We start from the raw sequence: 57,252 nt of genomic DNA, 5'->3' as shown, positions 1-57,252 counted from the left end.
CGCCAGGGGCTACAGCGTGCGGGTGCTGGACGACCTGTCCACCGGCAAGCGCAGCAACCTGCCGCTGGACAACCCACAGGTGCAACTGATCGAAGGTGACGTCGCCAACGCTGAGTTGGTGGCGCAAGCCGCTGTCGGCGCTGCGGCGGTGGTACACCTGGCAGCCGTGGCGTCGGTACAAGCCTCGGTGGATGACCCGGTGAGCACGCACCAGAGCAATTTTGTCGGCACTTTGAATGTGTGCGAGGCCATGCGCAAGGCGGGTGTGAAGCGCGTGGTATTCGCTTCCAGCGCGGCGGTGTATGGCAACAACGGCGAGGGGGCTTCGATTGACGAAGAAACCACCAAGGCACCGTTGACGCCCTATGCTTCCGACAAGTTGGCGGGCGAGCATTACTTTGACTTCTACCGCCGCCAGCATGGCCTGGAGCCGGTGATTTTCCGCTTCTTCAATATCTTCGGGCCGCGCCAGGATCCGTCGTCGCCGTATTCCGGTGTGATCAGTATCTTCAGCGAGCGTGTGCAGCAGGGGCTGCCGATTGCCGTGTTCGGCGATGGCGAGCAAACCCGCGATTTCATGTACGTGGAAGACCTGGTCGATGTGCTGGTACAGGCCATCGAAGCGCCCGAGGCGCCGCTGGGCGCGATCAACGTCGGCTGGAACCGCACCACGACGCTCAAGGACGTGCTGCAGGCCTTGGAAGAGATCGTCGGCAAGTTGCCGGCGGTGACTTACGGGCCGGCGCGTTCCGGGGATATCCGGCATTCGCGGGCGAATAACCAGCGGTTGCTGGCGAGCTTCACGCTGCCCGAGCCCACACCCTTGAAGGTTGGCCTCGCCCGCCTGCTCAACCGCTGACCTCTGTAGGAGCCGGTAAGCCGGCTCCTACAGGTACAGGTTTGTTCTTGAGATCAGCGGCTGGCTTTTTTCTTCGGCACGATCTTGCGCAACACGCGCTGCGCCAGGCGCTTGAGCTTCGACTCTTTCTCTGGCTCTGCCAGGCCTTGCTGCCGCAGCCAATCCTTCCAGCGAATCCGCTCATCACGCACCAACCAACCCTCCTGCTGGGCGAAGCTTTCTGCCAGGTACAAACCGCGTGTGCTCGCTGGGTAGAGTTGGTCTTTCTTGACGGTGTACAGCTCGGCCAGGGGCTGGCCGTCCTTCAAGGGCATCAGGTACAGGTCCGGACGCTGGCGGTCCAGGCGGGCCACCAGTTGGTCGCCTTCCAGGCGTTCATCCACATGGAACAGGCTCAAGGATTTGGCTTCCTTGGGCACTTCCAGGCGCAGGTCGTAGATCAACTGCAGCGACGCCGTGGGCAAGTGCACGTAGGCTCGCGGCCGTTCGATAAGCTGGGTGGTGGCGCAACGCACCGGGCGTGCTGCACCCGACAAGGGGCTCAGGCGAAACGGCAGGGCTTCACGGTAATGCAGCGCGGCGGAGTAGGGCGCGGGCAGCCAGGTGTCGTTGAAACGTCCACCGAGCCAGCCTTCCGGGGTTTCCAGCAAGCACTCCTCGGCGATTTCCTGGATGGCGGTGTGCAGCGGCAGGTTCAGTTCGTGGGCGGGGACGTAGCCGGAGATCAGCTTGAGCACCACGTCACCACGGTCTTGGCGGCGCTGGCGCACCAGCACCCAGTAATCCTTGTTTTGCCAGTGCAGGGTCAGTCGTACCGACACCCCCAGGTTGGCCAGCTCCAGGACGAATCGCTCGGGGTCTGCCACTTCTACCGGCTTGCGCCGTTGCAGGGTCTGGGCAAAGTTGAGCGGCATGCCCACGCTCTGGTAGCTCAGGCCTTCGGGGGTGGCTTCGACGTGCAGCGGCAGTGTTTTGAAATTGCTGGGGTTTTTTCTTATGAGCGTTCGCGGCATGTCGGCTCCTTCTTGCGACGGGGTCGGCCGCGTGGGCGGCATCAGAGTTGACGAATGACCTGGGCAGCGGTCGCCACGTTATGGGCCAGGTGCAGCGGGTTAATGGTCCCGACAATAGCACTGGCGACGCCCGTTTGCGCAAACAACAACATGAAACTGGCTCGAATTGGATCCATTCCTGGCTCCAGGCAAACGTGGCCACTGGCCAAGGCCTTTTTCACCAGGATGCCTTTGCCGTGGGCGGCTGCATAATCAATGACGGCTTTCTCGGCTTGTTCGTTCAAATTGTAGGTGACCATTGTGCAATCACCGCGTTCCAGAGCCTTTACGCCGCCTTCAACAGTTTTGCCGGAAAAGCCGAAACCACGGATCTTGCCTTCCTTTTTCAGCGCCTCGAGGGTCGGGTAAACCTCACACTCGTTGAGGATGTGCATGTCATTGCCGTCGGAATGCACCAGCACCAGGTCGATAAAATCAGTTTCAAGCCGTTTCAAGCTGCGCTCGATCGACATCCGGGTATGGGCCTCGCTGAAGTCGTGGCTGGACAGCCCCTCTTCGAACTCTTCGCCGACCTTGCTGACGATCACCCAGTCCTTGCGCTGGTCGCGCAGCAGCGGCCCCAGGCGTTCTTCGCTGCGGCCATAAGCCGGCGCGGTGTCGATCAGGTTGATGCCCAATTCGCGGGCCTGGCGCAGCAGCATCCGCGCCTCGTCGTCGCCCGGTATCTGGAAGCCGCTGGGGTATTTCACCCCTTGGTCACGGCCCAGCTTCACGGTGCCCAGGCCCAGGGGCGATACCAGCAGGCCAGTGCTGCCCAGGGGGCGATGCAGATCGTGCAAGGTTGGCAGGGTCATGGCAGCAGTTGCTCCCAGGCAGGTACGCCGATGGCGGGTTTTGGCAATTCGGGCAGGGGCTCACGCGTGGCTGGGTGGATGCCGTCGCGTTCCAGGCTGCTGATCACTCGGTCGGCAAAGTCCGGCGCCAGGGCCAGCTTGGTTGGCCAGCCCACCAACAGGCGGCCCTGCTCAGCGAGGAAGGCGTTGTCGGGGCGGGTGAGGCCCGATTGCAGGGGTTCGGCGCGGTCGACGCGCAAGGTGGCCCATTGTGTCTGGCTCATGTCGATCCAGGGCAGCAACTGCGCCAGCTCTTTTTGCGCAGTGGCGATTTGTTCTTCTGGCGTGCGCGCTACGCCGTCAGCCTCGGCAATATCGCCGCCCATGTACCACACCCAGTTGCCGTCGGCGGCCGGGTGGGTGGTGACGGTGATGCGCGGCTTGGTGCCGCCACCCAGGCAGTGGGCGTACAGCGGTTTCAGGCCGGGGCCCTTGGCGATGATCATGTGCAGCGGGCGCGTCTGCATGGCCGGTTGGCTCAAACCCAGGGCCGTCAACAGCTCTGCCGTGCCGGCACCGGCACTCAGTACGATGCGCTGGGCGCGGATCTCGCGGCCATCCACCTTCAGGCCCACCAGCGTGTCGTCTTCGAGCAGTGGTTCGATTTGCTGGCCGGCGAGCAAGCCGTCACCGGCCAGGTGCGCCAGGCGGTCGATCAGGCTGGGCACGTCGATGACCAGTTCCGCCAGGCGATAGACCTTGCCCTTGAAACGGCGGTCCTGCAGGGCCGGGGGCAGGTCGTCGCCCTTGACCTGGTCGACGCGGCCACGCACGGCCTTGCTGGCGAAGAAACTGGTGAGGTTGCCGGCGAGGGTACCAGGGGACCACAGGTAATGGGCTTCGGAGAGCAAGCGCACGCCGCTCAGGTCCAGTTCACCCTTGCCCGCCAGGGCTTCGCGCCAGCGGCGCGGCATATCGGCGATGGCTTCGGACGCGCCGGTGAGGGCGCCGTGCAGGGCGTATTTCGCACCGCCGTGGATGATCCCCTGGGACTTCACGCTTTGCCCGCCACCCAAAGTAGCGCTTTCCACCACCACCGTGGAAAACCCCTGGCGGCGCAGGCGCGCATTCAGCCAGAGGCCGGCAACCCCGGCGCCGACAATCAGTACGTCGGTGGAAATAACGGATGGCATGGGCGACCTCAGTGTTCAAGACAAGAGGCGCAGTATACAGGGATCGAAATGGGTGGGCGCCCGACGGGTATCAGTGCCCTGCAGTTTTCGAGAATAGCTGGATCACCACCACGCCCAGTACGATCAGGCCCATGCCCATGATCGCTGGCGTATCGAGTTTCTGCCCATAGATGAACAGCGCCGCGACACTGACCATCACGATCCCCATCCCCGCCCAGACCGCGTAGGCCACGCCCACCGGTACAGTGCGCACCACCAGCGTCAGCATCCAGAACGCCACGCCATAACCGACGATGACCAGCAACAGGGGAATGGGAGTGCTCCACCCCTTGATGGCTTTCATCGAAACGGTCGCGATCACTTCCGAGCAGATGGCAATGGCCAGATAGACGTAGGCGGCATTCATGGTGGTAATCCTCGGAGTGGGTTTCTACAGGGTTGGCATTTTAGGGGTTCGACAGATGGGGTAAAGTCATTACCTATCCGAATTAAAGATGGGTTGAGCCATGAGTGTGCAATGGAACCTGGACCAGATGCGCCTGTTTGTCAGCGTCGCCGAGCAGCGTTCGTTTTCGGCCGTGGCGCGTGGTCAGCGCAAGGCGCAGTCGGCGGTGAGCAACGCGATTGCCTTGCTGGAAGCGGACTTGGGGCTGACCCTGTTTGAGCGCAGCAGCGGGCGCCAGCCCACGTTGACCGAGGCCGGTAGCGTGTTGCTGGAGGAGGCACGCGAAGTGTTGCGCCAATGTGAGCGGCTCAATGGTCGGGCACTCTCGCTGACGCGTGGCGAGGAAGCCTTGCTGCGCCTGGCCCAGGACGAAGCCATGCTGTTCCAGCCGGTGCTCGACAGCCTTGAGGCGTTGGCCGGGCAGTACCCGCATTTGGAAGTGCAACTGTCCAGCGCTGCCCAGGGTGACGTGGCGCGCAAATTGGTGGAGCGCAAGGCTGACCTGGGCCTGTTGTTCTATCACGACCAGATCCCCGAGGCCCTTGAGCGGCGGGTGGTGGGCAGTGTGGAAATGGTCACGGTCTGTGGCGTGAATCACCCACTGGCGAAAGAGACCTACGTGGATTGCCAACGCCTGGCGCAATTTCGCCAGTTGCTGATGTCGACCCAGACCAGCGTCTACCCCGGCAGTGAGGCCGCGAGCCCTCTGGTGTGGCGCGCCGACAGCTTCTACGTACTGGCCGAATGGTTGATGAGCGGCCTGGGCTGGGCCTGGCTGCCCCGACATATCGTGCAGTACCCGACTTACCAGCAACAGATGGTCGAGCTGGATAGCGAATGGACGCCGCCGGCCCTGGTGGTGGAGCTGGTGTGGCGCCGCGATGAGCACCTGGGCCCCGCTGCGCGCTTCCTGGCCAAACGTTTTGCTGAGTGCTTGCAGGCGATTGACTGAAAAAGCCGATAAACTCCGCCGCCATGAATAGAACTCTCTACAGCTGTCTGTTTTACCTGGCGCTGCCGTTGGTGGCTTTACGTCTGTGGCTGCGTGCGCGTAAGGCGCCGGCCTACGCCAAGCGCGTCGGCGAGCGGTTTTCCTACGGCTTGCCGGTGATGCAGCCGGGCGGGATCTGGGTGCACGCGGTGTCGGTGGGCGAGAGCATCGCCGCTGCGCCGATGGTGCGCGAGTTGCTGCAGCGCCATCCCACGTTGCCGATCACGGTCACGTGCATGACGCCGACCGGCTCCGAGCGTATCCAGGCGATGTTTGCCCATGAACCGCGCATCCAGCACTGCTACCTGCCCTATGACGTGCCGTGTGCAGCCAAGCGTTTCCTTGATCGTGTGCAGCCGAAACTGGCGGTAATCGTGGAAACCGAACTGTGGCCCAACCACATTCACGCCTGTGCCCAGCGCGGAATTCCGGTGGCGCTGGCCAATGCGCGGTTGTCGGCGCGCTCGGCCAAGGGCTATGGCCGTTTTGCCAAGCTGACCGCGCCGATGCTGGCCGAGATGAGTTTGCTGGCGGTGCAGACGCACACCGAAGCCCAGCGTTTCCTGAGCCTTGGCGCCCGCCCGGAAACGGTCGAGGTGACCGGTTCGATCAAGTTTGACCTGACCGTTGATCCGCAGTTGCCGGTGCGTGCCGCCGCGTTGCGCGAACAGTGGGGCGCCAGCGAGCGCCCGGTGTGGATCGCCGCCAGCACCCACGAAGGTGAAGACGAGGTGGTGCTGGCAGCCCATCGCCAGTTGCTCGATAGCTACCCGAACGCGCTGCTGATTCTGGTGCCGCGTCATCAGGAACGTTTCGGCCCGATGTTCGAACTGTGCCAGCAGCAAGGGTTTGCCACGGTGCGCCGCTCCAGTGGCGAGCCGGTCACGCCGCAGACTTCGGTGTTGCTCGGCGACACCATGGGCGAGTTGCTGTTTTTGTATGCGCTGGCCGACAGCGCCTTTGTCGGCGGCAGCCTGGTGCCCACCGGCGGCCACAACCCGTTGGAACCTGCAGCGCTGGCGCTGCCGGTGATCATGGGGCCGCAGGTGTTCAACTTCCTCGAAATCACCGCGATGATGCGCGAGGCCGGGGCGTTGCGTGAGGTGGATGACGCGCAAGGTTTGGCCGAGGCGGTGCGCCAGTTGTTCGAGCTGCCGCAGGATGCGCGCAAGATGGGGCAGGCGGGGCTTGCGGTGATGCAGGCCAACCAGGGCGCGTTAAAGCGCTTGCTGGACGGCCTCGATCGTTTGATCAACCGATAACGCTGTGGGAGCTGGCTTGCCTGCGATTGCATCACCTCGGTACTTCAGTTGCACCGAGGTGTCTGCATCGCAGGCAAGCCAGCTCCCACACTGGTTTTGTGGTGGGCTTAATTACCCGGGCGGGCCTTGAGCTGCTCGGCCGCGGCTTTGGCCAGGTCGGGCGGCAGGAAGTCCTTGTCCGGGTTGTAGTCAGCCTTGAGGTAGCGCGTCAGGTCCTGCAGATCCCCCGGGTTCAAGGTGCCCGCGGCCTGCTTCAGGCGCAGGTTGTTGAGGATGTAGTCGTAGCGGCTGTTGTTGTAGTTGCGCACCGACGAGTAGAGCTGGCGCTGTGAGTCCAGTACGTCGACGATGTTGCGCGTACCCACCTGGTAACCGATCTCCGTGGCTTCCACCGCGCTCTGGTTCGAGATGATCGACTGGCGGCGTGCCTGTACCTGTTCCACGTCGGTGTTCACTGCTCGGTGCAGGTTGCGCGTGTTTTCCACCACCTGGCGGCGCAGGCCTTCACGTTGCTGTTCGGTCTGGTCCAGGCGCGAATAGGATTCACGCACTTGCGAGCTGGTCAGGCCGCCGCTGTAGATCGGGATGTTCAAGCGCAGGCCGATAGTGCGCTGGGACACATCGCCCCCGTAGGGCACCGGCAACTGGTTCGGGTTGCTGAAGCCCAACGCATCGTTGTCACCTTTTTCATATTGCGCCACGGCGTCGAGGGTCGGAGCGTGACCGGCCTTGCGCTGCTTGAGGGTTTCTTCGGCGGCGGTCACCGCGTAGTTACTGGCGAGCAGGTTCAGGTTCTGGCGGCCGGCCGTTTCAACCCAGGCCTTGGCGTCGTTCGGTGCTGGTGGCAGCACCGGCAGCGTGTGAACAATGCCCTGGATCGAGTTGTACTGGCGATTGGTCAGGGTGATCAGCGCCTCGAAGGCGTCATCCACCTGGCGCTGGGCGACGATGCGGTTGGCGCGCGCCGTGTCGTAGCTGGCTTGGGATTGCAGCACGTCGGTCTTGTCCGACAGGCCGACATCGAAGCGTTCGTTGGACTGATCGAGCTGGCGCTTGAAGGCGTTTTCTTCGGCCTTGGTCGAAGCCAGGTTGTCCTGGGCGCGCAGTACGGCGAAGTAGTTTTCCGCGCTTTGCAGGATCAGGTTCTGCTCAGTGGCCGAAAGTTGCAGCGAGGCTTGCTCGTTGACGGCTTCGGCAGCCTGCAGCTGGAACCAGCGATCGGCACGAAACAGCGGCTGGCTGAGGGTGGCCCGCCAGGAGTGCGCATCACGGTTGACGGTGGCGGCGGGCTGGTCGATCTGGGTGCGCACGTTGTTGCTGTCGGCGCCGGCCGACAGGTTCGGCAGCAACCCGGCGCGGGCCTGGGGCACCACTTCTTTCTGCGCACCGTATTGGGCGCGGGCAGCGGCCAGGTCGGCGTTGTTGTTTACCGCCTCCTGGTAGACGCTGACCAAGTCGGTCTTGGCGGACAAGGGCGCTTCTGCTGCCCAGACCATTCCGTTGGTCGCACAAGACACGGCGAGAGCCAGTGAGAGTTTGCGCAGCATGAGGCGATCCCTAGAGTGAATATTACGGCGATAATTTAGCGCCCAAGGCTAAGGCTGGCCATTCCTGCCGTCAAGCCTTGGGGCAGCTCCCGAGTGTAGTGGCCGGATCACGGCACAACAATCCTGCAATCACGCCATTCATCACGCTGAATGCACCGCCATTGGCAATTTGCCCTCGGCATGGTCTAGACTGGCCGCGTTCTTGTCGGGGTGCCTTGTTGGAAGGCTGAGATCGGTAAATACCGGATCCCGTTGAACCTGATCAGGTTAGCGCCTGCGTAGGGAACAAGATTTCTCGTCACCCGGCGAGTCCTCTTGTGCTTCGTCCGGGATGCTGTTCATTTATAGAGCAGCCCTCGTGCGCCAAGCACAGCACTGGTTTCAGTGCGTCCATCCGTCCCAGGTTCGCTCCGACAAAAATCCACCGCCTGGATAGTTGGAGAGCCTGTGATGACGACAAAACTAAAAAATACCGTGCACCTGAGTGAATCGGCCAAGGTCGACTCCGGCTCCGTGCAGCCGTTTACCCGCTCGCAAAAAATCTACGTACAAGGCACCCGCCCGGACATTCGCGTGCCGATGCGCGAAATCAGCCTGGACGTGACCCCCACCGATTTCGGCGGTGAAATCAACGCCCCTGTCACTGTGTACGACACCTCCGGCCCCTACACCGACCCCAATGTGATCATCGATGTGCGTAAAGGCCTGGCCGATGTGCGCTCGCCGTGGATCGAAGTGCGCAACGACACCGAGCGCCTGCCAGGTCTCACTTCGCACTTCGGCCAACAGCGCCTGAGCGACGCCGAGCTGACCGCCCTGCGCTTCGCCCACGTGAAAAACCCGCGCCGCGCCAAGGCCGGTGCCAACGTCACGCAGATGCACTACGCGCGCAAAGGCATCATCACCGCCGAGATGGAATACGTCGCCATCCGCGAAAACATGAAGCTCGAAGAAGCCCGCGCCACCGGCCTGCTCGACCAGCAGCACGCCGGCCACAGCTTCGGCGCCAGTGTGCCGAAGATCATCACCCCTGAATTCGTGCGCGAAGAAATCGCCCGTGGTCGCGCAATCATTCCGGCCAACATCAACCACACCGAACTGGAACCGATGATCATCGGCCGTAACTTCCTGGTGAAGATCAACGGCAACATCGGCAACAGCGCCCTGGGTTCGTCCATCGAAGAAGAAGTGGCGAAACTGACCTGGGGCATCCGCTGGGGCTCGGACACCGTGATGGACTTGTCCACCGGCAAGCACATCCATGAAACCCGCGAGTGGATCATCCGCAACTCGCCGGTGCCGATCGGCACGGTGCCGATCTACCAGGCCCTGGAAAAAGTCGGCGGTGCCGCCGAAGATCTGACCTGGGAGCTATTCCGCGACACCCTGATCGAACAGGCCGAGCAGGGCGTCGACTACTTCACCATCCACGCCGGTGTGCTGCTGCGCTATGTGCCGCTGACCGCCAAGCGTGTCACTGGCATCGTGTCCCGTGGCGGCTCGATCATGGCCAAATGGTGCCTGGCGCACCACAAAGAGAACTTCACGTACACGCATTTCGACGAAATCTGCGAAATCATGAAGGCCTACGACGTCAGCTTCTCCCTTGGCGATGGCCTGCGCCCGGGCTCGATTGCCGACGCCAACGACGCCGCGCAATTCGGCGAGCTGGAAACCCTCGGCGAGCTGACCAAGACCGCCTGGAAGCACGACGTGCAAACCATGATCGAAGGCCCTGGCCACGTGCCGATGCAGTTGATCAAGGAGAACATGGACAAGCAGCTGGAATGCTGTGACGAGGCGCCGTTCTACACCCTAGGCCCGCTGACCACCGACATTGCGCCGGGCTACGACCACATCACCTCGGGGATTGGCGCGGCGATGATCGGCTGGTTCGGTTGCGCCATGCTGTGCTACGTCACGCCCAAGGAGCACCTGGGCTTGCCGAACAAGGATGACGTGAAGACCGGGATCATCACCTACAAGATCGCTGCACACGCGGCGGACTTGGCCAAGGGGCACCCGGGCGCGCAGATCCGCGACAACGCCTTGAGCAAGGCGCGCTTCGAATTCCGTTGGGAAGACCAGTTCAACCTCGGCCTGGACCCGGACACCGCGCGTTCGTACCACGACGAAACCCTGCCGAAGGATTCGGCCAAGGTCGCACACTTCTGCTCGATGTGCGGGCCGAAGTTCTGCTCGATGAAAATCACCCAGGAAGTGCGTGAGTACGCGGCCAACCAGCGCATTGAGGCGGTGGACGTGGACGTGGCCAAGGGCTTGGCCGAGCAGGCGGAGCGGTTCAAGCAGGAAGGCAGCCAGCTCTACAAGAAGGTCTGATCCGGGAGCGCGGGCGCCTGTAAGGGCCTCTTCTCGAGCAAGCCCGCTCCCACATTTGAATGTGTTCACAACTCAAAATGTGGGAGCGGGCTTGCCCGCGAAAGCAATCTTTCAAACAACAAATGTCCCTCTGAGATAGCCCCCTTGAGCATTCAACCCAGCACTTACTCTCCTGATATTGCAGTGCCGAGTGACAAACGCGTCTTCGGCGCCCGCGACCTGTTCTCCCTGTGGTTCTCCCTCGGCATCGGCCTGATGGTCTTGCAAACCGGCGCGCTGCTGGCGCCGGGCCTGGGTTTGTCCGGTTCTTTGCTGGCAATCTTCCTGGGCACCCTGGTGGGCGTGCTGTTGCTGGCCGCCGTCGGCGTGATCGGCAGCGACACTGGCCTGTCCGCCATGGCCGCGCTCAAACTCAGCCTCGGTGCCAAAGGCGCCAGCCTGCCGGCGCTGTTGAACCTGTTGCAACTGGTTGGCTGGGGTTCGTTCGAGATCATCGTGATGCGCGACGCCGCCAGCCTGCTGGGCGCCCGTGCCTTCAGCGACGGCAGCCTGTTGGCCAGTCCGTTGTTGTGGACGCTGTTTTTCGGCGGCTTGGCGACCTTGCTCGCCGTGAGCGGCCCGTTGACGTTCGTACGTCAGATCCTGCGCAAGTGGGGTATCTGGCTGCTGCTCGCCGCCTGCCTGTGGCTGACCTGGAACCTGTTCGCCAAGGCCGACCTTGTCGCGCTTTGGGCCAAATCCGGTGACGGCTCAATGCCGTTTGCCGTGGGGTTTGATATCGCGATCGCCATGCCGCTGTCGTGGCTGCCGTTGATCGCCGATTACTCGCGCTTCGGCAAACGCGCAAAAAGCGTGTTCGGCGGCACTGCGCTGGGATTCTTTATCGGTAACTTCTGGCTGATGAGCCTGGGCGTGGCCTACACACTGGCGTTTGCGCCAAGCGGTGAAGTGAATGCGCTGTTGCTGGCGCTGGCCGGTGCGGGCCTAGGGATTCCGCTGTTGCTGATCCTGTTGGACGAGTCGGAAAACGCCTTTGCCGACATTCACTCGGCAGCAGTCTCCAGCGGCATTTTGTTGCGCTTGAAAGTCGAGCACCTGGCCTTGGCCATCGGTGTGATCTGCACCCTGATCGCCTGCTTTGCGCCGTTGGCGCAGTACCAGAACTTCCTGTTGTTGATTGGCTCGGTGTTTGCGCCGCTGTTCGGCGTGGTGCTGGTGGATCACTTCATCCTGCGCCGTCGTGGCGAGGGCGTGGTTGCCAGCCTGCGTTGGCCGTCGCTGCTGGCCTGGTTGGGTGGCATTGCGACTTACCACCTGCTGGCCAATCTGTATCCGGATGTCGGTGCGACCCTGCCGGCACTGGTGCTGGCAGGGCTGTTGCAATTGGTGCTGGGCCGCGCCGTCAGTGGCGTGCGGGCATCAGCTCAGGCTTGAGTACACCGGTGAGGCGCGCGTAGGGGATGGTCATTTCGATCAGCCCCAACGCGTACGGGCCAATGGTAGCCACGTTGTACTTGAGCACCACGCCGTTGCTGGTCAGCGCCACGTTCGGGGTTTTCTGGAACGGCCAGTTCTTCACGAACTCCGGGTCACGGTCCATCTGCGAGTTGATCAGCCAGCTGTTGTGGGCGACTTTGGCCGTATTCCAGAACGCCTGCTCCTGGCCCGGCAGCAACATGTCGGTCAGGCTCAGCTCTTTGTGCAGGATGCGTGAATAGTTGATGAAGCCACGGCCGGGCTCGCCGTGGGCGGCGCCAGTGTCCAGGTAGCTGGAGACTTCGATGATCACCAGTCCGTCATGCTGCTCACGTACCTTGGCTTGCAGGTACATGCTGTTGCGGTCGGCGGACTCGCGCAGGAACTTGTCCCGGTAGGCATTCAAGGTGGGCGGCACGCTGGCGCCCGGCGTGGTGCGGGTCATCTGCAGCAGGCGCTGTTCCACCAGGGCGTCCAGTTGCGGCTCGGTGGGGAAGTGCACGGTATCAATGTTCACCAGCGGGCAATCCGGGCTGTCGCAGCCGGGCTTGATCTGTTCCGAGGCGTCCGGCGTGGTGTCCAGCGGCTTGAGGTAGCTGGGTTGGAACAGGCTCTGGCAGGCGCCCAGGGTCAGCGCGATACAGGCCACAGAGGCGATTTTCAAAAGCGACATGGAAGTCCTTCGTCTAGCGATAAGAGCGAAATTTGTGGAGCTTCGACTACCGACAAAGCAGTCAGTTCGCCACTAAGCTGATTAGTGGGGGCGTTCTCAATTAGTTTCCCCGTCGCGTTGTCGCCTTAAAGCGGGCCAGGCAAGGCGCAGGCCGCAGGGAATGGTGTTCCCTTTTCAAGGCCTGCAACGCAGCATGGCCCGCTTTAAGGCACAACCCGAAGGGCCGGGCCTGTTGCTGCGCAGGGCTGCGTTGCTCGAAGCTTATCTGGAAAACCAAACTACGCTTCTCGCGCCTTGCCCTGCACAGCAGCAGGCCCGGCGCGACGGGGAAACTAATTGAGAATGCCCCCAGAGTTTGACGCCCGCCGTCTATCCCGGCAACTGGAAAGGGGCTGCACCAAGGGGCGGGAGCGCGTTAGGATGGCGCCCATTGCACCGGCACTACGAGGAAGGATATGACGGACATTGCGAAATCGACGCCGAGCAAGATCGAGATTGTTCAGCGTGACAATGCCTACCAGGGCTTCTACAAGCTTGATCGCGTGCAGCTGCGTCACGAGAAGTTCGACGGCGGCATGAGCCGGGTGATCAACCGTGAGGTCTTTGTGCGTCATGACGCCGTGTGCGTATTGCCTTACGACCCGCAGCGCGATGAAGTGGTGTTGATCGAGCAGTTTCGCGTAGGCGCCATGGGCCGTACCGACAACCCCTGGCTGGTGGAAATGGTCGCCGGCCTGATCGATAAGGATGAAGAGCCGGAGGAGGTTGCACACCGCGAAGCCGAGGAGGAAGCTGGGCTGACGTTCTCCGCGTTGTGGCCGATCACCAAGTATTTCCCTTCGCCCGGCGGCAGTACCGAGTTTGTCCACCTGTACCTCGGCCGTTGCGACAGCAAAGGCGCAGGTGGCGTCCATGGATTGGAAGAAGAGGCTGAAGATATCCGCGTCACCACTTGGGCGTTCGAGGATGCCCTGCAAGCGGTGCGCGACGGCAGAATTTCCAACGCAGCCAGCATCATCGCCCTGCAATGGCTTGCGCTTAATCGCGCGGAAGTGAGGGGGTTATGGCAGTAAAGGCACGGGAACGTTATCGAGTTGACCTGGTGGGGCTGCAAGCGGCCTGCGAGGCCAACTATGCGCGATTGATGCGCCTGCTTCCCGACATGCGCCACACGCCTGAGGCGCGGCGCATTGCCGTGACCCACGGCGACCAGATGCTCGGCGTGCTGACCCTGGAGGTCATGCTCACCTGCCCGTACACCACCACCCTGCGGGTGCGCCAGGAGCACAGCCTACCCTGGCTGCCGGTGCCGCAGTTGGAAGTGCAGGTGTACCACGACGCGCGGATGGCCGAAGTGATCAGCGCCGAACATGCGCGACGCTTTCGCAGCATCTATCCTTACCCCAACGTGTTCATGCACCAGCCCGATGAGAAAGCACAGCTCAATGTGTTCCTCGGCGAGTGGTTGAGTCACTGCCTGGCCCTGGGCCACGAGTTCGAAGTCGTGCGGTAGATGTGAACTGTGTCTGCTTCCTTGGGTTTCCCCTTTGTGTCCTGCCCAGCATAATCACGCCAACTGTCCATTCCTGTGATTGCCTAGGGAGAGCGCCTTGCCGAGCGTATCCACCGTGAGCCCCGACGCTTCGGCGTTGCTGGTGCAACTGTCCGACAGCCACCTGTTTGCCGAGGCCGACGGCACGCTGCTGGGCATGAACACCCGCGAAAGCCTGCAGCGGGTGATCGACTTGGTGCGCGCGCAGCAGCCGCAGATCGACCTGATACTGGCCACGGGCGACCTTTCCCAGGACGGCACGCTGGCGTCGTACCAGCAGTTTCGCGAGATGACTCGGGCCGTCGACGCTCCGGCGCGCTGGATTCCGGGCAACCACGACGAGCCGCAGATCATGGCGCACGCCGCCATACACAGCGATTTGCTGGAGCCGGTGGTCGACATCGGCAACTGGCGCGTCACCCTGCTGGACTCCGCCGTGCCGGGTTCGGTGCCGGGTTATCTGCAGGACCAACAATTGCAATTGCTCGCCCAGGCCTTGAGCGAGGCGCCGAACAGGCACCATCTGGTGTGCTTCCATCACCATCCGGTGCCGATCGGCAGCGCGTGGATGGAGCCTATCGGTCTGCGCAACCCTGACGCGCTGTTTGCCGTGCTTGATCGCTTCCCGCAGGTCAAGGCGGTGCTCTGGGGCCATGTGCACCAGGAAATCGACCGCCAGCGCAATGGCGTGCGGTTGCTGGCTTCGCCGTCCACCTGTATCCAGTTCGCGCCGGGCAGCGAGGACTTCAACGTCAGCGAGCAGGCGCCGGGTTACCGCTGGCTGCGCCTGCACCCCGACGGACGGTTGGAGACAGGCATTGAACGGGTCCAGGGCTTCGCCTTCACCGTGGATTACGGCAGCAACGGTTATTAAACGCTGAAAACACTGATCAAAATGTGGGAGCTGGCTTGCCTGCGATAGCGGTGTGTCAGTCACACATTTATTGGCAGGTAGACCGCCATCGCAGGCAAGCCAGCTCCCACATGGGATCTTCGGTGTCTTGAATATTGAGGGCCTCACACACCACCCCGATCCCTGTAAACTGCGCCTCTTTGGCTGATGCACGGAGAGCCCGGCATGTCTGCTTCGATCCTCTATATCCACGGTTTCAACAGTGCGCCGGCGTCCAACAAGGCCACTCAGTTGACTACCGTGATGGGCGCACTCGGCCTGGCCGACCAACTGCGTGTGCCGGCTTTGCATCACCATCCCCGTCAGGCGATTCCCCAGTTGGAAGCGGCGATTGCCGAACTGGGGCGGCCACTGCTGGTCGGCAGCTCACTCGGCGGCTACTATGCAACCCATCTTGCCGAACGCCATGGCCTCAAGGCGCTGCTGGTCAACCCGGCCGTGAGCCCGCATCGCATGTTCGACGGTTACCTGGGCACCCAGAAGAACCTCTACACCGATGAAACCTGGGAACTGACCCACGACCACGTCACGGCCCTGGCCGAGCTGGAAGTGCCGGCGCCCCAGGATGCCGCGCGTTATCAGGTGTGGTTGCAGACCGGGGATGAAACCCTGGATTATCGCCTTGCCCAACAGTATTACCGGGCCTGTGCCTTGCGCATCCAGGCGGGTGGCGATCATGGTTACCAGGGGTTTGCCCGGCAGTTACCGGCAATGCTGAGTTTTGCCGGCATTGGCCCTGATCACTATCAATCCTTCGATTTCGCAGCTCTTTGAAAATCGCAGGTCATTTTTTAATCGAACGACTCACGACGAGACCCTATGGCCACTCCCAGCGCTAGCTCCTATAACGCCGACGCCATCGAAGTCCTCTCGGGCCTCGACCCGGTGCGCAAACGCCCCGGCATGTACACCGACACCAGTCGGCCGAACCACCTTGCCCAGGAAGTCATCGACAACAGTGTCGACGAAGCCCTGGCGGGTCACGCCAAGTCGGTGCATGTCATTCTTCACGCTGACCATTCCCTGGAAGTGTCCGACGATGGTCGCGGCATGCCGGTGGACATCCACCCGGAAGAGGGTGTGCCTGGCGTCGAACTGATCCTCACCAAGCTCCACGCAGGTGGCAAGTTCTCCAACAAGAACTACCAGTTCTCCGGTGGCTTGCACGGTGTGGGGATTTCGGTGGTCAACGCCCTGTCCACACTGGTGCGGGTGCGGGTCAAGCGCGACGGCAACGAATACGAGATGACCTTCGCCGATGGCTACAAAGCCACCGACCTGGCCGTGATCGGCACCGTTGGCAAGCGCAACACCGGCACCAGCGTGTACTTCGCGCCGGACCCGAAATACTTCGATTCGCCAAAATTCTCCATCAGCCGCCTCAAGCACGTGCTCAAGGCCAAGGCTGTGTTGTGCCCGGGCCTGCTGGTGACCTTTGAAGACAAAGGCACCGGTGAAAAGGTCGAGTGGCACTACGAAGACGGCCTGCGCTCTTACCTCGAAGACTCTGTCAGTGAGTTCGAGCGCCTGCCCAACGAGCCGTTCTGCGGCAGCCTGGCCGGTAATAAAGAAGCGGTCGACTGGGCGCTGCTGTGGTTGCCCGAGGGCGGCGACAGCGTGCAGGAAAGCTACGTCAACCTGATCCCGACGGCCCAGGGCGGTACTCACGTCAACGGTTTGCGCCAGGGCCTGCTGGATGCCATGCGCGAATTCTGCGAATACCGCAGCCTGCTGCCACGGGGCGTGAAGCTGGCGCCGGAAGACGTGTGGGAGCGTATCGCGTTCGTGCTGTCGATGAAGATGCAGGAGCCGCAATTCTCCGGCCAGACCAAAGAGCGCCTGTCGTCCCGTGAGGCGGCGGCGTTTGTCTCCGGTGTGGTCAAAGACGCCTTCAGCCTGTGGCTCAACGAGCACCCTGAGCTGGGCCTGGCTCTGGCCGAGCTGGCGATCAACAACGCCGGCCGCCGCCTGAAAGCCAGCAAGAAGGTCGAGCGCAAGCGCATCACCCAGGGCCCGGCACTGCCCGGCAAGCTGGCCGATTGCGCCGGGCAAGACCCGATGCGTTCCGAACTGTTCCTGGTGGAGGGTGACTCCGCCGGTGGTTCCGCCAAGCAAGCGCGGGACAAGGAGTTCCAGGCGATCCTGCCGTTGCGCGGCAAGATCCTCAACACCTGGGAAGTCGATGGCAGTGAAGTCCTGGCCAGCCAGGAAGTGCACAACATCGCTGTGGCCATCGGTGTTGACCCGGGCGCAGCGGACATGAGCCAGCTGCGCTACGGCAAGATCTGCATCCTCGCCGACGCCGACTCCGACGGCCTGCACATCGCCACGCTGCTGTGCGCACTGTTCGTGCAGCACTTCCGTCCGTTGGTGGATGCTGGCCACGTCTATGTCGCCATGCCACCGCTGTACCGCATCGACCTGGGCAAGGAGATTTTCTACGCCCTGGACGAAGCCGAACGCGATGGCATCCTCGACCGCCTGGTGGCCGAGAAGAAACGCGGCAAGCCGCAGGTCACGCGATTCAAAGGCCTGGGTGAAATGAACCCGCCGCAACTGCGCGAAACCACCATGGACCCGAACACCCGGCGCCTGGTGCAGTTGACGTTGGGCGAAGACTTTGCCGAAACCTCGGAAATGATGGATATGCTGCTGGCGAAGAAACGCGCGCCGGACCGCAAGTCCTGGCTGGAATCCAAGGGCAATCTGGCCGAGGTTCTGGGCTGATGCGCACAGGTTTCGCCCTGGCGATCCTGATGTTGAGCGGGTTGGCGGCCACCCAGGTGGCTGCCGCGCCCGTTGCAGAACTGAAGCTGGTGTCCGAGCACCCGGTCGACGGCATGCGCGGCGGCAACCTCTCTGGCTTGGCCCTGTGTGGCAAGGACCTGTGGACGGTTTCCGATCGTGATGATGACCAGATCTACCGCCTGGATATCAGCGCGCCGACCTGGCAGGCCGAAACCGTAAAGATCGACGTGCCACCGGTGCCCGAGTCCGGGTTGCCCTGGGGCCTGCGTTCGCGCACGAAGGCCGCTTCGTTCATTCGTGGCGGCGACCTGGATTTCGAAGGCATCACCTGCGATGCGGCGGGCAACCGCTACATTGTCAGCGAAGCCCATGCGGCGGTGCTGCAAGTGCCGGTCAGCGGTGAGTCGCAGTGGTTGAAGATCGCCCCGAGCATGGTGCGTGAAGCACGGGCCAGTGGCATGTTGCTGCACTTCAATGCGTTGTTTGAAGGCCTGGCGATCAATCCTGAAGGCAATCAACTCTGGTTGGCGGCCGAACGTGAGCGGCGCGGCCTGATCTCGATCAAGCGTGCGCAAAGCGTATGGGACTGCGATGGGCCCTGCGTGTTGCTGAGCGAGGCTGGCCAGGACGTACAGCCGTCGCAGTTCACCAACGCCAAGGCGGTGTCCAAGGACTTTGCCGACTTGGCGCTGTTCAACGGCAAGCTGTTTACCCTGGAGCGCAATGCGTTCCAGATTTGCCGGCGCGATGCGGTCACCGCCAAGGTTGAGCGGTGCTGGTCGTTTGCTGACGAAACCCTGACGCCCGAGCGTCGCTACGCCCAGCCGTATGGCTTGGCCGAAGCGTTGGTGGTGGATGCTGACGGTGCCTGGCTGGGCATCGACAATAACTTCGGCCCGCGCGCCGATGGTGAAAAACGCCCGGTGGTCTATCGTTTTGCCGCCCCGGCCGGTGGCTGGAGTGCCCAGCCATGAACGTGAATTTTCTTGAATTGACCCGACGTCGCGACATTTTCGCTGCGTCTTACCAAATGATGAGGCCCGCATGAGTGACATCCTCGCAGACAGCTTAGATGGCGTAGAACGCCGGTCGCTGGCTGACTTCACCGAAAATGCCTACCTCAACTACTCCATGTACGTGATCATGGACCGTGCCTTGCCGCATATCGGCGACGGCCTGAAGCCCGTGCAACGGCGCATCATCTACGCCATGAGTGAGTTGGGCCTGGATGCCGATTCCAAGCACAAGAAGTCGGCGCGTACCGTCGGTGACGTGCTCGGTAAGTTCCACCCCCACGGCGACTCCGCCTGCTACGAAGCCATGGTGCTGATGGCCCAGCCGTTCAGCTACCGGTACACGCTGGTGGACGGCCAGGGCAACTGGGGTGCGCCGGATGATCCCAAGTCTTTCGCCGCCATGCGGTACACCGAAGCGCGACTTTCGCGTTATTCGGAAGTGCTGCTGAGCGAATTGGGGCAGGGCACCGCTGACTGGGGCCCTAACTTCGACGGTACCCTCGACGAACCCCTGGTGTTGCCAGCACGTTTGCCGAATATCCTGCTCAATGGCACCACCGGTATCGCCGTGGGCATGGCCACCGACGTGCCACCGCACAACCTGCGGGAAGTCGCCACGGCCTGCGTGCGCTTGCTCGATGAGCCCAAGGCCACGGTGGAACAGCTCTGCGAGCACATCCAGGGCCCGGACTACCCGACTGAAGCGGAAATCATCACGCCGCGCGCCGACTTGCTGAAAATGTACGAAACCGGCAAGGGCTCGGTGCGCATGCGCGCCGTGTACCACGTCGAAGACGGCGACATCATCGTCACCGCGCTGCCGCACCAGGTGTCCGGCGCCAAGGTACTGGAACAGATCGCCGCGCTGATGCAGGCCAAGCCGTCGAAGTTGCCGCAGGTTGCCGACTTGCGCGACGAATCCGACCACGAGAACCCGTGCCGCATCGTGATCATCCCGACCAACAGCCGGGTCGACCACGAAGTGCTGATGCAGCACCTGTTTGCCAGCACCGACCTTGAGTCCAGCTATCGGGTCAACGTCAACATCATTGGCCTGGACGGCAAGCCGCAGCTCAAGAACCTGCGCAACCTGCTGGTGGAGTGGCTGGAGTTCCGCGTACAGACCGTGCGTCGCCGCCTGCAATTTCGCCTCGACAAGGTTGAGCGCCGCCTGCACCTGTTGGACGGCTTGCTGATTGCCTATCTCAACCTGGACAGAGTGATCCACATCATCCGCACGGCCGAACACCCGAAGGCCGAGCTGATCGCCGAGTTCCAGCTGAGCGAGATCCAGGCCGACTACATCCTCGACACCCGCTTGCGCCAGTTGGCACGACTGGAAGAAATGAAGCTGCGCGACGAGCAGGATGCCCTGCTCAAGGAGCAAGCCAAGCTGCAGGCCCTGCTGGGCAGCGAAGCCAAGCTCAAGAAGCTGGTGCGCAGCGAATTGATCAAAGACGCCGAAACCTACGGTGATGACCGTCGCTCGCCGATCGTTCAGCGCGCTGAAGCGAAAGCTCTGACAGAAACCGAGCTGCTGCCAAACGAGAAAATTACCGTCGTTCTGTCGGAAAAGGGTTGGGTTCGTTCAGCCAAAGGGCATGATATTGACGCCACTGGCTTGTCGTACAAGGCTGGCGATGGGTTCAAGACCGCCGCAGCCGGGCGTTCCAACCAGTTTGCGGTGTTTATCGACTCGACCGGGCGCAGCTATTCGGTGCCGGCCCATACGTTGCCATCCGCACGGGGGCAGGGCGAGCCGCTTACCGGGCGCCTCACGCCGCCACCGGGGGCAAACTTCGAGTGTGTGCTGCTGCCCGACGATGACGCGCTGTATGTGATCGCTTCCGACGCCGGGTATGGCTTTGTCGTGAAAGGCGAAGACCTGCAGGCCAAGAACAAGGCGGGCAAGGCACTGTTGAGCCTGCCGAACAACGCCAAGGTGATCCTGCCGCGTCCGGTGGATGACCGTGATAGCAATTGGCTGGCGTCGGTGACCACCGAAGGCCGCTTGCTGGTCTTCAAGATCAGCGACCTGCCGCAACTGGGCAAAGGTAAAGGCAACAAGATCATTGGTATCCCGGGCGAGCGCGTGGCCAGTCGCGAAGAGTACGTGACCGACATCGCGGTGATCCCGGAAGGCGCTACCCTGGTGCTTCAAGCCGGCAAGCGTACGCTGTCGCTGCGCCCCGACGACCTTGAGCATTACAAGGGCGAGCGCGGCCGGCGTGGTAACAAACTGCCGCGTGGCTTCCAGCGTGTGGATGCTTTGTTGGTAGAAACGCCGGTTTAATGCCGATTAGAGCCCCCGATCTACGATTTAACGCGTAGATCGGCGCTTTGGCGCTGGAGTCATGGCGCATATTCACGGATGATATGGCCTTTCCAACGCCGGCGTGGCCGAGCGTGTTTAGGTTATTTTTAGTATTACATTGTGGTTCGCCTTGTGGCAGCCACCTGGATGGGATGATGACTGCTCCACGCCTTCCTCTAATTTTGATGCTCGCTGGCCTTCTGGGGCTGGCGGGTTGCAGCACACACCAGCCTGTGTCGCTGTACCAGCTGGACAGCGGAAGTCCGGCTCAGCCAGCTCAAACCGCTGGTATGGCCGTATTGCTGGGCCCGGTAGTCGTTGCGGACTACCTGCAACGCGAAACCCTGCTGCAACGTCAGAACGATGGCAGCCTCCAAGGTTCCACTGACGGTCGTTGGGCGGGCAGTTTGTCCTCCGACATCAACCAGCTGATGCTGCGCCAGGTGGCGGGTCAGTTGGACAGCCAGCGTGTGGTGCTGGCGCCTGCACCCACCGGGTTCACCCCGGATGTGCAGGTGTTGCTGACCATCACGCGGCTCGATTCGGGCGCTTCGCAACCGGCGATCCTGGATGCACAGTGGCGTTTGATCGACCGTCGCGGGCAAGTGCGGGACAACCGTATCGTGCACCTGCAGGAAGAACACACCGGTACCACCGCGTCCCAGGTCCAGGCCCAGGGCGTGTTGTTGCAGCACTTGGCACAGCAGTTGTCGGTGGCCCTCAAGCCGCTGGCCAACCAGCCGCCGATTGCCGAGGCACCGCGCAAGCAGGCACCGGCCCCGGCCAAGCCTGCTGAGCCGCAGAAACCGAAGATGCCGATGGCCACGCCAATCCGTACGGATATGGAAGTGTTCAGGTTCTAAGCGCAATGCAGATACAAAAAAAGGCCCGCTGATTCAGCGGGCCTTTTTGTTTGTACGAGATTTGAGTGACACCGAAGATCAACTGTGGGAGCGGGCTTGCCCGCGAAAGCGGTGGTTCAGTCACCGATGTATCCGGCTGACATTCCGCATTCGCGAGCAAGCCCGCTCCCACAGGGGGTATGTGGCGATCATCAAGGTTTTGTACGGGTCTCGTGCATCCGCGCCAGTTGTCGCTCAAGCATCGACGGGTATGGCTCCATCAACCGCTCCACGCAGCTTGCGCCCTCAGGGCTGGCAATCGGGCGGATGCGTGCACGCTGGCGGATCAGCGTGTCTTCACTGATCTTGCGTTCAACCAGCAGCAGGTTGCGGCTGTGCTGGGACAAGGCCAGTGCATCCTGGGCGATTTCGGTGAGCAGCAGGTCGATCTGGCTGATGCCGAACAGGTCGTCGCCCACCGTCAGGCCCAGTTGCAGTTGCAAGGTAATGCCGCTGTCGGCCACTTCGATTTGCAGGGCATGGCCCAGGGCACGCAGCAACTCGCCGCAGCAGATGGCGTTGGTCAGGTAGTCTTCGCCGCTGTCTTCACTATGGAACAGCATCAGCGTACTGCCATCGTTCAGAGTATGCAGCTCGCTCTGGTACAGCGAGGCCGCCTGGTCCAGGCAGTCGCGGTAGCGCTCCAGCAGCTCGGTCAGGCGGGCGCGGGGCAGGCGGCGCAGTTGGTCCTGGGCACCCAGTTGCACCGCCAGTACGGCGCTGTGCTGAGGCTCGGCGTTCTTCACTGGCACGGGCTTGGGCGCTGCAACTGGGGCCGATGAGTTGTCGCGCAAGTCGGCGAACGGGTCTTCGTCGTCCAGTTCGTCTTCTTCAGCCCTGATCACCTGGCGGGTCGCTGGCTTGAGGCCAGCCACCGGCGTGCTTTCATCAAAACCCGGGTCGCGCAGGTTGCGCACTTCAAACTCAGGTTCATCGTCGTAGTCGACGTCATCGAATTCAGGCTCTGGTTCCGGCTCGCGCACGGCCGGTTCCGGGGCGAAACTGGCGTGCAACTGGCGGGCGAGGTCGCCGATTTCATCCTGGCGGTCGGTGGCCGGGGTGTGTTCGTCGATATCGCGCAGCCAGATGCGCAGTTGCATCAGAGGCGTGGAGATGTGCCGGCCCAGGCGCAGGCTCAAGGCCAGGGCCAATGCCAGCAGGATCGCGCTCAAAATGCCCATGCTTTGCAGGCTGATGGTCATCGGCTGCTGGAACTGTTGCATGTCGAGGCTGATGCGCAGTTGGCCGGCCTTCACGTCCTGGAACGTGATATTGCTGGAGTACAGGCCTTCGGCTTCGCCCAACAGGCCGTTTTTCGGGCGCTGCCCGGCTTCGGCCATGATCCGGTTGTCCACGCTGTAGATGGCGGCATGGGCCACCAGCGGGTTCTTGGTCAGGTTGTTGAGCAGCACGTTGAGGCTGAGGATGTCGTTGGACACCAGCAGCTCAGTCGCCGAGGTGGCGGTCTGGGTGGTCAGGCTCTCGCCCAGGGCGTCGGCTTGCTCGTGCATGGCCTGCTTGAACTGCAACCCCATCACGCAGGCGTAGATCACCAGGGCCAGGGCGACCAGGATCACGTTATGGCTGGCGATGCGTAATGCGATCGGTACACGGCGGTGGCGCAGTGCCCGGAAGATCAGCAGGAAGAAGTTATCGGTTTTTACTGGCGTGGGCCGGTTCACTTGCGCTCGGCTCTTGGTCCGTGAAGTTGACGCGCAGTATAGCGACAGCCCTAGAACCGGCAAAGCGCTGGCTGTGCCCGATGGTCACTGAAAGTGGGTAGAATGCGGTTTTTTTCCAGCCTGGGGGTGCGCTTTGCGCGAAATTGTCCTGATTAACATCACCGGTGAAGACCGTCCGGGTCTTACTGCGGCTATTACCGGCGTTCTGGCCCAGGGTGGTGTGAACATTCTCGACATCGGCCAGGCAGTGATCCACGACACCCTGTCGTTCGGCATCCTGGTGGAGATCCCGAGCACTGAACAGGCGTCCTCGGTCCTCAAGGACATCCTGTTTACGGCGTACAAGCTGGATCAGCAGGTGCGTTTCACCCCGGTGTCCGAAGAGGACTACCAGCATTGGGTGGCGGGCCAGGGCAAGAAGCGCCACATCGTGACCCTGCTGACCCGCAAGGTAACCGCCGAACAATTGCAGCGTGTCAGCGCTATCACCGCGCAATACGGCCTGAATATCGACCATATCGACCGTCTGTCGGGCCGCATGCCTTTGGACACGCCGGCCGACAAAGGCAAGGGTTGCATCGAGTTCTCCGTGCGCGGCGAACCGGCTGACCCGCAAGCGCTGCGCGCCGAGTTCCTCAGCGTGGCCCAGGCGCTGAATGTCGACATCGCCTTCCAGGAGGATTCGCTGTTCCGTCGCAACCGCCGCCTGGCCGTGTTCGACATGGACTCCACGCTGATTGAAGCCGAAGTCATCGACGAACTGGCCAAGGCGGCCGGTGTGGGGGAGCAGGTCTCTGAAATCACCGAGCGCGCCATGGCGGGTGAGCTGGACTTCCGTGCAAGCTTCAAGGAGCGTCTGGCGCTGCTCAAGGGCCTGGACGTCAGCGTGCTGGATTCCATCGGCGCCTCCCTGCGCCTGACCGAAGGCGCCGAGACCCTGTTCGCCGAACTCAAGCGCCTGGGCTACAAGACCGCGATCCTGTCCGGTGGCTTCACCTACTTCGCCAAGCAATTGCAGGCCAAGCTGGGCATCGACTACGTGTTCGCCAACGAGCTGGAAGTGGTGGATGGCAAGGTGACGGGCGTGGCGGTCGAGCCGATTGTGGACGCGCAGCGCAAAGCGGATCTGCTGAAGGAATTGGCCCACAAGGAAGGCTTGCGTCTGGAGCAGACCATTGCGGTCGGCGACGGTGCGAACGATTTGCCGATGCTGGCGATTGCCGGGCTGGGTGTGGCGTTCCGCGCCAAGCCGTTGGTGAAGCAGTCGGCCAAGCAGGCGATTTCGACGTTGGGGTTGGATGGCGTGCTGTATCTGCTGGGCTTTCGCGACCGCGACGGACAGCTGTAACTGAAGAAATACGGTCAAAAAAATGTGGGAGCGGGCTTGCTCGCGAAGGCGGTGGTTCAGTCACAGATATATGAACTGATACACCGCCTTCGCGAGCAAGCCCGCTCCCACACAAGCCCGTCCCACAGTGGGTTTTACGTCAGGCTTTAGGTGCAGCGATACCTTGGCCCATCTGCACTGGCGTGCCCGCCGCCAACGCTTCAGCCCACTTCACCTGATCTGGCCCGAACAGCACGATCGCGGTCGAACCCAGCTTGAAGCGACCCAGCTCCGCACCTTTTTCCAGATGAATCGGCGCGCGCGCGGCTTCGTCGTAACGGAAGGTTTTCAGCTCGCGTTTCGGCGGCGTCACCAGGCCAGCCCATACGGTTTCAATCGACGCCACGATCATCGCACCCACCAGTACCACGGCCATTGGGCCGCGTTCGGTGTCGAAGATGCAGGCAACGCGTTCGTTACGGGCAAACAGCTCAGGCACGTTTTCGGCGGTGGTCTGGTTCACCGAGAAGATGCGCCCCGGAATGTAGATCATCTCGCGCAGGGTGCCGGCCAGCGGCATGTGCACGCGGTGGTAGTCCTTCGGCGACAGGTACACGGTTGCGAAGTCGCCGCCCATGAACGGTGCAGCAACGGCTGCGTCGCCGCCCAGCAACTCCAGCACGCTGAAGCTGTGGCCCTTGGCCTGGAACACGCGACCGTGTTCGATCGGGCCCAATTGGCTGACGGCACCGTCGGCCGGGCTCAGTACCGCGCCAGGGGTTTGATCCAGCGGGCGGGCGCCGTCTTTCAAGGCGCGGGTGAAGAAGGCGTTGAAATGCTCGTAGGCGGTGACGTCTTCCACCAGGGCCTGGGACATGTCCACCTGATAGCGCTTGGCGAACCAACTGGTGAAGGCATTCTTGAACCAGCGCACGCGGCACTCGGCGATGCAGCCGGCCAGGCGCGACAGCAAGTGGTGTGGCAGCAAGTACTGGCTGAGGATAAACAACTGCTTTTTCATAACTGTCCTTAAACCTTAAATCTCGACGGGGGTGTCGGGGTGGTTGCCCCATTCGCCCCAGGAACCGGCATAACCTTTGACTCGCGGATAACCGAGCGCCTTGGCCACCAGGTAGGTGAAGCCAGAGCGGTGGTGAGTCTGGCAATGGGTGATGATTTCTTTGTCGCGGGTCAGCCCGAGGTCTTCGAGGATCTGCGGCATGTCACGGCGGATGCGCAGGTTGCGCGCCTTGTCCATGCCGGCGGTCCATTCGAAGTTCACGGCGCCAGGGATGTGGCCACCCTTGGCGGCGAGCACTTTTTCGCCGGAGTATTCCAGTGGGCCGCGCGCATCCCAGATGCCCAGGTCGGCAGCGCCGAGACGGCTTTGCAGGTATTCGCGGGTGGCCGTGGGGCCATCGTGCAACGTGAGGCTGACCGGGCCGCCGACAGGCGCGGGCACGTCGGTGGTTACCGGGTGCTGACCTTCGAGCCACGCCAGCAGGCCGCCGTCCAGGTAGTGGTATTTCTGGTGGCCGATCACGTCGAGCATCCAGATGAAGCGCCCGGCCCAGCCGCCGCCTTCGTCGTCATAGACCACGTAGGTCGCGTCCGGGGTGTGGCCCAGCTCGCCGAACAGTTTTTCCAGGTCGGCCTTGTGGGGCAGCAAGCCCGGGGCGGGTGGCTGGCCCAGTTGGGTGCGCTTGGGGTCAACGAAATGCGCGCCGGGGATATGCCCTTCGGCGTAGCGGGCGGCACTGGTGAGGTCCACCAGAATCAGGTGTTCGGCATCAAGGCGACCTTGCAGGTCGCTGGATTCGATCACCAGCGGCAAGCCAGAGAAGTCAGGCATGTGAGGTCTCCTGGGCACAAATGTTGGCGATAAAAGAGGGCGATTGTAGCGCAAGCATCAGGCGCTGCGGTTGGTAAAGCTGTGCAGGGCTTTCTCGATGCATTGGGCGGTTTTGCCGAAGGCCTGCACGGTGGTTTCCGAGAACGGCCCGCCACCCTGGTCGGCCACCATCAGCATTACCACGCGGCCATTGCAGCTCAGGGAGCGCAGCAGCAAATGCTCGCCGGTGAACAGGCGACGCAGGATCGGCGGCAACAGTGCCGAAAATTGCGCATGGTTCTCGGGGTTGAGGCGTACCTGGGCGGATTTCTCCAGCAAGCGTTGCAGCAGCGTGCTGTTGACCACGTCCAGGCTCAGGTTCGCGGCGTCCTTCGGCAAGCCGTCAGCCTGGTGCACCCGCAGCGTACTCAGAGCGCGATCGGCCATGAACAGCAAGACCCGTTGCATGCCGCTGGCCACCAGGGCCTCTTTGGCGCAGGTGGTCAGGTGCATGGCGTTGGCAAAGCGGCTTGGCTCCACCAGCAATTCGGTGCAGCGCTTACGCCACACCGCCAGGGATTCGGCCGTGGGTGGCGGCGCCGGCAGCAAGCCGCGATGGATCTTCTGCACATGCCACGGCCAGATCAGCGACAGCGCCGGGTGCCACAGGTCGGGCATCAGGGTCGCACGAGCGCTGGTCACCGCTTGCTGGTGAACCTGTTGCTGCACATCACCCAGAGGCGCTTGCAGGTAAAGCGCCGTGAGGTATTGCCAGCGCTCGGTGTGTGGACAGGTCCAGGACTCCTGAGCCGCCATCGCCAGGCCGTTGGCCAGCAGTACTGTATTGGCGGGCTGATTCAGCCAGCGACGCAAATTGGGTTCGGCATCGAGCAGCTGCTGGTGGCGCAGCGGGTCATCTTCACGGGCGATGTGCAGGGCCTTGACCAGCAGGCGCTGCTCGGTCAGCAAGAGCGTGTAGCCCTGGGAGACCCAGATCGGCAGGTGCCAGGTTTCGGTCAGGCCGATGCACAGGTCCAGCAGGCGCACACCGAACAATTCCTGCTCGACCTGGCGCGCGGACTGCCCCTTGTGGATCACCCGCAGTTCCCATTCTTCCAGGAGCTTGGGGTACGCCACGGCCATTGGCCACAACGGCGACAGGAACAACAGGCTGCCCCAGTGGATGTCCTGCCACAGCCTTGCCAGGCGGCTGGCGAACAGGCCGTTGGCTTGCTGCGAGGCATGCTGGCTCACCAGCAGCAGTTGGCGCAGCGCCACGGGAATCTCGTTGGCCGGCACCGAAGGCAACCGCGCCAGCAGCTCTTCGGCGCGCTTGAGGCCAAGACGGTTGAGCGCCACTTCGAGGTTTTCGGCCGGCTCCGCCAGGCTGCCATGGGTGTGGCTGTTGGCTTCACGCATCACGCTGAGCACCAGCGCGGGGCTGTTCTGCATCAGCTCGGCAATGTCTCGCAACGAACTGCGGCTGTCGCGGATGGCCTTGCACACGCGCTCGTGGCTGGCCTGCGGGACGGGCAGCAGCACATCGTCCAGGCGCTTGATCCAAGCGGCGAGGGTGGTGGGTCTTGAACTTGGGACTGTCGTTTCATTAGCCATGATTGGGGCGCGATCATCACTTGCATTCAACACGCCCGGAACGGGCCGAATTGGCTTTTCGCCTTAACGGGCTATAGTCTGGCGCAGTTTTGCCGATAAGTAGAACAAGAGTTTTCGGCTACACCCAATATGTCCATGAACCCGACGGCGCAAGTACAGATCCCCTATGGCTAAAATTATCGGCATCATCGTCGTCATCGCAAGCGTGCTCGGTGGGTATGTCCTGTCCCACGGTAAAATTGCTGCACTGATCCAGCCTTTCGAAGTGCTGATTATCGGTGGTGCCGCGTTTGGTGCATTCCTGCAGGCCAACCCTGGCTACATGACCATGCACGTGATCAAGAAGTCGCTGGGCATGTTCAGCTCGCGCTTCTCCCACACCTTCTACCTGGATGTGCTGGGGCTGATCTACGAGATCCTCAACAAGAGCCGCCGCGAAGGCATGATGGCCATCGAAGCTGACATCGAAGATGCCGCGGCCAGCCCGATTTTCGCCAAGTACCCGGCCGTGCTCAAAGATGAGCGCATGACTGCCTACATCTGTGACTACCTGCGCATCATGTCCTCCGGCAACATGGCCCCCCATGAGCTGGAAGGCCTGTTCGACATGGAACTGTTCAGCCTCAAGGAAGAGCTGGAACATCCTTCTCACGCCGTGACCGGCATCGCCGACGGCATGCCCGGTTTCGGTATCGTCGCGGCGGTACTGGGTATCGTGGTCACCATGGCCTCCCTGGGCGAAGGCGACCAGAAGGCCATCGGCATGCACGTGGGTGCGGCACTCGTGGGTACCTTCTTCGGTATTCTGGCGGCCTACGGTTTCTTCGGCCCGCTGGCCACTTCCCTGGCCCACGACGCCAAGGAAGAAGTGAACCTCTACGAAGCGATCAAGGCGTGCCTGGTGGCTTCGGCCTCTGGCATGCCGCCATCGCTGGCGGTGGAGTTCGGGCGCAAGGTGCTGTACCCGAAACACCGCCCAAGTTTTGCCGAGCTGGAACAAGCGGTTCGCGGTCGCTAAGTCATGGAAAACAACCAGCCGATAATCATCAAGCGCGTCAAGCGCTTCGCTGCGGGGCACCATGGCGGCGCCTGGAAAATCGCCTTCGCCGACTTCGCGACGGCGATGATGGCGTTCTTCCTGGTGCTGTGGTTGATGTCTACCGCCACGCCTGAACAGAAGATCGCCATCGCCGGTTACTTCAAGGACCCGATTGGTTTCTCGGAAAGTGGCACGCCCTTCGTGATCGACCTGGGCGGCTCGCCGCAGTTGGCGCCCGAGCGCACCATCAACCCCGAGGTCAAGACCGAGACGCCACAGCAGAACATCCCGATCGAGCGTGAAACCGTCGAGTCCATGGCAGAGCAGGTCGAGAAGGAACGCCTGGAGTTGCTGCTGCAGGAGCTGCAGACCAAGGTCGAGGAAAACCCGCAGCTGCTGAAGTTCAAGGACCAGATTTCCTTCGAAATCACGCCTGAAGGCTTGCGCATCCAGATCACAGACGCCGCCAACCGGCCGATGTTCGACTCCGGTAGCGCCCGCCTGAAGCCGTACTTTGAAGACATCCTGCTGGCCATGGCTGACACCATCAAGGCGGTGCCGAACAAGATCAGCATCAGCGGCCACACCGACGCCAAGCCGTATGCTGGCCAGGGCGACTTCGGCAACTGGGAACTGTCGGCCAACCGTGCCAACGCCGCTCGCCGTGCGCTGGTGGCGGGCAGTTACCCCGACCCGCAAGTGGCGCGTGTGGTGGGCTTTGCTTCCTCGCAGCTGTTTGATCATGAGGACCCGTTCAACCCGGTCAACCGCAGGATCGACATCGTGGTGCTGACCAAAAAGGCCCAGCGTGCGATTGAGGGTGACCAACCGCCTCCCGCACCCACCCCAGGCGCCGGCGCGCCGGGCGAGGTTCCAGCTGACCCGAACGCGATTCCGCCAGGGCAGGAGCCGTTGCCAGCCCATGAACTGCGTCAGAAGCTGAATCTGTTTGATGATGGTGGGGTGAAGGATCCTACGGTTCCCAAGGCAGGTTCCTAACCCGCACATACAACAAGGCCGCGATAACCGCGGCCTTGTTGTTTCTACCTTGCAGGGGCCTGTCAGTAACTGCTTTCCGGCAAACTCGCAATGATCGACCGATAGCTGTTCATCCGCTGCTGCTGCACGCGGCCGTCTTCCAGCGCCTTGAGCAATGCACAGCCCGGCTCGCGGTCGTGCTTGCAGTCGCGGAAACGGCAGGTGCCGATCAGGTCGTTGAACTCGATGAAACCGGCTTCCACGTCGCTGCGGCTGACGTGGCCGAGGCCGAATTCGCGGATGCCTGGGGAGTCGATCAACTCACCGCCGCCCGGGAAGTGGAACAACCGCGCCGTGGTGGTGGTGTGGGTGCCTTGGCCGGAAAGCTCCGACAGCGGACCCACGCGGGTTTCGACGTCCGGCAGCAGGCTGTTGACCAGCGAGGACTTGCCCACGCCCGATTGGCCGACAAACACGCTGATGCGCCCGTCCAACTGTTGTTGCAGCTGTTCCATGCCGTTGCCGTGATGGGCCGACACTTCCAGCACCGGGTAGCCCAGGGTGCGGTACACCGCCAGCAGCGCATTCAGCGCCGGGGCGTTCTGCTCGTCGATCAGGTCGTACTTGTTCAGCAGCAACAGCGGGCGGATGCCGGCATGTTCAGCCGCGACCAGGTAACGGTCGATCAGGTTGGCGTGGGGCTCGGGCAGTGGCGCGAACACGATCACGATCATGTCGACGTTGGCCGCCACCGGCTTGAGCTGGCCGCGGCTGTCCGGGCGGCGCAGCTCGGTGGTGCGTGGCAACTGGGCCACGATCACGCCGATGCCCTGGTTGCCGGCACGCCAGACCACCTGGTCGCCAGTCACCAGCGCTGGCAGGTTGGCGCGCAAATGGCAGCGGAACACCTGGCCGGCGAGTTCGCCTTCCAGCGCCTCCACTTCGACCTGCACACCAAAGTGCGCGATCACCAGGCCCGTTTGTTCAGGGCCCAGGTCGCCGCCCTCAAGCGCTTCCACGGCGGAGGATTCACGTTTGGCGGCGCGAGCGGCGCGTTCACCTTGAATCTTTTCGATGCGCCAGTTTTGGCGACGATTGAGCTGGCGTTTGGCCATGGGTGTTCCGTGTCGATAATGCAAAGGTTGGGTAAAACGGTCGCGAGTCTAGCACGGCCCCGCCTGCTAAACTGCGCAGCTACGCCAAGGTGCCAAGAGAATAGAGCCATGCAAAACCCACAGAACCTGATTTGGATCGATCTGGAAATGACCGGTCTGAACCCTGACACCGACGTCATCATCGAGATGGCCACCATTGTCACCGACAGCAACCTCAATACCTTGGCCGAAGGTCCGGTGATCGCTATCCACCACAGCGACGCCGTGCTCGCCACCATGGACGAGTGGAACACCCGCACCCATGGCAACTCCGGCCTGACCCAGCGCGTGCGCGACAGCCGCATCAGCATGGCAGAGGCCGAGGCCGAAACCATTGCTTTCCTGGAAAAGTGGGTGCCGAAGGGTAAGTCGCCGATCTGCGGCAACAGCATCTGCCAGGATCGCCGCTTCCTCTATACCCACATGAAGGCGCTGGAAAGCTACTTCCACTACCGCAACCTGGATGTGTCCACCCTTAAGGAGCTGGCTGCGCGCTGGGCGCCGGAAGTCAAAGACAGCTTCCATAAAGGCAGCACGCATTTGGCGCTGGATGATATTCGCGAGTCGATTGCCGAGTTGCAGCATTACCGCAAGCATTTCATCAAGGCCTGATTAAGCGGCGCCTGACATGACGCCTTCGCGAGCAAGCCCGCTCCCACATTTGGATGCGATCAAATGTGGGAGCGGGCTTGCTCGCGAAGGGCGTGATTCGGTCTTTCGCCTGGCGCCCCCTTTTGGTGCCATCACCAAATGATTAGACTGCGCGCCTCTTTGCAAGGATCGCCATCATGCTGTTGATGCTCTACCTCATCGCCATCACCGCCGAAGCCATGACGGGCGCGTTGTCCGCCGGGCGGCGCGGCATGGACTGGTTCGGTGTGGTGTTGATCGCCTGTGTGACAGCATTGGGCGGCGGCTCCGTGCGGGATGTGCTGCTGGGGCATTACCCGCTGACGTGGGTCAAGCACCCCGAATACCTGGTGCTGACCTCCATCGCCGCGCTGGTGACAATCTTCATTGCGCCGCTGATGCGTCGTTTGCGCTCGTTATTCCTGGCGCTGGACGCCCTGGGCCTGGTGGCCTTTACCCTGATCGGCTGCATGACCGCGCTGGAAATGGGCCACGGCATGCTGGTGGCCTCGGTCAGTGGCGTGATCACCGGTGTGTTCGGCGGCATCCTGCGGGACATCTTCTGCAACGACATCCCACTGATCTTCCGCCGTGAGCTGTACGCCAGCGTGTCATTCCTCGCCGCCTGGTTCTACATGCTGTGCCTCTACCTGGAATTGCCCAGCGAGCAAGCGATCCTGCTGACCCTGTTCAGCGGCTTTTTACTCCGCCTGCTGGCGATCCGTTTTCACTGGGAAATGCCCAAGTTCGTCTACAACGACGACGTGCATTAACGGCTGGCGTGCTGGGCCAGCGCCCACTCCACGTGTTCGCGCACCAGCTCAGAAGGGTAGTCCCGCCGGGCTTTCAGGGCTTCCAGCACCGGGATGCTCGACGGCGCATTGCCCAGGCCCACGGCCAGGTTGCGCAGCCAGCGCTCGTAACCGGCGCGGCGTAGCGGCGAGCCTTCGGTGCTGCTGAGGAATTTATCCTCGTCCCACATGAACAGTTCGGCCAGTTCGGCGTTGTCCAGGTTGTGCCGCGGCTTGAAATCACCTTCGGCGGTCGAGCGGGCGAAGCGGTTCCACGGGCACACGATCTGGCAGTCATCGCAGCCGAACACACGGTTGCCGATCAACGGGCGCAGGTCTTCGGGGATCGCGTTCTTCAGTTCGATGGTCAGGTAGGAAATGCAGCGCCGCGCGTCCAGCACATAGGGGCCGACGAAGGCATTGGTGGGGCAGATATCCAGGCACGCCGTGCAGCGGCCGCAGTGTTCGGTGCTGTGGGGTTCGTCAACTGGCAGCGGCAGGTCGACAAACAGCTCGCTCAGGAAAAAATAGCTGCCGGCTTTGCGGTTGAGCACCAGGGTGTTCTTGCCGATCCAACCCAGCCCGGCCTTTTCAGCGATGGCTTTTTCCAGCACGGGGGCGCTGTCGACAAAGGCGCGAAAGCCAAATGGTCCAATCTGCGCCTGGATGCGGTCAGCCAGTTGCTGCACGCGCTTGCGGATCAGCTTGTGGTAGTCGCGGCCCAGGGCGTAGCGCGAGATATAGGCTTTTTCTGGCTTGGCCAGCAACTGCGCCATTTGTGTGTCGCCCGGCAGGTAGTCCATGCGCAGCGACACCACGCGCAGCGTGCCCGGCACCAGCTCATCCGGGTGGGAGCGTTTGCTGCCATGGGCGCCCATGTACTCCATCTCGCCGTGGTAGCCCGCGTCGAGCCAGCGTTGCAGGTGCTGTTCATGCTCGCCCAGGTCCAGGCCGCTGATGCCGACTTGTTGAAAGCCCAACTCGCGGCCCCAGTCTTTGATCGATTGGGCGAGGGCAGGCAGATCGGAGGTAATGGCAGGCATGAGACACAGGAAACCGCAGGTTAGATGCGTATAATTCTGCCAGACATCGGAGCTTGAAGACGCATGCCGCAGACAAAACATGAAATAACCGACGTTCAGCCCCTGTTGCACGGCCATTTGCCGCAACTGGCTGCGCGTTCACCCGACGCTCATAAAGGCCAGTTCGGCCACCTGCTGGTCATCGGGGGGGATCGCGGCTTTGGCGGCGCGGCCTTGCTGAGCGCCGAAAGCGCCTTGCGCAGTGGCGCAGGCATGGTGTCCCTGGGCACGCGTCCCGAGCACGTGCCCGCCGCGTTGGCGCGGTTGCCAGAGGTCATGAGCGTGGGCGTCAGCTCGGCGAATCAGCTAATGGGCTTGCTGGAAAAAATCTCGGTCATCGTCATTGGCCCGGGCCTCGGTGAGGCCGCGTGGGGCAAAAGCCTGCTGTCGGTCGCCGCCAATGCCAAGCAGGCGCAGGTCTGGGACGCCGATGCCTTGAACCAGCTGGCCAAGGGCGGCGTGCAGCTGCCCGACCACTGTGTGATCACGCCGCATCCGGGTGAGGCGGCACGCTTGCTGGGCCTGTCGACAGACGAGGTTCAGGCCGATCGCCTTAAGGTGGTGCGCGCGCTGAGCCAGAAATTCAATGCAGTGGCTATCCTCAAGGGTGCTGGCAGTTTGATTGCCAGTCCGGACGGGCGTGTTTCGCGCTGCGACCAGGGCCATCCGGCGATGGCCACGGCGGGGCTTGGCGACGTGCTGGCCGGCCTGGTGGGCGCGCTGCTCGCCCAAGGCATGCCGGCTTATGAGGCCAGTTGCCTGGCCGTGTGGTTGCACGCCACGGCGGGGGATCGCCAGGGCACCTTTGGTCGCGGCTTGGCTGCCAGCGACTTGATACCCGCCATTCGTCAATTGCTGGAGGAGCAATCGCCGTGTCTGAAGTAATCCTTTTCCTGGCCGATGAAGACGCCATGGTTGCGTTCGGTCAGCGCATTGCCCAGGTGACAGCGGGCGCGGGCCTGATCTTTCTTGAAGGTGACTTGGGCGCGGGCAAGACCACCTTGTCGCGAGGGATTATCCGAGGGCTGGGCCATACAGGGGCAGTAAAAAGCCCTACGTTCACCCTGGTAGAACCCTACGAAATCGGTGATGTGCGGGCCTTCCACTTCGACCTTTATCGTCTGGTAGACCCCGAAGAGCTGGAATACATGGGCATTCGCGACTATTTCGATGAAGACGCGCTGTGCCTGATCGAGTGGCCAGATAAAGGCACAGGCTTTTTGCCAAAGCCGGACCTGACCATTACCATTACGCCGCATGAGCACGGACGTCAGCTGAAGTTGTTGCCCCAGAGCGCGCGCGGCCAGTCGTGGTGCGCCGCTTTGGCATTGGAATTCAAATAATTGGTGGGGTTAGGTATGCGCTTTCGCGCGTTGGTTGCTGTCGTAGGGGTGTTGCTTGCGGCAATGACTGTCAATGCTCTGGCTGCTTCACAGGTGAAAAGTGTTCGCCTGTGGCGAGCGCCGGATAACACGCGACTGGTGTTCGACCTGTCTGGCCCGGTCCAGCACAGTGTCTTTACCCTGACGGCGCCTGATCGCCTGGTGATCGACATCAACGGTGCGACCCTGGCCGCGCCGTTGAAAGTCTCCACCGCTAACACTCCGATTACTGCCATGCGTTCGGCCCAGCGCACGCCGACCGACCTGCGTGTGGTCATCGACCTGAAAAAGGTCGTGACCCCCAAGAGTTTTGTGCTGGCGCCGAACGCGCAATATGGCAACCGGCTGGTGGTCGACCTGTTCGACAACGCTGCCGATGCCAACCCGCCACCCGCTCCGCCTCCGAGCGTAGCGACCGTACCTGCCGTGCCGGTCAACCCCTCGCAGCCGCAGGTGAAATTGCCTCCGCCGCCACCGGCACCAGCCGGTAAACGCGACATTATCGTGGTGATCGACGCCGGCCACGGCGGTGAAGACCCGGGCGCTTCCGGTTCGCGCGGCCAGCATGAAAAAGACGTGGTACTGGCTATCGCCCGTGAGCTGCAACGCCAGGTCAACGCGATGAAAGGCTACCGCGCCGAGTTGACCCGCACCGGTGACTATTTCATCCCGCTGCGCGGCCGTACCGAGATTGCGCGTAAGAAAGGCGCCGACCTGTTTGTGTCGATCCACGCTGACGCCGCGCCTTCGGCTGCCGCCTTCGGTGCCTCGGTGTTTGCCTTGTCGGATCGCGGCGCCACGTCCGAGACCGCCCGTTGGCTGGCCGACAGCGAAAACCGTTCCGACTTGATCGGCGGGGCCGGCAACGTGTCCCTGGACGACAAGGACAAGATGCTCGCTGGCGTGCTGCTCGACCTGTCCATGACCGCTTCGCTGACCTCCAGCCTGAACGTCGGCCAGAAGGTCCTGAGCAACATCGGCCGTGTGACCTCGCTGCACAAACAGCGCGTGGAGCAGGCTGGGTTCATGGTGTTGAAGTCGCCGGACATCCCGTCGATCCTCGTGGAGACCGGGTTTATCTCCAACTCCAACGAGGCGTCCAAGCTGGCCAGCGCGAGCCACCAGCAGGCGTTGGCGCGCTCGATCAGCGCGGGTATCCGCCAGTTCTTCCAGCAGAACCCGCCACCGGGCACGTACATCGCCTGGCTGCGTGATTCCGGGAAAATCGCCCAGGGCCCGCGTGACCATCGGGTGCAGCCCGGTGACACCCTGGCCATGTTGGCGGTGCGTTTCCAGGTCTCACCTGCGACGTTGCGCAGTGCGAACAACCTGAAAACCGACGAGTTGAAAGTCGGCCAGGTGTTGACCATCCCTGGCACTGAATTGGCGGCGCAGTAATGAGCGAATCAGTCTTGAACAACGGCTCGCGCATTGAGCTGCTCAGCCCGCGCCTTGCCAACCAGATTGCCGCAGGCGAGGTGGTCGAGCGCCCTGCATCGGTGATCAAGGAGCTGCTGGAGAACAGCATCGACTCCGGCGCCAAGCGTATTGATGTGGATGTGGAGCAGGGCGGCGTCAAGCTGCTGCGCGTGCGCGATGACGGCAGCGGCATCTCTTCCGATGACCTGCCGCTGGCCCTGGCCCGACACGCCACCAGCAAGATTCGCGACCTCGAAGACCTTGAGCGGGTGATGAGCCTGGGTTTTCGCGGTGAGGCACTGGCGTCCATCAGCTCCGTGGCCCGCCTGACCCTGACATCCCGCACGCGCAGTGCCGACCAGGCCTGGCAGGTGGAAACCGAGGGGCGTGACATGGCGCCGCGAGTCCAGCCGGCCGCCCATCCGGTGGGCACCTCGGTGGAAGTGCGTGACCTGTTCTTCAACACCCCGGCGCGCCGCAAATTCCTCAAGGCCGAGAAAACCGAATTCGATCACCTGCAGGAAGTCATCAAGCGCCTGGCCTTGGCGCGTTTTGACGTGGCATTTCACCTGCGCCATAACGGCAAGACCATTCTCAGCCTGCACGAAGCCCATGACGATGCCGCGCGTGCGCGCCGGGTGTCGGCCATTTGTGGCTCAGGCTTCTTGGAGCAGGCGCTGCCGATTGAAATCGAGCGCAACGGTCTGCGCCTGTGGGGATGGGTCGGTTTGCCGACGTTCTCTCGCAGCCAGGCGGACTTGCAGTACTTCTTCGTGAACGGCCGTGCGGTGCGCGACAAACTGGTGGCCCACGCGGTGCGCCAGGCCTATCGCGACGTGCTGTTCAATGGGCGGCACCCGACGTTTGTGCTTTTTTTTGAGGTCGACCCTTCGGTGGTCGACGTCAACGTGCACCCGACCAAGCACGAAGTGCGCTTCCGTGATGGACGCATGGTGCATGACTTCCTCTACGGCACCTTGCACCGCGCCTTGGGTGATGTGCGTCCGGATGACCAGTTGTCTGCGCCAATTGTGACGGCAGTGGTGCGGCCGAGCGGCCCGGAGGCCGGCGAGTTCGGCCCCCAGGGTGAAATGAGCCTGGCAGGCAACTTGCTGCAATCGCCTGCGCCGCAACCTTCGTACACCGCGCCAGGTTCTGGCTCGGGAGCGGGTTACCAGTACCAATACACCCCGCGTCCGCAGTCGACGGTGCCGGTGGCCGAGGCCCAGGCGGCATACCGCGAGTTTTTCGCGCCGCTGCCAGGTGCCGAGCCGGGCGCGCCTGTTGCCTTGCCGGAGGGCGGTGGGGATATTCCGCCGCTGGGTTACGCGCTGGCCCAGCTCAAGGGCATCTACATCCTGGCGGAAAACGCCCACGGGCTGGTGCTGGTGGACATGCACGCCGCCCACGAGCGGATCATGTACGAGCGTCTGAAGATCGCCATGGCCAGCGAAGGCCTCAGCGGCCAGCCGCTGTTGGTGCCTGAATCCCTGGCCGTGAGCCAGCGGGAGGCCGATTGCGCCGAAGAACACGCCAGCGTGTTCCAGAGCCTGGGCTTTGAGCTGCAACGCCTGGGCCCGGAAACCCTGGCGATCCGCCAGATTCCCGCGTTGCTCAAGCAGGCCGAGGCCAACCGCCTGGTCGCCGACGTGCTGGCGGACCTGATGGAGTACGGCACCAGTGACCGCATCCAGGCCCACATCAACGAATTGCTCGGCACCATGGCCTGCCACGGCGCCATCCGTGCCAATCGCCGCCTGGCGCTGCCGGAAATGAACGGCTTGCTGCGCGACATGGAAAACACCGAGCGCAGCGGGCAGTGCAACCATGGCCGACCGACCTGGACCCAGATGGGCCTGGACGATCTGGACAAACTGTTCCTGCGCGGTCGCTGATGAGTGCCTTGCCCCCCGCTATCTTCCTGATGGGCCCCACGGCCGCCGGCAAGACCGACCTGGCGATCGAGCTGACCAAGGTGCTGCCCTGCGAGCTGATCAGTGTCGACTCTGCCCTGGTTTACCGGGACATGGACATTGGCACCGCCAAGCCGTCCAAGGCGCTGTTGGCCCAATACCCGCATCAGTTGATCGACATCATCGACCCGTCCGAGAGCTATTCGGCGGCGGATTTTCGCACCGACGCCCTTGAGGCCATGGCCGCCATCACCGCGCGGGGCAATATTCCGCTGCTGGTGGGCGGCACGATGCTCTACTACAAGGCTTTGCAGGAAGGGTTGGCCGATATGCCGCCCGCTGACGCCCAGGTGCGCGCCGAGCTTGAAGAAGAGGCTGCACGCCTTGGTTGGCAAGCCCTGCACGACCAGTTGGCAGCGGTAGACCCGGTGTCCGCCGCCCGCATTCACCCCAATGACCCCCAGCGCCTGACGCGCGCCCTGGAAGTCTGGCGGGTGAGCGGGCAGACCATGACTGAACATCGGCTGAAACAAAGTGCGCAAAGTGCTGACGCAGGCGCATCTGGCGCGTCACAATTGCCCTATACTGTGGCGAATCTGGCCATCGCTCCGGCAAATCGCCAGGTGCTGCATGAACGAATTGCACAAAGATTCACAATTATGTTGGAACAGGGGTTTGTGGACGAGGTCGTAGCTCTGCGTTCCAGAGGTGACCTGCATCCAGGGTTACCTTCGATACGTGCTGTAGGCTACCGCCAAGTCTGGGATCATCTGGATGGCAAGCTGACGTCAGCCGAAATGCAGGAGCGCGGCATCATTGCCACGCGCCAATTGGCGAAACGCCAGTTCACCTGGTTGCGCAGCTGGAGTGATTTGCACTGGCTGGACAGCCTGGACAGCGACAATCTGTCACGCGCCTTGAAATACTTGGGAACGGTCTCCATATTGAGCTGAGTCCTTGCAATTGCCGTCTATCCTTGGGGGTGTGACGGCCATAAGCTATCTATTTTCCGATTTTTTATTATTGATCCTTAAAGGAGTGCGGCACATGTCAAAAGGGCATTCGCTACAAGACCCTTACTTGAATACTTTACGTAAAGAGAAAGTGGGGGTTTCCATCTACCTGGTCAACGGTATCAAGCTGCAAGGCACGATCGAGTCGTTCGACCAGTTCGTGATCCTGCTGAAGAACACCGTCAGCCAGATGGTCTACAAGCACGCTATCTCGACAGTCGTTCCAGTCCGTCCAATCCGTCTGCCTAGCGCAACCGGTGACGATGCAGCTGACGCTGAGCCAGGTAACGCCTGATAGGAGTCTCCTTTGTTCTTTGAGCGCCACGGTGGTGGTGAGCGAGTCATCCTCGTTCACTTGGATGGACAGGACCCTGAGGCGCGCGAAGATCCGCAGGAGTTTCAGGAGTTGGCAAATTCGGCCGGCGCCGAGACCGTTGCGTTTTTTAACGTGCCGCGTCATCGGCCAACCGCCAAATTCCTGATTGGCAGCGGCAAGGTCGAGGAACTGCGCGACCTGGTTCATGCCGAAGAAGCCGATCTGGTGATCTTCAATCACACCCTCACGCCCAGTCAGGAACGTAACCTCGAACGTGTCTTCGAGTGTCGCGTGATCGACCGTACCGGCCTGATCCTCGATATCTTCGCCCAACGCGCCCGTACTCACGAAGGCAAGCTCCAGGTAGAACTGGCCCAGCTTGACCACATGAGCACCCGGCTGGTTCGTGGCTGGACTCACCTTGAGCGTCAAGGTGGCGGCATCGGCATGCGCGGTCCGGGTGAAACCCAGCTGGAAACCGACCGTCGACTACTGCGGGTGCGCCTGCGCCAGATCAAGGGCCGCCTGGAGAAAGTGCGCAGCCAGCGCGAGCAATCGCGCCGCGGCCGTTCCCGTGCGGATATCCCGACCGTTTCCCTGGTGGGCTATACCAACGCCGGCAAATCCACGCTGTTCAACAACGTGACCAAGTCCGACGTGTATGCGGCCGACCAACTGTTCGCCACCCTCGACCCTACTTTGCGCCGTCTGGACCTGGCTGACCTGGGGCCGATTGTCCTGGCGGACACGGTGGGTTTCATTCGTCACTTGCCCCACAAGCTGGTCGAGGCATTTCGGTCTACGCTCGAAGAGTCGAGCAATTCCGACCTGCTGTTGCACGTGATCGATGCGGCCGAACCGGATCGCATGTTGCAGATCGAGCAGGTGATGCTGGTACTGGGTGAGATTGGGGCCCAGGACTTGCCGATCCTCGAGGTCTATAACAAACTCGATTTGCTTGAAGGCGTTGAGCCACAAATCCAGCGTGACGAAAACGGCAAGCCCCAGCGGGTCTGGCTGTCGGCGCGTGATGGCAGTGGTTTGGAGCTGCTTGAGCAAGCCATCGCCGAGTTGCTCGGCAGTGATTTGTTCGTCGGCACCTTGCGCTTGCCCCAGCGTTTTGCTCGACTGCGTGCACAGTTTTTCGAGTTGGGCGCGGTACAGAAAGAAGAACACGACGAAGAAGGTGTCAGCTTGCTGGCCGTTCGATTGCCGCGCTCGGAGCTGAATCGGCTGGTCAGCCGTGAAGGCGTGGTGCCGACAGAGTTCATCGAACAACACACTTTGCAATAAAAGCCTCCGAAAGCGGTTGTGCCGCAGTAGCAGGCATTCTGTAGCATTGGTCGGCGCGCCGTGGGTGCGTCTTTGCTTTATCAGATGGAGAGCGCTATGGCTTGGAATGAGCCGGGTGGCAACTCGAATAATCAGGATCCTTGGGGTGGTAAACGCCGCAATAATGGCGACCGCAAGGGGCCACCAGATCTCGACGAGGCCTTCCGAAAGCTGCAGGAAAGCCTGAATGGGTTGTTCGGTGGTGGAAAAAAACGTGGTGGTGACGACGGCGGTCGCACAGGCAAGGGCGGTGGCTATGGCCTGTTGGGCCTGGGTCTTGTCGTGCTGGCGGCCGTATGGCTGTACAGCGCCGTGTACGTCGTGGACGAGCAGGAGCAAGCCGTGGTGCTGCGCTTCGGCAAATACTACGAGACGGTCGGGCCGGGCCTGAATATCTACTTCCCGCCGATCGACAAGAAGTACATGGAGAACGTCACGCGTGAGCGTGCCTACACCAAGCAGGGCCAGATGCTGACCGAAGACGAGAACATCGTCGAAGTCCCGCTGACCGTGCAGTACAAGATCAGCAACCTGCAGGACTTCGTGCTGAACGTTGATCAGCCGGAAATCAGCCTGCAACACGCTACCGAAAGCGCCCTGCGCCATGTCGTCGGTTCTACCGCGATGGACCAGGTGCTGACTGAAGGTCGTGAATTGATGGCCAGCGAAATCAAGGAGCGCCTGCAACGGTTCCTCGATACCTACCGCACCGGCATCACCGTTACCCAGGTGAACGTACAGAGCGCAGCGGCACCGCGTGAAGTGCAGGAAGCCTTTGATGACGTGATCCGCGCCCGCGAAGACGAGCAGCGTTCGCGAAACCAGGCTGAAACCTATGCCAACGGCGTCGTGCCGGAAGCTCGTGGTCAGGCCCAGCGTATCCTCGAGGATGCCAATGGTTACCGTGACGAAGTGGTCTCCCGCGCCAAGGGTGAGGCGGATCGCTTCACCAAACTGGTCGCCGAGTACCGCAAGGCTCCTGAGGTTACCCGTGAGCGTCTGTACCTGGACACCATGCAGGAAGTCTTCAGCAACACCAGCAAGGTTCTCGTGACCGGCAGTAAAGGTGGGCAGAACAACCTGCTGTACCTGCCGCTGGACAAGATGATCGAAGGGGGTCGTAGCGGCACCGGCGCGCCGTCCACCAGTTCGAATGCCGCTGCCAATGAAGCGAGCGCCCGTGCGGCCGCTGACTTGCTGCAACAGCAAACACGTACCAGGGAGAGTCGTTGATGAGCAATAAATCGCTGACAGCCCTGATTGTGGGTGTCGTCGTGGTCATCGCTGCCTGGAACTGCTTCTACATCGTGTCTCAGACCGAGCGCGCGGTGTTGCTGCAATTCGGTCGTGTGGTGCAGGCGGATGTCCAGCCGGGCTTGCATGTGAAGGTCCCCTACGTGAACCAGGTGCGCAAGTTCGACGGCCGCCTGATGACCCTGGATGCACCGACACAACGCTTCCTGACCCTGGAAAAGAAAGCCGTGATGGTTGACGCCTACGCCAAGTGGCGCGTCAAGGACGCCGAGCGTTTCTACACCGCGACTTCCGGCCTCAAGCAGATTGCCGACGAGCGTCTGTCGCGTCGTCTGGAATCGGGCCTGCGTGACCAGTTTGGTAAGCGCACCCTGCACGAGGTGGTCTCCGGTGAACGCGACGCGCTGATGGCCGACATCACGCGCTCGTTGAACGCCATGGCGGAAAAAGAGCTGGGCATCGAAGTGATCGATGTTCGGGTCAAGGCCATCGACCTGCCCAAGGAAGTGAACCGCAGCGTGTTCGAGCGTATGAGCACCGAACGTGAGCGTGAGGCACGTGAGCACCGCGCCAAGGGTAACGAGCTGGCTGAAGGTATCCGTGCAGATGCCGACCGTCAGCGCCGTGTACTGCTGGCAGAAGCCTATCGCGAGTCCGAAGAGGCCCGCGGTGATGGTGATGCTCAAGCCGCGGCGATCTACGCCAAGGCCTACGGCCAGGACCAGGAGTTCTACGCGTTCTACCGTAGCCTGCGCGCTTACCGTGAAAGCTTTGCGAATAAAACCGACGTCATGGTGCTGGACCCAAGTAGCGATTTCTTCCGCTACCTGGAAAAAGCCAAGTAATCAGCTCGTCACTGTGTAGGACCCACTCCGTCGGGCGGCTAAAACGCCTGGCGGGGTGATCCTTTCAGAAAACGGGTGTATGATGCGGCAGCCGGGAAATTCCCGGCTTTTTTGCGTCTGCATGTTTGATTGTTGTTTGGCCGCGCAGACGCCACAGGTTTTTCGAGGAAAGTGCCCGACGAGGCCGCTAGCAGGCCATTTCGTCACGTCGTTCTTGCGCGTTGTTTATGCAGGGGCCGGGCATTTTCTGCTTCACTCAAGGCTCGGCCGAGGGCTGGCCGCCCGGATCATAGGGGAATGGCGTAATGGCAACGGTAGACCGCTGGCTGCTGCCAGATGGCATCGAAGAAGTACTGCCACCGGAAGCTGCGCGCATCGAAGTAGCGCGTCGCCAGGTGTTGGATCTGTTCCAGAGCTGGGGTTACGAGTTTGTCGTGACCCCCCATATCGAGTACCTGGAATCCCTGCTGACCGGCGCGGGCCAGGACCTGGATCTGCGCACCTTCAAGGTCATCGACCCGCAGTCGGGCCGGCAAATGGGTTTCCGTGCTGACATCACCCCGCAAGTGGCGCGCATCGATGCGCACACCCTGCGTCGTGAAGGCCCGAGCCGCCTGTGCTATGCCGGCAGTGTGCTGCATGCACAGCCGCGTGCCTTGTCGTCGTCCCGCAGCCCGATCCAGTTGGGCGCCGAGTTGTACGGCGACGCCAGCCCGAGCAGCGACGTTGAAGTGATCAGCTTGATGCTGGCCATGCTGCAACTGGCTGACGTGCCGGATGTGCACATGGACCTGGGCCATGTCGGTATCTACCGTGGCCTGGCCCGTGCGGCCGGTTTGTCCGGTGAAGTGGAGCAACAGTTGTTCGATGCCCTGCAACGCAAGGCCATCGATGAAGTGATCGCCCTGACCGCTGGCGTGCCTGCCGATCTGGCTGACATGCTGCGTGCGCTGGTGAACCTGTGCGGTGGCCGTGAGGTGCTGGTAGCTGCCCGCGAGCGCCTGGCCAATGCGCCGGCGCCGGTATTGGCTGCGCTGGACGACGTGCTGGCGATTGCCGAGCAGTTGTCGGCGCGGTTCCCGGACCTGCCGCTGTACTTTGACCTGGGTGAGTTGCGCGGCTACCACTACCACACCGGTGTGGTATTCGCCGTGTTTGTACCGGGTGTTGGCCAAGCCATCGCCCAAGGCGGTCGTTATGACGATATCGGCGCTGACTTCGGTCGCGCGCGTCCCGCGACTGGCTTTTCTACCGATTTGAAAACCCTGGTGACCCTGGGGCGTGCTGAGGTCGAGCTACCGTCTGGTGGCATCTGGATGCCCGACAGTACGGACGCAGCACTCTGGCAGCGGGTTTGCCAGTTGCGCAGTGAGGGTCAGCGTGTCGTCCAGGCCTTGCCTGGGCAGCCATTGGCCGCCGCCCGTGAAGCGGACTGCGACCAGCAATTGATTCTGCAGAACGGGCTTTGGCAAGTATCGCCACTGGCTTCTTGAGTTTTCCTGCCGGCCATCGCCGGCACCAAGTTTGCGCGAATGAGGACAAGTGTTATGGGTAAGAATGTCGTAGTCCTGGGCACCCAATGGGGTGATGAGGGCAAAGGCAAGATCGTTGATCTGCTGACCGAACATGCTGCCGCCGTAGTGCGCTACCAAGGTGGCCACAACGCTGGCCACACCCTGGTCATCGATGGCGAAAAAACCGTCTTGCACCTGATCCCGTCGGGTGTACTGCGCGAAGGCGTGCAGTGCCTGATCGGCAACGGCGTGGTGGTTGCACCTGACGCCCTGCTGCGCGAGATCACCAAGCTGGAAGAGAAAGGCGTACCGGTGCGCGAGCGCCTGCGTATCAGCCCGTCCTGCCCGCTGATCCTGTCCTTCCACGTTGCGCTGGACCAGGCCCGTGAAAAGGCTCGTGGCGAGCTGAAGATCGGCACCACCGGTCGTGGCATCGGCCCGGCCTACGAAGACAAGGTTGCCCGTCGTGGCCTGCGTGTGGGCGACCTGCTCAACATGCCGCGTTTTGAAGACAAGCTGCGTGAACTGGTGGATTACCACAACTTCATGTTGGTGGGTTACTACAAAGAGCCGGCCATCGAGTTCGAAAAGACCCTGGCCGAGTGCAAGGAATACGCTGAGCTGCTCAAGCCGCTGATGCTGGACGTGACCGCCGAACTGCACGACCTGCGTCGCGCCGGCAAGGACATCATGTTCGAAGGCGCCCAAGGCTCCCTGCTGGACATCGACCACGGCACCTACCCGTACGTGACCAGTTCCAACACCACCGCTGGTGGCGTTGCCACCGGTTCGGGCGTTGGCCCGATGTTCCTGGACTACATCCTGGGCATCACCAAGGCTTACACCACGCGCGTAGGTTCCGGTCCGTTCCCGACTGAGCTGTTCGACGAAGTCGGTGCGCACCTGGCCAAGCAAGGCCACGAGTTCGGCGCCACCACCGGCCGTGCTCGTCGTTGCGGCTGGTTCGACGCGGTTATCCTGCGTCGCGCTATCGATGTGAACAGCATCTCGGGCATCTGCCTGACCAAGCTGGACGTACTCGACGGCCTGGAAACCATCAACATCTGCACCGGCTACAAAGATGCACAAGGTAAAGATGTGGCGCCGACCGACGCTGACAGCTACGTAGGCCTGCAGCCTGTGTACGAAGAAGTGCCGGGCTGGACTGAATCGACCGTGGGCGCCAAGACCCTGGAAGAGCTGCCAGCCAACGCTCGCGCTTACATCAAGCGTGTGGAAGAGCTGATCGGCGCGCCAATCGACATTATTTCGACGGGCCCGGACCGTAACGAGACCATCGTTCTGCGTCACCCGTTCGCTTAATAAGCTGTTGATGTAGAAAGCAAAGGGCTCCTTCGGGAGCCCTTTGTCGTTTCTGGCTGGCAAACGGCACGACCCTTGCTATGGTTCTTTCTTTCGCGGTGCTATCAAATTAATGGCACCCGTGATGGAGGGATTCCCTGTGTCTGCCGTTCTCTCATTGTTACAAAGCCGGCTGTTGCGGCCGGTGTTCGTTACCCTAGGTATCGCTCTTTTGGTGCAAGTGCTGGTGGCCGTCGCCCTGACGCGGAGCACCGTCACTGCGTTGGAAGCGGATCTGGGCAATCGCCTGGGTATCGACAGCCAGAAGCTGTCTGGCGAGCTGGCGCAAGCTGGCAAGGAAGTGACGTCCAGCCTGGACAGCCTATCGACCAGTACCCGTCAGCGCCTGACTGCGGGGCTTTCGACTCGCCTGCAGGAAGAGCAGAAGCAACTGCGTGCGACCCTGGAAAAAGACCTGAAAGACTCTGCCAATGACATGGCGCAACTGCTGGCTTCGGTGGCGCCCCGGGCCATGTGGGACAGCGATGTACCGACGCTGTCGGAGTTTGCTCGGCGTGCCCAGCGCAACCCCAACGTACTGTTCGTGGTCTACGACGACGCGGCGGGCGAGCATTTGACCCGCTACCTCAATCGTGAAAACCCCATCAACCAGGCGCTGCTGGAAAAGGGCAAGGGCGACCGCGCCCTGGATAAAGTGCTGGATGCGGCGAAAGATGACCCTTCCGTGTTCTACGTCGAAGCGTCCATCAGCCCCAACGGCGTGGAGATCGGGAAGGTGCGCATGGGTGTTTCCACTGCGGCGGTGGAGGCCGATTTGGCTGCGCTGGACAAGCGCTTCGCCGCGCTGATCGCCAGCGGCGACCAGTTAGTGGGTGACAGCCTCAAGGGCGCAGCGGCCGACAGTGCTGCGGCCATGGGCGCGCGCCTGCAATCTGCGCAAGCCACTGCCACCCAGATGACCGCCAACACCACCAGTGCCGTACAGGACGCCGCTGGTACCTTGCGCTGGCGCATCGGCATGGGCCTGGCGTTGGTCGGTTTTGGTGTGTTGCTGTTGATCGCCATCGTGCTGGGGCGTCGTGTGGTCAACCGTTTGAAGCTGCTCATTGCGGCCATGGATGACTTGGCGGCGGGCGAGGGCGACCTGACCAAGCGTGTGCAGATTAGCAGCAAAGACGAAATCGGCGACATGGCGTCGGCCGTCAATCGCTTTGTGGATAAGTTGCAGCCGATCGTGCGCGAAGCGGGGGATGTGGCCCAGCGCACCGGCGTGGAAATCGGCGCCTTGACCTTACGCAATGCCGGTGCTGATGCAGCGGCTGGCTTGCAGCGCGATGAAGTGGCCGAGAGCTTGCGTGCGCTGTCGCAAATGGCCGATGAAGCCCAGGCTGAAAGCCACGCCATGCAGGCGGCGTTGCAACAGGTGGTGGATATTCGCCAGGCCACGGATGAGAACTCACGCACTTCGGCGGAAGTCGGCAGTTTGATCGAAGCGTTGGCAGGGCAGGTGCAGGCTGGGTCCACAGTGATCGAGCGGCTCGCGCAGCAAAGCGAGCAGATTGAAGTGGTGTTGACGGTGATCCATGGCATTGCCGAGCAAACCAACCTGCTGGCCCTCAATGCGGCAATCGAAGCGGCGCGCGCTGGTGAAACCGGGCGCGGCTTTGCCGTAGTGGCAGACGAGGTGCGTGCGTTGGCGAGCAAGACCCAAAGCTCCACCGGCGACATCCAGGCGCATATCGTGGCGTTGCAGCAAGGTGCGCGTGAGGCAGTGGAGACCATCGGCAAGGCCGGGCGCCAGGCCAGTGAAGGGTTGCTGGTGCTGCGTGAAAGCGTGCGGCTGCAACAGACGGTGCAGGCTTCGGTGGAGCAGGTGCATGCGGCGATTGGTTTGGCGACGCGTGCGGCCGAACATCAGGCTCAGGGCGCCCATGCGGTGCGTGGTCGGGTCGAGGTGATCCATGCCCAGGCCGAGCGGGCGGCGCAGGCGGTGGTGGAAACCACGGCCAGTGGCAAGGTGCTGGATGGGTTGGCGGCGCAGTTGAAGGCGAGTCTGGGGCAGTTCAGGGCTTAGCGTCGTCAGTGCCGGCCCCTTCGTGAGCAAGCCCGCTCCCACATTTGGAATGCATTTCAAAATGCGGGAGCGGGCTTGCTCGCAAAAGCGATCTCAACGGCTCAGATACATCCGAGTCGTGAGCAAATACACCGGCAACCCTGACACTAGAATCAACAGCGCCGCATAAGGCGCCGCCGCCGCAAACTCTACATTCGAGGTATGCGCCCACACCGCTGTCGCCAATGTATTCAACCCTGTCGGGCTAAGCAGCAACGTCGCGGTCAATTCCTTCATCGCATCCAGGAATACCAATGCAAATGCAGCGCCGAGCGCCGGGAAAATAATCGGTAAGGTCACCCGGCAAAACGCACTGAACGATGAAGCCCCCAGCGTGCGTGCAGCCTCTTCAAGCTGCGGAGCAGCCTTGTTCAGCGCCGTACGGATCGGCGCCTGGGCCAGCGGCAAAAACAGCAGCGCATAAGCGATCAACAGCAGTGCCGAGGTCTGATACAGCGCCGGCACGTAATGCAGGGCGAAATACACCAGTGTCAGCGCAATCACCAGGCCGGGCAGGGCGTGCAGCAAGTAAGGCAGGCGTTCAGCCCAGATCGCCAACGGGCCTTTATAGCGCACCACCAACAGCCCGACAGGTACCGCCAGCACCAGGCACAACGCCGCGCCCCCCAGAGACAGCGCCAGTGATGACAGCAGCGCCTCACCGATCTCGGCAGCCGGAAACGCTGCCGACGAACCCACGGCCAGCCAGTAGCCGAGCATCCCCAGCGGTATACCGCTGCCGATGATTGCCAGCACCAGACAATAGAGTTGCCCTAGCGGCGCCCACTTGCCCAGCCTTACTTGTTCGGCGTGCCGCGCCGCGCCCTGGCCGATGCGCACGTGTCGGCCTTTGCCGCGCACGCGCAACTCCAGCCACAGCAGGGTCAGGCACATCACCAGCAGCACCGCCGACAGCATCGCGGCGTTGGCATTGCTGAATTCCAGTTCAAATTGCTGGTAGATCGCCGTGGTGAAGGTCTGCAGGCCGATGATCGACAGGGCGCCGAATTCCACCAGCATGTGCAGCGCGATCAGCAGTGCACCGGCCAGTAGCGAAGGCCACAGCAGTGGCAGCGTAACGCGCAAAAACACGCCCCAGCGATTCAGTCCCAGGGTGCGGGCCGATTCTTCCAGGGAAGGGTCAAGATTGCGCAATGTCGCCGCCACCGGCAGAAACACCAGCGGGTATTTGGACAGGCTCATCACCAGGATCGCGCCGCCCAGGCCTTCGAAATTCGCGCTGAGCGACACCCAAGTAAAGCTGCTGACAAACGCCGGCACCGCAAACGGCAGGCACAGAATCACACCCCAGATGCGCCGCCCCGGCAGGTTGCTGCGTTCCAGCAGCCAGGCCAGCGACAGGCCGATCACGCCGCAAGTCACTGTGACCCCGACCATCAGCGCCAGGGTGTTGCGCAGCAGCCCGAAGACATAAGGCCGCCACAACAGGTGCAGGGCCTGCGCCCAGCCGGCTTGCCACGCTTTGAGCCCGACATACACCAGCGGCAGCAGGCTGAGGCCCACCAGCAACAGTACTGGCAGCAGCAGCCAGATCGACGGGCGTTTGCGCCTGGGGCTCAAGCCCCCACGCAGGGTGGGGGCGGTCAACGATGGGGTCATCAGTTCAAGCCAACGTCACGTTCCAGGTCCAGGGCTTCTTCAGCATTGCCAAGGTCCGCCGGGGTGACTTTCGGTGGTTGCAGTTCGCTGAAAGGCTTGAGGCCGCGGTTGGATTCCATGCCCTTGCGCAACGGGTATTCGGCCGAGGTATTGGTGATCACGCGCTGGCCTTCTTCACTGGCCATGAACGCCAGCAATTGCTGGGCTTCCTTGGGGTGCTTGCTGGATTTGAGCGCGGCGGCGGACGACACGGTGATCAGGCCGCCGACATCGCCGTTGGTGAAGTAGTGCAGTTGGGAGTCCAGGTTGGTTTTTTCTTTCTTCAGGGCGAACCAGTAGTAGTTGTTCACCAGCACGGTGGCCACTTCGCCGTTTTCCACGGCTTTGAGGGCGACCATGTTGTTGCTGTACACCTTGCCGAATGCGCGCAGGCCGGTCAGCCATTCTTCGGCCGCTTCACGACCGTGCAACTTGATGATCGCCACGGCCTGCTCCTGGAAGGCGCCGCTGGTGGGCACGAAGCCGACCTTGCCTTGCCACTCGGGGCCGGCGAAATCCATTACGGACTTGGGCAGGTCTTTCTCGGCGATCAATTTCGGGTTGAAGGCCACGACGCGGGTGCGTGCGGTCACGCCCATCCAGTCGCCATTGGCACCTACGTAATCCTTGGGCAGTATGTCGAGGGTGCTGGCGTCGATCTTGGCCAGCAGGCCTTGTTCGCCGAGTTTGTTCAGAGGCGGCGATTCTTCGGTGTAGATCACGTCGGCAGGGGAGCGGTCGCCTTCTTCCACGACTTGGCTGGCCAGCTGGTTGCTGCTGCCTTTGCGCACGTTGACGTGAATGCCGGTCTTGGCTTCGAAGGCCTTGGCGAGTTCGTCGCCAACTTCTTTATGCTGGCCGTTGTACAGGGTCAGGGAGACTTTGTCGGCGGAGTAGGCGGTGGGAGAGAGCAGGGTCAGGCCGAGCAGAGTGATGGTCAGGCCACGCAGAAGGGATGTCTTGAGACGGGTATCGCGGATCATCATCCGGGGTGTTCCTCACTTGAGTGCAACAAATCGTTGCAAGGATAAACGATAAAGTTTCTCAGGTGCGGACGAGGAGGGAATCGGGGGAATAAGTTTTCAAACCCCGGAAACGAAAAAACCCGCTTTCGCGGGTTTGATCTGAATGTGGTGCCCAGGAGAAGACTCGAACTTCCACGACCGTAAGGTCACCAGCACCTGAAGCTGGCGTGTCTACCAATTTCACCACCTGGGCTTGTCAGCAGCGCTTGCGCTGTTGATGGAGCGAACTATACGGAGGGCTTTTTGATCTGTAAACCCCTGATTCGAAAATATAAATCAAAAATCTCGTTAAAAATCAAAGGCCTGAAACGCAAAAACCCGCTTTCGCGGGTTTCTGGAGACTCAAGGCATAACCTTGAGTTTGAAATTGGTGCCCAGGAGAAGACTCGAACTTCCACGACCTTGCGATCACCAGCACCTGAAGCTGGCGTGTCTACCAATTTCACCACCTGGGCAGCATCAACAACGTTGCCGTCGTCGATGGCGCGCACTATACGGAGCGGATTTTGAGCTGTAAACCCCTGCCATGAAAAAAGCCTGGAATTTTTCGCCAATGGTCATGCAAGGTGCGCCGCGGGGGCTGGAAAGGGCTTTTAAACGCTTGTTGATGCCTGAAATTTCCCGTTTCAATACGCGTATGCCAAACTAACCCGCATATAGACAAGGTGAAAACTCTCTAATGGCCGATTGGCAGTCCCTCGATCCCGAGGCCGCTCGTGAAGCGGAAAAATATGAAAACCCTATTCCTAGCCGCGAACTGATCCTGGCGCATCTCGCCGATCGGGGTTCGCCTGCTAGCCGCGAGCAACTGGTTGAAGAATTCGGTCTGACCACCGAAGACCAACTCGAAGCGCTGCGCCGCCGCCTGCGCGCCATGGAGCGCGACGCACAACTGATCTACACCCGCCGTGGCACCTACGCGCCCGTGGACAAGCTCGACCTGATCCTGGGCCGCATCGCCGGTCACCGTGATGGCTTTGGCTTCCTGATCCCGGACGACGGCAGCGATGACCTGTTCATGAGCCCGGCGCAAATGCGCCTGGTGTTCGACGGTGACCGTGCTTTGGCGCGCGTTTCCGGCCTCGACCGTCGCGGTCGTCGTGAAGGCGTGATCGTCGAAGTGGTGTCCCGTGGTCACGAGACCATCGTGGGGCGTTACTTCGAAGAAGGCGGTATCGGCTTTGTCGTGCCGGATAACCCCAAGGTGCAGCAGGAAGTGCTGATCACCCCGGGTCGCAACGCCAATGCCAAGATCGGCCAGTTCGTCGAGGTGAAGATCACCCACTGGCCAACCCCGCGCTTCCAGCCGCAGGGTGACGTGATCGAAGTGGTCGGCAACTACATGGCGCCGGGCATGGAAATCGATGTGGCGCTGCGCACCTACGATATCCCGCACGTCTGGCCTGAAGCTGTCGTCAAAGAAGCACGCAAGCTCAAGCCCGAAGTGGAAGAGAAGGACAAAGAGAAGCGCATCGACCTGCGCCATCTGCCGTTTGTCACCATCGACGGTGAAGACGCCCGCGACTTCGACGATGCCGTTTACTGCGAAGCCAAGCCAGGCAAGCTGCGCCTGTTCTCCGGTGGCTGGAAGTTGTACGTGGCGATTGCCGACGTCTCCAGCTACGTGAAGATCGGTTCGGCCCTGGACGCCGAGGCCCAGGTGCGTGGCAACTCGGTGTACTTCCCCGAGCGCGTGATTCCGATGCTGCCGGAGGAATTGTCCAACGGCCTGTGCTCCCTGAACCCGAAAGTCGACCGTTTGGCCATGGTGTGCGAGATGACTATCTCGAAAACCGGCGAAATGACCGACTACCAGTTCTACGAAGCGGTGATCCACTCCCAGGCACGCCTGACCTACAACAAGGTCAGCACCATCCTGGAAACACCGAAGACCAGCGAAGCCAAGGCCTTGCGTGGCGAATACGCCGGCGTGGTACCGCACCTCAAGCAGCTCTATGCGCTCTACAAGGTACTGCTGGGCGCCCGTCATACCCGTGGCGCGATCGATTTTGAAACCCAGGAAACCCGGATTGTCTTCGGTTCCGAGCGCAAGATCGCCGCGATCACCCCGACGACGCGCAACGACGCGCACAAGCTGATCGAGGAATGCATGCTGGCGGCCAACGTGGCCACCGCTGAGTTCCTGAAAAAGCACGAAATTCCTGCGTTGTACCGCGTGCACGACGGCCCGCCGCCGGAGCGCCTGGAAAAACTGCGTGCGTTCCTTGGCGAGCTCGGCCTGTCCCTGCACAAAGGCAAGGACGGCCCGACGCCGAAGGATTACCAGGCTCTGCTGGCCAGCATCAAGGATCGTCCGGATTACCACGTGATCCAGACCGTGATGCTGCGATCCCTGAGCCAGGCGGTGTACAGCGCGGATAATCAGGGCCACTTCGGCCTGAATTACGAGGCGTACACCCACTTCACCTCGCCGATCCGTCGTTATCCGGACCTGCTTACGCACCGCGCCATCCGCAGCGTGATCCATTCCAAGCAGAACACCCCGCACGTCAAGCGTGCTGGCGCCATGACCATTCCGAAGGCGCGGATCTATCCGTACGACGAAGCGGCCCTGGAGCAGTTGGGCGAGCAGTGCTCGATGAGCGAGCGCCGTGCCGACGAAGCCACCCGCGACGTGGTGAACTGGCTCAAGTGCGAGTTCATGAAAGACCGCGTGGGCGAATCGTTCCCGGGCGTGATCACGGCCGTGACCGGCTTTGGTCTGTTCGTCGAATTGACCGATATCTATGTCGAAGGCCTGGTGCATGTCACTGCCTTGCCGGGTGACTACTACCATTTCGACCCTGTGCATCACCGCTTGGCGGGCGAGCGCACCGGTCGCAGCTTCCGTTTGGGCGATACGGTGGAAGTACAGGTCATGCGCGTCGACCTCGACGAGCGCAAGATCGACTTCGGCATGTCCGACAAACCGGCCGAATCGCCTGGCAACCGTAAAAACCGCGGCAGCAAAACCGCGACGCCGGCCGCTAAGGGCAAAGACGCTCCTGCGAAAGCAGCTGCCACCGAGCCTGCGCCAGCCAAGCCGGCTCGCCGCTCTTCTGCCAAGGACAAGGCCCCTGAAGCCTACCGCCCAAGCGACGCGGCGGCGAAAAACGCCGAAGTGCGCAAGAGCCGTGAGTTGAAGCAGCAGTTGCTCAACGAAGCCAAAAGCGGTGGTAAAGCGGCGTCTGGGGGAAAGTCCCACGGGTCGGAAAAACCGTCGGGCAAACCGAGCAAACACCGTAAAGGCCCGCCAAAAGCGGGTTCGGCCCCTGCCAAGAGCGGCGGGTCGCGCAAACCTAAGGCCAAGTCATGAGTCTGGAAAAAATCTACGGCGTGCACGCCGTAGAAGCACTGCTGCGTCACCACCCTAAGCGCGTCAAGCAGGTGTGGTTGGCAGAAGGTCGCAGCGAACCGCGCGTACAGGCGCTGGTCGAGCTGGCTACCCAAAACAAGGTTGCCATCGGCCAGGCCGAGCGTCGCGAGATGGATGCGTGGGTCGAAGGCGTCCACCAGGGCGTGGTGGCGGACGTCAGCCCGAGCCAGGTCTGGGGTGAGGCCATGCTCGACGAACTGCTCGACCGTACCGAAGGTGCGCCGCTGTTGCTGGTGCTGGACGGCGTGACCGACCCGCACAACCTCGGTGCCTGCTTGCGTTCGGCGGATGCTGCCGGTGCGCTGGCGGTGATCGTGCCAAAAGACAAGTCCGCCACCCTGACGCCCGTGGTGCGTAAGGTGGCCTGCGGCGCGGCGGAAGTGATTCCGTTGGTCGCCGTGACCAACCTCGCGCGCACCCTGGAGAAACTCCAGCAGCGCGGCCTGTGGGTCGTGGGCACGGCGGGGGAGGCTGAGGTCAGCATTTATGACCAGGACCTCACTGGCCCGACCATCCTGATCATGGGAGCCGAAGGCAAAGGCATGCGCCGCCTGACCCGTGAGCATTGCGACTACCTGGTGCACCTGCCGATGGCTGGCAGCGTCAGCAGCCTCAACGTGTCGGTCGCCACCGGCGTGTGCCTGTTCGAAGCCCAGCGCCAGCGCGGCGCCAAGGCCAAGACCAAGAAGTAATCCCCTCCCTGTAGGCGCCGGCTTGTGTGGGAGCTGGCTTGCCTGCGATAGCATCACCTCGGTAATGCTGAAAGACCGAGGTGCCTGCATCGCGGGCAAGCCCGGCTTCCACAAAGGCCGGCTCCTGCAATGGGGTTTGTGACGATTGGTAGATTGTTCAAATAATCACCAATCACCTTGCGCCCTTTCTCCCCCTTCTCTACAATTGCGCCCCTTGCCTTCCTGGCAGGTACCTATGTGCCTCCCTGCGGCAAGATCCATAAGTGTCATTCACTCCTTGTCTGACCGTTTTTGAGCGGCAGGCTACAACCCGTAAGGAGCATTCATGCGTCATTACGAAATCATCTTTTTGGTCCACCCGGATCAAAGCGAGCAAGTCGGCGGCATGGTTGAGCGTTACACCAAGCTGATCGAAGAAGACGGCGGCAAAATCCACCGTCTGGAAGATTGGGGCCGTCGTCAACTGGCCTACGCAATCAACAATGTTCACAAGGCTCACTACGTGATGCTGAACGTTGAGTGCACTGGCAAGGCCCTGGCCGAGCTGGAAGACAACTTCCGCTACAACGATGCAGTGATCCGTAACCTGGTCATCCGTCGCGAAGAAGCCGTTACCGGCCAATCCGAGATGCTCAAGGCTGAAGAAAACCGCAGTGAGCGCCGTGAGCGTCGCGACCGTCCTGAGCACTCCGACGCCGAAGGCGTTGATGGTGATGACAGCGACAACAGCGATAACGCTGACGAGTAATCCACGGACCTTTTAAGGAGCCTATCAAATGGCACGTTTCTTCCGTCGTCGTAAATTCTGCCGCTTCACCGCTGAAGACGTGAAAGAGATCGATTACAAAGATCTCAACACTCTGAAAGCCTACGTATCCGAGACCGGCAAAATCGTTCCAAGCCGCATCACCGGTACCAAAGCTCGTTATCAGCGTCAGCTGGCCACCGCTATCAAGCGCGCCCGCTTCCTGGCCCTGCTGGCCTACACCGACAGCCACGGCCGCTGAGACCGGGCAGTCGACAAGTAGTAAGGGATTGAATGCATGCGCGCCTTAGCTGAGTTCATCATGCGCGGTCGCGTGCAGGCCACTCTGGTAGTGGCTGGATGTGCGGCATTGCCGTTGCTTTATTGGTTGGGTGCTGCCGCAGGTTGCCTTGTGCTGCTGCGGCGCGGTTTGAAGGACGCCCTTGGCGTTCTTGCCCTGGGATTGTTGCCGGCCTTGATCTGGTGGCTGCAATTCGGTGATCCACGGGTACTTCTGGTACTGCTGGGGTCATCGAGCCTTGCGTTGGTTTTACGCGCAAGTGAGTCCTGGGTCCGCACGCTGCTGGTCAGCGTGGCATTGGGTTTGGTGTATTCAGTGATGCTTGGCGCGGCTTTCCGCCCGCAAATCGAGGCGCTGGCACAAGAGATCGTCAAGATCCTGCCGCTGGCCCTCGGGGATCTCTACCAGCAGTTGACGGTAGATGAGCGAGCGCGGTTTGCGTCACTGATTGCCCCGGTCCTGACCGGCCTGATTGCGGCATTGTTGCAGGTCGTCAGCGTGCTGAGCCTGATTCTTGGGCGTTATTGGCAGGCGTTGTTGTATAACCCGGGTGGTTTTGGTCGCGAGTTTCGCAGTATCAGAATTCCCGCGGGGCCGGCGATGTTGCTGCTGGCGTGCATGGTTGTCGGGCCGAACTTCGGTCCACAGATGGCCTTGCTGGCGCCGATTTGCAGCGTACCGCTGGTGTTTGCCGGGCTGGCCTTGATTCATGGGCTGGTTGCGCGAAAGCGCCTGGCCAAGTTCTGGCTGGTGGGGTTGTACGTCACGCTGTTGCTGTTCATGCAGCTGATCTATCCGTTACTCGTGGTCTTGGCCATTGTCGAC

The 57,252-nt window shown here is 61.8% G+C and carries 49 protein-coding genes, 2 tRNA genes and 1 riboswitch (2 of these 52 cut by a window edge); of the genes, 35 read left to right on the top strand and 16 right to left on the bottom strand.

What is annotated here, in order from left to right; translation table 11 throughout:
• Positions 1–859, top strand: the 3' portion of a protein-coding gene (locus ACVWVP_RS07240; protein ID WP_178918653.1) for an NAD-dependent epimerase/dehydratase family protein. Its footprint begins 77 nt before the window's first position; only the last 859 of its 936 coding nucleotides appear in the window; its start codon lies beyond the left edge, outside the window; its stop codon occupies positions 857–859.
• A gap of 53 nt (positions 860–912) precedes the next feature.
• Here the strand turns inward: ACVWVP_RS07240 and ACVWVP_RS07235 are convergent, their stop codons facing one another.
• The 4 genes from ACVWVP_RS07235 to ACVWVP_RS07220 all read right to left on the bottom strand — a co-directional run bounded on the left by ACVWVP_RS07235 (position 913) and on the right by ACVWVP_RS07220 (position 4,304).
• The gene (locus ACVWVP_RS07235; protein ID WP_457404987.1) at positions 913–1,872 is read right to left on the bottom strand and encodes a metal ABC transporter ATPase; all 960 of its coding nucleotides are present in this window, start codon (positions 1,870–1,872) and stop codon (positions 913–915) included.
• Positions 1,873–1,913: 41 nt separating this feature from the next.
• Positions 1,914–2,726, bottom strand: coding sequence for an aldo/keto reductase (locus ACVWVP_RS07230; protein WP_457404984.1), 813 nt, complete (start codon positions 2,724–2,726; stop codon positions 1,914–1,916).
• Positions 2,723–3,898 carry an NAD(P)/FAD-dependent oxidoreductase gene (locus ACVWVP_RS07225; protein WP_259172680.1) on the bottom strand — a complete coding sequence of 392 codons (1,176 nt, stop codon included), beginning with the start codon at positions 3,896–3,898 and terminating at the stop codon, positions 2,723–2,725. Before ACVWVP_RS07225 ends, ACVWVP_RS07230 begins: the two co-directional genes overlap by 4 nt.
• 70 nt (positions 3,899–3,968) lie before the next feature.
• Positions 3,969–4,304, bottom strand: a complete 336-nt coding sequence (locus ACVWVP_RS07220; protein ID WP_178918657.1) for a DMT family transporter — start codon at positions 4,302–4,304, stop codon at positions 3,969–3,971.
• Positions 4,305–4,404: 100 nt separating this feature from the next.
• Between ACVWVP_RS07220 and ACVWVP_RS07215 the strand changes: the two genes are divergently transcribed.
• Together ACVWVP_RS07215 and waaA are read left to right on the top strand one after the other, a co-directional pair.
• Positions 4,405–5,295, top strand: coding sequence for a LysR family transcriptional regulator (locus ACVWVP_RS07215; RefSeq protein ID WP_178918658.1), 891 nt, complete (start codon positions 4,405–4,407; stop codon positions 5,293–5,295).
• Positions 5,296–5,318: 23 nt separating this feature from the next.
• Complete coding sequence (gene waaA / locus ACVWVP_RS07210; RefSeq protein ID WP_178918659.1) at positions 5,319–6,596, top strand: lipid IV(A) 3-deoxy-D-manno-octulosonic acid transferase; 1,278 nt, start codon at positions 5,319–5,321, stop codon at positions 6,594–6,596.
• Positions 6,597–6,703: 107 nt separating this feature from the next.
• Here the strand turns inward: waaA and ACVWVP_RS07205 are convergent, their stop codons facing one another.
• A complete protein-coding gene (locus tag ACVWVP_RS07205) occupies positions 6,704–8,143 on the bottom strand; it encodes a TolC family outer membrane protein (RefSeq protein WP_457404981.1) in 1,440 nt (479 codons plus the stop codon).
• A 196-nt stretch (positions 8,144–8,339) separates the two neighbouring features.
• Positions 8,340–8,445: riboswitch (TPP riboswitch) on the top strand.
• Positions 8,446–8,593: 148 nt separating this feature from the next.
• Between ACVWVP_RS07205 and thiC the strand changes: the two genes are divergently transcribed.
• Both thiC and cytX read left to right on the top strand, forming a co-directional pair.
• On the top strand, positions 8,594–10,483 hold the full coding sequence (thiC, locus tag ACVWVP_RS07200) for a phosphomethylpyrimidine synthase ThiC (protein WP_259172678.1): 1,890 nt from the start codon (positions 8,594–8,596) through the stop codon (positions 10,481–10,483).
• Positions 10,484–10,627: 144 nt separating this feature from the next.
• On the top strand, positions 10,628–11,917 hold the full coding sequence (cytX, locus tag ACVWVP_RS07195) for a putative hydroxymethylpyrimidine transporter CytX (protein WP_457404978.1): 1,290 nt from the start codon (positions 10,628–10,630) through the stop codon (positions 11,915–11,917).
• Here cytX and ACVWVP_RS07190 read toward each other — a convergent pair.
• A complete protein-coding gene (locus ACVWVP_RS07190) occupies positions 11,886–12,632 on the bottom strand; it encodes an RsiV family protein (protein ID WP_259172676.1) in 747 nt (248 codons plus the stop codon). The genes cytX and ACVWVP_RS07190 overlap by 32 nt on opposite strands.
• Before the next feature lie 455 nt (positions 12,633–13,087).
• Here ACVWVP_RS07190 and ACVWVP_RS07185 point away from each other — a divergent pair, with 455 nt between their 5' ends.
• The 8 genes from ACVWVP_RS07185 to ACVWVP_RS07150 all read left to right on the top strand — a co-directional run bounded on the left by ACVWVP_RS07185 (position 13,088) and on the right by ACVWVP_RS07150 (position 22,038).
• Complete coding sequence (locus ACVWVP_RS07185; RefSeq protein ID WP_259172675.1) at positions 13,088–13,705, top strand: NUDIX domain-containing protein; 618 nt, start codon at positions 13,088–13,090, stop codon at positions 13,703–13,705.
• Positions 13,696–14,145 carry a DUF1249 domain-containing protein gene (locus ACVWVP_RS07180; RefSeq protein WP_176997154.1) on the top strand — a complete coding sequence of 150 codons (450 nt, stop codon included), beginning with the start codon at positions 13,696–13,698 and terminating at the stop codon, positions 14,143–14,145. The genes ACVWVP_RS07185 and ACVWVP_RS07180 overlap by 10 nt, the downstream gene beginning before the upstream one ends.
• A 97-nt stretch (positions 14,146–14,242) precedes the next feature.
• Positions 14,243–15,058 (top strand): 3',5'-cyclic-AMP phosphodiesterase, encoded by an 816-nt coding sequence (gene cpdA, locus ACVWVP_RS07175; RefSeq protein ID WP_457404975.1) that lies wholly within the window; start codon positions 14,243–14,245, stop codon positions 15,056–15,058.
• Between the two features lie 204 nt (positions 15,059–15,262).
• Entirely contained in the window at positions 15,263–15,871 is a 609-nt protein-coding gene (locus tag ACVWVP_RS07170; RefSeq protein ID WP_178918665.1) for a YqiA/YcfP family alpha/beta fold hydrolase, read from the top strand.
• Between the two features lie 45 nt (positions 15,872–15,916).
• Positions 15,917–17,824: a DNA topoisomerase IV subunit B gene (gene parE, locus ACVWVP_RS07165; RefSeq protein ID WP_178918666.1), complete on the top strand. Its 1,908-nt coding sequence runs from the start codon at positions 15,917–15,919 to the stop codon at positions 17,822–17,824.
• Positions 17,824–18,819 carry an esterase-like activity of phytase family protein gene (locus tag ACVWVP_RS07160; protein WP_457404971.1) on the top strand — a complete coding sequence of 332 codons (996 nt, stop codon included), beginning with the start codon at positions 17,824–17,826 and terminating at the stop codon, positions 18,817–18,819. The genes parE and ACVWVP_RS07160 overlap by 1 nt, the downstream gene beginning before the upstream one ends.
• 70 nt (positions 18,820–18,889) lie before the next feature.
• Entirely contained in the window at positions 18,890–21,154 is a 2,265-nt protein-coding gene (parC, locus tag ACVWVP_RS07155; protein ID WP_457404968.1) for a DNA topoisomerase IV subunit A, read from the top strand.
• 176 nt (positions 21,155–21,330) lie between these two features.
• The gene (locus ACVWVP_RS07150; protein WP_176997148.1) at positions 21,331–22,038 is read left to right on the top strand and encodes a PqiC family protein; all 708 of its coding nucleotides are present in this window, start codon (positions 21,331–21,333) and stop codon (positions 22,036–22,038) included.
• 191 nt (positions 22,039–22,229) lie between these two features.
• Here the strand turns inward: ACVWVP_RS07150 and ACVWVP_RS07145 are convergent, their stop codons facing one another.
• Positions 22,230–23,759: an AhpA/YtjB family protein gene (locus ACVWVP_RS07145; RefSeq protein WP_457404965.1), complete on the bottom strand. Its 1,530-nt coding sequence runs from the start codon at positions 23,757–23,759 to the stop codon at positions 22,230–22,232.
• 133 nt (positions 23,760–23,892) lie between these two features.
• Here ACVWVP_RS07145 and serB point away from each other — a divergent pair, with 133 nt between their 5' ends.
• Positions 23,893–25,107, top strand: a complete 1,215-nt coding sequence (serB, locus tag ACVWVP_RS07140) for a phosphoserine phosphatase SerB (RefSeq protein WP_178918669.1) — start codon at positions 23,893–23,895, stop codon at positions 25,105–25,107.
• 139 nt (positions 25,108–25,246) lie between these two features.
• On the opposite strand, the gene asd is transcribed toward serB, so the two are convergent.
• The 3 genes from asd to ACVWVP_RS07125 are packed head-to-tail and all read right to left on the bottom strand — an operon-like array spanning position 25,247 to position 28,531.
• A complete protein-coding gene (asd, locus tag ACVWVP_RS07135) occupies positions 25,247–26,107 on the bottom strand; it encodes an archaetidylserine decarboxylase (protein ID WP_178918670.1) in 861 nt (286 codons plus the stop codon).
• 15 nt (positions 26,108–26,122) lie between these two features.
• Positions 26,123–26,938: a rhodanese-like domain-containing protein gene (locus ACVWVP_RS07130; RefSeq protein ID WP_457404962.1), complete on the bottom strand. Its 816-nt coding sequence runs from the start codon at positions 26,936–26,938 to the stop codon at positions 26,123–26,125.
• Between the two features lie 57 nt (positions 26,939–26,995).
• Positions 26,996–28,531 (bottom strand): HDOD domain-containing protein, encoded by a 1,536-nt coding sequence (locus ACVWVP_RS07125; RefSeq protein WP_457404960.1) that lies wholly within the window; start codon positions 28,529–28,531, stop codon positions 26,996–26,998.
• 166 nt (positions 28,532–28,697) lie between these two features.
• Between ACVWVP_RS07125 and motA the strand changes: the two genes are divergently transcribed.
• The gene (gene motA / locus ACVWVP_RS07120) at positions 28,698–29,549 is read left to right on the top strand and encodes a flagellar motor stator protein MotA (protein WP_176997143.1); all 852 of its coding nucleotides are present in this window, start codon (positions 28,698–28,700) and stop codon (positions 29,547–29,549) included.
• A 3-nt stretch (positions 29,550–29,552) separates the two neighbouring features.
• On the top strand, positions 29,553–30,569 hold the full coding sequence (motB, locus tag ACVWVP_RS07115; protein ID WP_176997142.1) for a flagellar motor protein MotB: 1,017 nt from the start codon (positions 29,553–29,555) through the stop codon (positions 30,567–30,569).
• 62 nt (positions 30,570–30,631) lie between these two features.
• On the opposite strand, the gene rsgA is transcribed toward motB, so the two are convergent.
• Positions 30,632–31,663, bottom strand: a complete 1,032-nt coding sequence (rsgA, locus tag ACVWVP_RS07110) for a small ribosomal subunit biogenesis GTPase RsgA (protein ID WP_178918673.1) — start codon at positions 31,661–31,663, stop codon at positions 30,632–30,634.
• A 108-nt stretch (positions 31,664–31,771) separates the two neighbouring features.
• On the opposite strand from rsgA, the gene orn reads away from it, so the two are divergent.
• Positions 31,772–32,314, top strand: coding sequence for an oligoribonuclease (gene orn, locus ACVWVP_RS07105; RefSeq protein ID WP_010213620.1), 543 nt, complete (start codon positions 31,772–31,774; stop codon positions 32,312–32,314).
• Positions 32,315–32,487: 173 nt separating this feature from the next.
• Positions 32,488–33,105 carry a trimeric intracellular cation channel family protein gene (locus tag ACVWVP_RS07100; RefSeq protein WP_176997469.1) on the top strand — a complete coding sequence of 206 codons (618 nt, stop codon included), beginning with the start codon at positions 32,488–32,490 and terminating at the stop codon, positions 33,103–33,105.
• On the opposite strand, the gene queG is transcribed toward ACVWVP_RS07100, so the two are convergent.
• Entirely contained in the window at positions 33,102–34,166 is a 1,065-nt protein-coding gene (gene queG / locus ACVWVP_RS07095) for a tRNA epoxyqueuosine(34) reductase QueG (protein WP_176997140.1), read from the bottom strand. The genes ACVWVP_RS07100 and queG overlap by 4 nt on opposite strands.
• A 63-nt stretch (positions 34,167–34,229) precedes the next feature.
• On the opposite strand from queG, the gene ACVWVP_RS07090 reads away from it, so the two are divergent.
• From ACVWVP_RS07090 to ACVWVP_RS07035, 12 genes are all read left to right on the top strand, one after another.
• A complete protein-coding gene (locus tag ACVWVP_RS07090) occupies positions 34,230–35,090 on the top strand; it encodes an NAD(P)H-hydrate dehydratase (protein ID WP_457404954.1) in 861 nt (286 codons plus the stop codon).
• The gene (tsaE, locus tag ACVWVP_RS07085; RefSeq protein WP_178918675.1) at positions 35,078–35,548 is read left to right on the top strand and encodes a tRNA (adenosine(37)-N6)-threonylcarbamoyltransferase complex ATPase subunit type 1 TsaE; all 471 of its coding nucleotides are present in this window, start codon (positions 35,078–35,080) and stop codon (positions 35,546–35,548) included. Before ACVWVP_RS07090 ends, tsaE begins: the two co-directional genes overlap by 13 nt.
• Before the next feature lie 15 nt (positions 35,549–35,563).
• The gene (locus ACVWVP_RS07080) at positions 35,564–36,985 is read left to right on the top strand and encodes an N-acetylmuramoyl-L-alanine amidase (protein ID WP_259172663.1); all 1,422 of its coding nucleotides are present in this window, start codon (positions 35,564–35,566) and stop codon (positions 36,983–36,985) included.
• The gene (gene mutL / locus ACVWVP_RS07075) at positions 36,985–38,901 is read left to right on the top strand and encodes a DNA mismatch repair endonuclease MutL (RefSeq protein WP_405046563.1); all 1,917 of its coding nucleotides are present in this window, start codon (positions 36,985–36,987) and stop codon (positions 38,899–38,901) included. The genes ACVWVP_RS07080 and mutL overlap by 1 nt, the downstream gene beginning before the upstream one ends.
• Positions 38,901–39,872, top strand: coding sequence for a tRNA (adenosine(37)-N6)-dimethylallyltransferase MiaA (gene miaA, locus ACVWVP_RS07070; protein ID WP_178918677.1), 972 nt, complete (start codon positions 38,901–38,903; stop codon positions 39,870–39,872). Before mutL ends, miaA begins: the two co-directional genes overlap by 1 nt.
• A gap of 94 nt (positions 39,873–39,966) precedes the next feature.
• Positions 39,967–40,227: an RNA chaperone Hfq gene (gene hfq / locus ACVWVP_RS07065; RefSeq protein ID WP_176997135.1), complete on the top strand. Its 261-nt coding sequence runs from the start codon at positions 39,967–39,969 to the stop codon at positions 40,225–40,227.
• Positions 40,228–40,239: 12 nt separating this feature from the next.
• Positions 40,240–41,541, top strand: coding sequence for a ribosome rescue GTPase HflX (gene hflX, locus ACVWVP_RS07060; RefSeq protein ID WP_178918678.1), 1,302 nt, complete (start codon positions 40,240–40,242; stop codon positions 41,539–41,541).
• Positions 41,542–41,637: 96 nt separating this feature from the next.
• On the top strand, positions 41,638–42,813 hold the full coding sequence (gene hflK, locus ACVWVP_RS07055; protein ID WP_457404950.1) for an FtsH protease activity modulator HflK: 1,176 nt from the start codon (positions 41,638–41,640) through the stop codon (positions 42,811–42,813).
• Positions 42,813–43,679: a protease modulator HflC gene (gene hflC / locus ACVWVP_RS07050; protein ID WP_016976907.1), complete on the top strand. Its 867-nt coding sequence runs from the start codon at positions 42,813–42,815 to the stop codon at positions 43,677–43,679. Before hflK ends, hflC begins: the two co-directional genes overlap by 1 nt.
• Before the next feature lie 305 nt (positions 43,680–43,984).
• Positions 43,985–45,172 (top strand): ATP phosphoribosyltransferase regulatory subunit, encoded by a 1,188-nt coding sequence (locus ACVWVP_RS07045; protein ID WP_176997132.1) that lies wholly within the window; start codon positions 43,985–43,987, stop codon positions 45,170–45,172.
• A 54-nt stretch (positions 45,173–45,226) separates the two neighbouring features.
• Positions 45,227–46,516, top strand: coding sequence for an adenylosuccinate synthase (locus tag ACVWVP_RS07040; protein ID WP_176997131.1), 1,290 nt, complete (start codon positions 45,227–45,229; stop codon positions 46,514–46,516).
• 139 nt (positions 46,517–46,655) lie between these two features.
• Entirely contained in the window at positions 46,656–48,590 is a 1,935-nt protein-coding gene (locus tag ACVWVP_RS07035; RefSeq protein ID WP_178918680.1) for a methyl-accepting chemotaxis protein, read from the top strand.
• Positions 48,591–48,683: 93 nt separating this feature from the next.
• Here ACVWVP_RS07035 and ACVWVP_RS07030 read toward each other — a convergent pair whose 3' ends face one another.
• From ACVWVP_RS07030 to ACVWVP_RS07015, 4 genes are all read right to left on the bottom strand, one after another.
• On the bottom strand, positions 48,684–50,249 hold the full coding sequence (locus tag ACVWVP_RS07030; RefSeq protein WP_457404946.1) for an ABC transporter permease: 1,566 nt from the start codon (positions 50,247–50,249) through the stop codon (positions 48,684–48,686).
• Complete coding sequence (locus ACVWVP_RS07025) at positions 50,249–51,274, bottom strand: iron ABC transporter substrate-binding protein (RefSeq protein WP_457404944.1); 1,026 nt, start codon at positions 51,272–51,274, stop codon at positions 50,249–50,251. Before ACVWVP_RS07025 ends, ACVWVP_RS07030 begins: the two co-directional genes overlap by 1 nt.
• 145 nt (positions 51,275–51,419) lie before the next feature.
• Positions 51,420–51,506, bottom strand: a tRNA-Leu gene (locus ACVWVP_RS07020).
• 175 nt (positions 51,507–51,681) lie between these two features.
• A tRNA-Leu gene (locus ACVWVP_RS07015) sits at positions 51,682–51,768 on the bottom strand.
• A gap of 224 nt (positions 51,769–51,992) precedes the next feature.
• Between ACVWVP_RS07015 and rnr the strand changes: the two genes are divergently transcribed.
• The 5 genes from rnr to ACVWVP_RS06990 form a co-directional block, all read left to right on the top strand.
• Positions 51,993–54,629, top strand: coding sequence for a ribonuclease R (gene rnr, locus ACVWVP_RS07010; protein ID WP_178918683.1), 2,637 nt, complete (start codon positions 51,993–51,995; stop codon positions 54,627–54,629).
• Positions 54,626–55,381, top strand: a complete 756-nt coding sequence (rlmB, locus tag ACVWVP_RS07005; protein ID WP_178918684.1) for a 23S rRNA (guanosine(2251)-2'-O)-methyltransferase RlmB — start codon at positions 54,626–54,628, stop codon at positions 55,379–55,381. Before rnr ends, rlmB begins: the two co-directional genes overlap by 4 nt.
• A gap of 325 nt (positions 55,382–55,706) precedes the next feature.
• On the top strand, positions 55,707–56,129 hold the full coding sequence (gene rpsF, locus ACVWVP_RS07000; protein ID WP_008035342.1) for a 30S ribosomal protein S6: 423 nt from the start codon (positions 55,707–55,709) through the stop codon (positions 56,127–56,129).
• A 28-nt stretch (positions 56,130–56,157) separates the two neighbouring features.
• Entirely contained in the window at positions 56,158–56,388 is a 231-nt protein-coding gene (gene rpsR, locus ACVWVP_RS06995) for a 30S ribosomal protein S18 (RefSeq protein ID WP_002551829.1), read from the top strand.
• A gap of 36 nt (positions 56,389–56,424) precedes the next feature.
• Positions 56,425–57,252, top strand: the 5' portion of a protein-coding gene (locus tag ACVWVP_RS06990) for a YybS family protein (RefSeq protein WP_178918685.1). It continues 66 nt past the right edge of the window; only the first 828 of its 894 coding nucleotides appear in the window; the start codon lies at positions 56,425–56,427; its stop codon lies beyond the right edge, outside the window.

The organism is Pseudomonas sp. TE24901, assembly GCF_054058375.1.
The sequence above is the reverse complement of the archived record's forward strand: the minus strand, read 5'-3'. Positions and strand labels throughout refer to the sequence as shown.

Coding starts and splice junctions, on each gene's coding strand:
- rnr (WP_178918683.1), top strand. CDS start 51,993: ATGGCCGATTGGCAGTCCCTCGATCCCGAGGCCGCTCGTGAAGCGGAA.
- hfq (WP_176997135.1), top strand. CDS start 39,967: ATGTCAAAAGGGCATTCGCTACAAGACCCTTACTTGAATACTTTACGT.
- rpsF (WP_008035342.1), top strand. CDS start 55,707: ATGCGTCATTACGAAATCATCTTTTTGGTCCACCCGGATCAAAGCGAG.
- ACVWVP_RS07205 (WP_457404981.1), bottom strand. CDS start 8,143: ATGCTGCGCAAACTCTCACTGGCTCTCGCCGTGTCTTGTGCGACCAAC.
- parC (WP_457404968.1), top strand. CDS start 18,890: ATGAGTGACATCCTCGCAGACAGCTTAGATGGCGTAGAACGCCGGTCG.
- thiC (WP_259172678.1), top strand. CDS start 8,594: ATGACGACAAAACTAAAAAATACCGTGCACCTGAGTGAATCGGCCAAG.
- ACVWVP_RS07170 (WP_178918665.1), top strand. CDS start 15,263: ATGTCTGCTTCGATCCTCTATATCCACGGTTTCAACAGTGCGCCGGCG.
- ACVWVP_RS07180 (WP_176997154.1), top strand. CDS start 13,696: ATGGCAGTAAAGGCACGGGAACGTTATCGAGTTGACCTGGTGGGGCTG.
- ACVWVP_RS07125 (WP_457404960.1), bottom strand. CDS start 28,531: ATGGCTAATGAAACGACAGTCCCAAGTTCAAGACCCACCACCCTCGCC.
- ACVWVP_RS07230 (WP_457404984.1), bottom strand. CDS start 2,726: ATGACCCTGCCAACCTTGCACGATCTGCATCGCCCCCTGGGCAGCACT.
- ACVWVP_RS07090 (WP_457404954.1), top strand. CDS start 34,230: ATGCCGCAGACAAAACATGAAATAACCGACGTTCAGCCCCTGTTGCAC.
- mutL (WP_405046563.1), top strand. CDS start 36,985: ATGAGCGAATCAGTCTTGAACAACGGCTCGCGCATTGAGCTGCTCAGC.
- ACVWVP_RS07025 (WP_457404944.1), bottom strand. CDS start 51,274: ATGATGATCCGCGATACCCGTCTCAAGACATCCCTTCTGCGTGGCCTG.
- ACVWVP_RS07030 (WP_457404946.1), bottom strand. CDS start 50,249: ATGACCCCATCGTTGACCGCCCCCACCCTGCGTGGGGGCTTGAGCCCC.
- parE (WP_178918666.1), top strand. CDS start 15,917: ATGGCCACTCCCAGCGCTAGCTCCTATAACGCCGACGCCATCGAAGTC.
- motB (WP_176997142.1), top strand. CDS start 29,553: ATGGAAAACAACCAGCCGATAATCATCAAGCGCGTCAAGCGCTTCGCT.
- queG (WP_176997140.1), bottom strand. CDS start 34,166: ATGCCTGCCATTACCTCCGATCTGCCTGCCCTCGCCCAATCGATCAAA.
- ACVWVP_RS07130 (WP_457404962.1), bottom strand. CDS start 26,938: ATGCCTGACTTCTCTGGCTTGCCGCTGGTGATCGAATCCAGCGACCTG.
- ACVWVP_RS07235 (WP_457404987.1), bottom strand. CDS start 1,872: ATGCCGCGAACGCTCATAAGAAAAAACCCCAGCAATTTCAAAACACTG.
- ACVWVP_RS07225 (WP_259172680.1), bottom strand. CDS start 3,898: ATGCCATCCGTTATTTCCACCGACGTACTGATTGTCGGCGCCGGGGTT.
- asd (WP_178918670.1), bottom strand. CDS start 26,107: ATGAAAAAGCAGTTGTTTATCCTCAGCCAGTACTTGCTGCCACACCAC.
- motA (WP_176997143.1), top strand. CDS start 28,698: ATGGCTAAAATTATCGGCATCATCGTCGTCATCGCAAGCGTGCTCGGT.
- ACVWVP_RS07220 (WP_178918657.1), bottom strand. CDS start 4,304: ATGAATGCCGCCTACGTCTATCTGGCCATTGCCATCTGCTCGGAAGTG.
- ACVWVP_RS07190 (WP_259172676.1), bottom strand. CDS start 12,632: ATGTCGCTTTTGAAAATCGCCTCTGTGGCCTGTATCGCGCTGACCCTG.
- ACVWVP_RS07150 (WP_176997148.1), top strand. CDS start 21,331: ATGACTGCTCCACGCCTTCCTCTAATTTTGATGCTCGCTGGCCTTCTG.
- ACVWVP_RS07185 (WP_259172675.1), top strand. CDS start 13,088: ATGACGGACATTGCGAAATCGACGCCGAGCAAGATCGAGATTGTTCAG.
- waaA (WP_178918659.1), top strand. CDS start 5,319: ATGAATAGAACTCTCTACAGCTGTCTGTTTTACCTGGCGCTGCCGTTG.
- hflK (WP_457404950.1), top strand. CDS start 41,638: ATGGCTTGGAATGAGCCGGGTGGCAACTCGAATAATCAGGATCCTTGG.
- miaA (WP_178918677.1), top strand. CDS start 38,901: ATGAGTGCCTTGCCCCCCGCTATCTTCCTGATGGGCCCCACGGCCGCC.
- hflC (WP_016976907.1), top strand. CDS start 42,813: ATGAGCAATAAATCGCTGACAGCCCTGATTGTGGGTGTCGTCGTGGTC.
- rlmB (WP_178918684.1), top strand. CDS start 54,626: ATGAGTCTGGAAAAAATCTACGGCGTGCACGCCGTAGAAGCACTGCTG.
- ACVWVP_RS07215 (WP_178918658.1), top strand. CDS start 4,405: ATGAGTGTGCAATGGAACCTGGACCAGATGCGCCTGTTTGTCAGCGTC.
- ACVWVP_RS07080 (WP_259172663.1), top strand. CDS start 35,564: ATGCGCTTTCGCGCGTTGGTTGCTGTCGTAGGGGTGTTGCTTGCGGCA.
- orn (WP_010213620.1), top strand. CDS start 31,772: ATGCAAAACCCACAGAACCTGATTTGGATCGATCTGGAAATGACCGGT.
- ACVWVP_RS07160 (WP_457404971.1), top strand. CDS start 17,824: ATGCGCACAGGTTTCGCCCTGGCGATCCTGATGTTGAGCGGGTTGGCG.
- ACVWVP_RS07045 (WP_176997132.1), top strand. CDS start 43,985: ATGGCAACGGTAGACCGCTGGCTGCTGCCAGATGGCATCGAAGAAGTA.
- rsgA (WP_178918673.1), bottom strand. CDS start 31,663: ATGGCCAAACGCCAGCTCAATCGTCGCCAAAACTGGCGCATCGAAAAG.
- rpsR (WP_002551829.1), top strand. CDS start 56,158: ATGGCACGTTTCTTCCGTCGTCGTAAATTCTGCCGCTTCACCGCTGAA.
- ACVWVP_RS07040 (WP_176997131.1), top strand. CDS start 45,227: ATGGGTAAGAATGTCGTAGTCCTGGGCACCCAATGGGGTGATGAGGGC.